The sequence below is a fragment of the Marinomonas phycocola genome (assembly GCF_047525455.1).
Classification (GTDB): Bacteria; Pseudomonadota; Gammaproteobacteria; order Pseudomonadales; family Marinomonadaceae; genus Marinomonas.
Genome location: NZ_JBLIXL010000001.1, coordinates 288,357 through 346,027, shown reverse-complemented (window position 1 = coordinate 346,027; position 57,671 = coordinate 288,357). Strand labels below are relative to the sequence as shown.

Here is a 57,671-nt window from a genome sequence, read left to right as displayed (position 1 = left end):
CCTAACAACGATAACTCACTGACCGTCATGGCACCTGCTCGACAAACCACTAGATCAGACCAATAGTAAGCGCCTTCCATATTTTCAATATAAGGTTCGACTCTCGATTCAATCCCGTATGAACTATATTGAGCAACAACAGAGCTGTAATTATTTCCACCCGTTTGATGCCAAACATCCAATCTCTGCAATTCATCCCAGCCATTCAATACATCAGGAATAACATCATTAATCGCTTTTGCCCCCAAACTCCCACCGACAACTAAAACCCTCAAAGGCCTAGCAATATCCATATTGATTTGTTTACTCGCTGATTGGGCTAATGCTGAGCGAATAGGATTGCCTACTAATTTCCCTTTATTTAGCGCACCTTCAAATGCACATAACGAAAGGTTACTTATGCGAGACAATAAACGATTGGTTGTTCCTGCCAATGCATTCTGCTCATGAATGATTAGTGGTATTCCTAATAACTTAGCAGCGATGCCTCCAGGGCCAGCAACGAATCCCCCCATCCCTAAAACAGCATCAGGCTTTTCATGACGTAAAATAGACAACGCTTGACCAATGGAATACACAATACGAAAAGGCGCTAAGAGCAACCCTTTCAGTCCTTTACCTCTTACACCTTTAATAGACAGTAAGTGCAAACGAATATCTAAAGAATCTCCCACTAAGCGCTCTTCCATCCCGCCTTTAGAACCCAGCCAAACAGTTTCAACACCCTGTTTATTAAATTCTTCACTACAGGCTATCGCAGGGTAAATATGGCCACCGGTTCCACCAGCCATAATCAATACTTTAAGAGTCTTCGACAAAATCCAGCTCCGTTGCTTCTGATTGCTCAATCTGTTTTTTTTCAGTTGAAACAATACGTCTATTTTCAATATCGACACGAGCGATGACAAATAAACTCGCAACGGTAATAATCAAACTACTACCACCAAAACTAATGAGAGGCAGAGTTAGGCCCTTTGTTGGCAAAATCCCAGTATTCACTCCAATATTAATTACTACTTGGGCAACAATCAAAATCGCAAAACCGTAACAAAGATAACCCGAAAATGACCTGGAAAACATCAATGCGGTTGTGCCAATCTTGAAGGCACGACTGATCATTAATACAAATAATAGAATTAAAATGAGACCACCAACCATGCCCGATTCTTCAACCCAAATAGAAAATACAAAATCGGTATGGGCTTCAGGTAAATAGGATAATTTTTGCACACTATTACCAAGACCTAAACCAAACCACTCTCCTCGCCCGTATGCGATCAAAGCTTGGCTTAATTGGTAGCCTTCATTGAAAGGGTCTGCCCAAGGGTCAATAAAGTTCATTAATCGTTTCATACGATAACTTTCAGAAACAGCAACCAACCCTAGAGCCACAAACGCACCAAGGAGCAATAATAAGAATTGGTAGACTCGTGCGCCCCCAATAAACAACATCGCCATTACTGTACCAAGTAATACCACTGAGGCACCAAAATCAGGCTCCATTAACAATAGGAACAAGAAAATTATGCTGAGGAACAATGGCAATAAAAAACCACTCCACTTTTCTCTAACTTGCTCGGATCTACGCACAAGGTAACCAGACATGTAAACAACCATACAAACTTTTGCTACCTCAGAGGCCTGTAGGTTGAAGATAACAAGGTTAATCCATCGCTGACTACCGTTCACACTTTTTCCGATTCCTGGAATCAAAACAAGTACAAGGAGAAACAATGAAAAGAACATAACAAAAATACCCCATCGATGCAGCAGGGCAGTAGGCAAATGCACAACCACACTGCCTACAATAAGAGCAAGTGCTAAGTAGATAGTTTGACGGATGACAAAAAAATAAGGATGACCATGGATATTGTCTGATACAGCGACTGACGCACTGGCAACCATAACAAGGCCCAATGCAATAATGCATAAAGACGACATTAAAAACCAAACATCGACATTAAAGAACTCTTTTGCCGACACTTTATCAAAAATATTCAGAACATTCATAAGGCCCGAACCAAACTGATAAAGTGATCTCCTCTATGGGTATAACCTTGATACATATCAAAACTCGCACAAGCTGGCGAGAAAAGAACAATATCACCCACCTGAGCAAAAGAATACACAGCATTAACAATAGAGTCTAAATCATCATGCCGATGGCAACTAACACCCGCACCAAGCACAAATTCCAAGCTATCTGCATCTGCACCAAACAAATACGCATGCTTAACATATTGATTGACCGGTTTAATTAGAGGAGAAAAATCGGCACCTTTACCATCACCACCCAATATAAGATGGATATTGGGTTTATTCATGCCAAGACCCTCTAGAGCCGCTATAGTAGCACCGACATTTGTACCTTTAGAGTCATTCACATAGGTCACCCCTTTTATCTTTCTTACCGTTTGACATCGATGAGGTAAGCCTCCAAATTCAGACAAATATTGGGTTATAACATCTTTTTTGAAAGGAACATTAAGCATTTCTAGAATGGCTAATGCTGCGAGTATATTAGAATAATTATGCTTGCCTTTTAATTTAATTGAAGATGTGTTTATGAGCCTCTCTACTCCACGACAAAGCCACAAATCCTTTCCATCGGGCAAAAGCCCAAACTCTTTTAAATCAGGAATACCAGTCGTAAATGCACTTACTGGTGTACGCTCAGGCAATAAAGGAACAGTAAGAATGTCTTGCTTATTGCACACTGCTGCTCTGCAATACTTATACACTCTCTGCTTCACTCTTTGATAATCATACAACGAATCATAACGATCCATATGATCTTCACTAACATTCAAAACAGTAGCAACGGCCGCCTTTAATGAGCGTGTTGTTTCAAGCTGAAAACTTGATAATTCCAGCACATAATAATCTACTGGCTCAGATAATAGATCTAATGCAGCAGAGCCTAAATTACCGCCTGAAACCGCTTGATAACCAGACACGTTCAACATATCTGACACCATGGTGGTTACTGTGCTTTTTGCATTAGAACCTGTAATCGCAACGATTGGCGCATCCACATAATCACAAAAAAGGTCAATATCACCACGCATTAAAACGCCACTTTTCGAGAGCTGTTTTAATATAGGATGACTGAGAGGAATACCTGGACTGACATACAGCTCCGTAACAGGTATCGTTAATAATACATCCAAATTTCCTAAAAATATTTTTTCTGCGGGACACAATTGCTGAACTTCATCAATCCCGGGTGGCTGCTCCCTTGAATCAATAACGTAAAAATCGATATTTTGACTTGCAAGAAAACGAGCGCATGAAACACCAGAAACCCCCAAGCCAACGACAGCACGGACTCTATCAGAGGAAATAACTGACATAATGCCTCCTAACGTACTTTTAGTGTAGCAATTCCGATCAATACCAAACAAACCGTAATAATCCAAAAACGAACAATTACTTTTGGTTCAGCCCAACCTTTTAGTTCAAAATGATGATGTATTGGCGCCATTCTAAAAATTCTACGCTTTGTTAATTTATAAGAAGCGACTTGCAAAATAACAGATACCGTCTCCATAACAAAGACACCGCCCATAATGAACAGAACAATTTCTTGTCGAACAATAACGGCTATCACTCCCAAAGCAGCACCTAAAGCGAGGGCTCCTACGTCCCCCATAAAAATTTGGGCAGGATAAGTATTGAACCAAAGAAATCCTAATCCAGCCCCTACCAAGGCCGAGCAGAAAATCATAATTTCCCCCGTTCCATCGACATAGGGGATCAGTAAGTATTCAGCAAATTTCACATTACCTGTTAAATAAGCAAATAGACCTAAAGCACCACCCACTAAGACAGTAGGAAGAATGGCCAACCCATCTAATCCATCTGTAAGGTTAACCGCATTACTGGTCCCAACTATAACAAAATAGGTAAGAACGACATAAAATATGCCCATAGGAATAACAACATCTTTAAACAATGGGACAATTAATGCTGTTTCCGCTGGCGTTACTGCCGAGACATAGAGGTAAATTGCAACACAGAGTCCAACCACACTTTGCCAAAAATACTTCCATCGACTAGGCAAACCTCTTGGGTTTTTTTCAACTACCTTTTTGTAATCATCGACCCAACCAATCACACCAAATGCAAGAGTTGCCAAAAGAACAACCCAAACATAACGGTTACTCAAGTCCCCCCACAATAATGTACTAACGGAAATAGAAAAAATAATTAAAGCGCCTCCCATTGTCGGAGTTCCTGCTTTATTTAAATGACTTTTAGGCCCATCATTGCGAATCGCCTGCTCCATTTGCAACTTTTGCAGCAAAATGATCGCTTTTCCACCAATTAATAATGAAATGGCAAGTGCAGTCAGCACACTTAAAATCGCTCTTAAAGAAAGGTAATTAAACACCGTAAAAAACGCATCGTACTGACTTAAATAGTCAGCTAACAAAAGTAGCATGAGGTAAGTTTTTCCTAATAATCGAGCTCTTCAATCACTTTTTCCATTTGGGCCGAACGTGAACCCTTAATTAAAATAGCGGAAGACTCATTTAATTCTTTTAATTTTTGGGCAATTTCAGCGTGAGTATTGTAAACGAAGCCTTGACCACCCTGCTCAGAAAAAACTTTCACAGCTTTTCCTGCTGTAGGGCCTAAGGCAATCAATACATTAACACCAGACGAAAATGCATAACGCCCTATCTCTTCGTGTATCTCAGTTTCTAACAAACCAAGCTCACCCAAAGCACCTAAGACAAAAACACGCTCTTGTGCATTTTGAAACATTAAAACATCAATTGCAGCATTTACGGATTTTGGGCTGGCATTATAGCAATCGTTAAGCAAAAGAGGGCGATGCTGTGACATTATTTTTTGCAAACGCCCTGAAATAGTTAAGGGCATGGACAAAGTTTGAACAGCCAAAGAAAATGACCACCCCAAAGAGATCAATGTTTGCACAACGGCCATTGCATTTGCTACTTGGTGTTTACCTGGACTTGCCACACTGGCTCTTAAGCTCTCGTTCTCATAGTGAAAAGTAACAACAGAAGAATCAGCATGAAATTCAAGATCATCGGCATACAAATCAGCATTAGATTCAAAACCAAATGACTTAATTTGCCTCCCAACAGAAAGACCAACCCAATAAGAATAAAAAGGATCATCCCTATTCAAGACGACAACACCTTCTTTCTTAGACGTTAATAACAAGGCTCCCTTTTCCTGAGCTATCGCCTCTAAGGAGCCAAAACCAGAAAAATGACTCCCACTCGCATTTGTTATAATCGCGATATCAGGAACAATAACAGCTCCCATTTTTGGAATTTCACCCGGAAAGCTCGTTCCTGTTTCAATAATAGCAACTCGATGATGCTCTTCCAGATTAAGCAGTGTTTTAGGAACACCAATTTGGTTATTTTCATTTTTTTGAGTTTTTAAGACGCTCAGATTCTGAGATAGAATTTGAGACAGCCATTCTTTTACTGTCGTTTTACCATTACTCCCTGTTATCGCTATAATAGCCCCTTTAAACTGACTGCGAATATAATGTGCAATGTCACCATAAGCTTTAAGCGTATCCTCAACAACAATAGTAGGATAAACCCCCAGATCCCTCTCCACTAATGCGGCACAAAATCTACCCTCTAATGCTTTTTTTACAAAATCATGACCATCAAAAACATCGCCTTTTAGAGCCACAAAAATAGCATCGTTGCATACCGTTCTAGAATCCGTTGAAATGGACAATATTACCCTATCCGCTCCAATAAGTTCGCCATGACAAATCTCGGCAATTTGACTCAGCAAAAGATTACTTAGCATTTTTTTCTAATACCTTTTGAGCTTCCAAAACATCATCAAAAAAATGTTTTACCCCCATCACATCTTGATAGGTTTCGTGCCCTTTCCCAGCGATTAAAATAACATCCCCTTTTTGCCCAGTAGAAATAGCCTCTTGAATTGCTTGATGACGATCAACAACAACAGATAAACGCTCATCCACTAAAGAGTTATCAAGACCGTTCAATGCATCAGCAATAATATCGTCAGGGTCTTCAGTTCGAGGATTATCAGAAGTGAGCCAAACCAAAGAAGAATCACAAAGCGCTGCGGCCGTCATAAGAGGGCGCTTCCCCTTATCTCTATCTCCACCACACCCGAACACACAAATAATACGTCCCTCTGTATGACCTTTTAATGCCGCCAATGAATAAGAAAGAGCGTCGGGCGTATGCGCATAATCCACAACAACTAGAGGCATCCCTTCATAGCTTAATTTTTGCATCCTTCCTGGCGCACCCTCAAGATAAAAAACCCCTTCGATTAATTTTTCTTTATTTGCAACAAAGTCCCAAAGTGAGGCAATGGCAGCCAAAGCATTGGAAATATTAAAAGCACCCAGCAAAGGCAGGAATATACGACGGTTTCCGCCAGGGTAATACAAATTGAAATAACTACCATTAGAATCATAAACAATTGACGTGGCATAAAAATCGGCACACTTACTCATGACACTATAAGAATAGATGGGGCACATTATGTCTTGAGACATAAATTCAAAGTAATCGTCATCTAGATTAATAACCGCTCTTTGTAGATCAGGATAATCAAATATTTTTTTCTTCGCTTGAGCATAGCTGCTCATTGTCTCATGGTAATCTAAGTGGTCTCTAGATAAGTTCGTAAAAACGGCACATTTAAAAGGTACGCCATCCACACGCCTTTGATCTAAAGCATGAGAAGATGCTTCAAATGCAACTGTTTCTAGCTTTTTTTCATAAAAGTCATCTAATAACATATGTAAAGAAAGCGTATCTGGAGTGGTTTGCTTCGCCTCTTTTAGGTCACCTAGCTTACCTACACCAAATGTCCCAATCAAGCCACTCTTATGCCCAACATAGCGTGCTAACTGGGCAATATAATAGCTGATCGAAGACTTACCATTCGTACCTGTAATGGCGATTAACGTCTCTGGGTAGTGACAAACCAAGGTATTAAGACAAACCGATAGGCTATTAATAACATCGTCCGATGGAATTAGAGCAATTGAATCTAGTGGTAACGTTTTTTTTAAAAGAGGTATCAAGTTTTCAGGAACAACGGCAAACTGACACCCTCGTTCAATGACCTTAAGCAAGTAATCCCAACCTTGACTCTCAACACCAGGTAAAGCAAAAAACAAACTGTCAGCTGTAACTCGCCGACTGTCAGTTTGCACATTCGAAATAATAAAATCTGAGCAATCATTCGGGATAGATAGCGCTACCGCATCAGCAAGTTCGCACAGTGTAAACATTTAGCCTCCTAAAACGACTCTTTGAGAAGACTTTTTATCTACACGCACTTCTCTAAGACCATCAGGTAAGTCGGGAGAAATATTGAGAATTGTCATCGCTCCCTCTATTACACGTGAAAAAACAGGTGCGGACACCTCACCTCCATAATATTCTCGTCCTTTAGGATCATTCACCATAACGACCATTGCCAACCTTGGATTCGTTGCAGGCGCAACTCCGGCAAACAATGATATATATTGATCGTATTCATACCCATTCGCCCCTACCTTATGCACCGTCCCTGTTTTACCAGCAATACGATACCCTGGAATTTTAGCGGCTTTACCAGAACCTCGCTCAACAACCGCCTCCATCATCTTAATAACGTCTTTCGCGACTTTTGCTGGAATAACCTGCTCACCCTGCGGGCGATGATCCTGTTTAAAAATAGTAACAGGAACTTTATAACCTCCATTCGCCAATACCATATACGCTTGAGCTAATTGGAGAGTTGATAACGACAAACCATAGCCATATGCCAGTGTCGCAGTTTCCGCAGGTCTCCAGCGAGTATGGACAGGCAATACTCCTGTTACTTCTCCAGGAAACCCAATACCAACAAGTGAGCCTATACCTAGCTTATAATACATATTCCACACGGCATCTTGTGGCAAAGCTAGAGCAATTTTGGATGTTGCAACGTTACTTGATTTAACCAACAACGTTTCTAAATCAATTTTTCCATAGTTACCTAAATCACGAATAGTTTGTCTTCCAAAGCGAATATAACCTGGTGCCGTATCTATTTTAGTTTCAGTCGTATATTGTTTTGAAGTTAGTGCTGCGGATAAGGTCAAAGGCTTCACAGTTGACCCAGGTTCAAACAAATCAATAACAGCGCGATTTCTTAATTGATCGTACTCTAATTTAGAGCGGTCATTAGGGTTAAAAGAAGGCTGATTCACCATAGCAAGAATTTCACCCGTTTGGACATCTAGAATCACAGCAGACGCTGACGTTGCTCTATGCTCTGTTACTGCTGCTTTTAGCTCCCTATACGCTAAATACTGCAACCTTAAATCAATACTTAATTCTATATTTTCACCAGATTGTTCAGGCGTTTCTTCACCTATAGTACGAATCACATTGCCTCTTAGGTCTTTAACGAAGCTACGCTCCCCCGCCTTACCCTGTAGAGCTTGGTCATACGCCAATTCAATACCTTCTTGTCCCGAGTCATCCACATTCGTGAAACCCACAATGTGCGAAGCGACTTCTCCTGCAGGGTAAAAACGTTTGTATTCTTTTGTCCGAGTGACACCCACAACGTTCGCAGCCATAATCTGATCAGCTTCATGAGGCGGTAATTGACGCCTTAAATACATAAAAGACTTGTTACGATTTTTCTCAAATCGCTCTTTCAGCCAAGAAGAACCAACCCCCATAGCTTCTGATAGACGCACAATTTCAGACTCAGGCGTTGCACCGTTTTCAAACGTTTCATTCCATAACTTTTTAGGGTTTGCAATCACCGTCCATGTAGGCGTGCTAACAGCAAGAGGTTCACCACGACGGTCTAAAATCATACCGCGTGTCGCTGGTATTTCTACTGTCCGCTCAGCACGAATGTCCCCTTGGTTCTGCAAGAAATCCTTATCTACTACAGTCAAGAAAAACAAACGACCACCCACCATTAAAAATAAAATTAAGGCGATGCCGTAGACAATGTAAAAACGCCACTTTTCAGGTGTATATGAAGAGTCTTCAATTTTCATGGTTTCACTATTACCATTTCATTTGGTGTAGGGGCACGCATATTCAAATCCTTCACAGCTGATTGCTCTAATCGACTAGGCTGAGTTAAGGCACTTTGCTCTAGCAGCAACTGCCCCCATACAACCTCATAATTTGTTTCAGTTTTCTTTAATTTCTGTAAATAAGAAAAATCTTTTCTGAAATCATACACCTGTGACACTAACCCTATAGAAACAGCAGTAAGGCATACTGCCGCGACAAATACTGTGATTAACATGGGCCTAGTCACTTGTGCGCTCCAACACTCTCATCACGGCACTCCGAGAACGGACATTATCTTCAACCTCTTGCTTTGAAGGCTTGTTCGCTTTACCAATCGAACGAAACTTCACATCCAAATGTGCATTTTGAATTGGAAGGTATCTAGGCAATTCAGGACCTTTTGATTTTAGTTTCATAAAACGCTTCACAATTCGATCTTCTAATGAGTGAAAGCTGATGACAACCAAACGCCCACCGACTTTCAATGATGCGACAGCGGCTTCTAAGCCTTTTTCTAGATCTCCCAATTCATTATTAATAAAAATTCGAATTCCTTGGAAGGCTCTTGTTGCAGGGTTTTTTCCCTTTTCCCAAGCTGGATTAGCTTCCGTAATAATTTTGGCCAACTGCAAAGTCGTTGTAATTTCAGTATGTGCACGATATTGGCAAATGGCTTTAGCGATACGCCGAGAGAAACGCTCTTCTCCATATTGATACATGACATCTGCAAGGTCTTTTTCATCGACATATTTAATCCATTGAGCCGCACTCACGCCCTCATCAGGGTTCATTCTCATATCTAATGGACCATCATTCATAAAACTGAAACCACGCTGTGCATCGTCAATTTGAGGAGAAGACACACCCAAATCCATTAAGACACCATCTACTCGACCTTCGGAGCCAGATAATGTCTTTATTGGCTCAATCATATTAGCGAAGCTGTCTTGAATAATTTGAAAACGGCTGTCTTCAGTATGTAAAGCGTTACCATACTCAATGGCAACGGGGTCTTTATCAAAACCAAGTAATTTACCTGAATCAAGCTTTGATAAAATCAGTCTGGAATGCCCACCTCGACCAAATGTGCCATCAACATATAAACCATCTTTATCAGTAATAAGCATATCTACTGACTCATTTAACATCACACTAATATGCTGTGGTACGGAGTCTGTCATAGCGAAATATCCATTAAACTTTCAAGTTGTTGTTTGTCAGTAGAACTAAGCTCTAAATACTCTTCTCTTTGGGTTTCCCAATTAGAATGACTCCAAATTTCAATTTTTTTACCTTGACCTAACAATGTCGCCTTCTTATCTAATTGTGAGAATTCCCTTAAAGGTGCAGGAAGTAATACCCTCCCCGCTGTATCTATATCCAAATCAGTGGCGTGCCCAACTAAAAGACGCTGCAATTTACGTGCTTGTGGTTGAAATGACGGCAGCTTGTCTAACTTTTCTTGTATTTGTTCCCATTCAGATAACGGATACATCAACAAACAACGGGACATAGGATCAATTGTAACAACCACTTTAGGGTCATCATATTGAACCAGCTCTTCACGCAGTCGTGTAGGGAAGGTCATACGACCTTTCGCATCTACACTCACATGATGAAGACCTCTAAACATTCCCATAGCCCACCTATCGACACATTTCCCCACAATTTAACACTTTTCACAAAAAATATTTAAAAAAAATTGAATTTTTATCCTTTTTTTACAAAAAAACTCATAAAACACCTTATTTCATGAAAACGAAGTGAAAGAAAACATTTAGATTGGAGTTAGATGTATAGAATTGAGTGTCTGAAAGAAATGAGAAAGAAAGAGATGAAAAGGTGCAAGTTGGCCGATAAGCCGGGTTCTGTCGTGGACAGCCATTCATCTCGAACATACATTACTGCATGCCTCTAGCGACCTACCCGAACTCAGCGCGGGTCACGCCGAAGAGTTCCTATTTGGTCTTGCTTCAAGTGGGGTTTACCATGCCACGAGCTGTTGCCAGTCGCGCGGTGCGCTCTTACCACACCATTTCAACCTTACCGGCAGTAAACTGCTTAGGCGGTGTATTTTCTGCTGCACTTTCCGTAGGCTCACGCCCCCCAGGCGTTACCTGGCACTTTACCCTGCGAAGCCCGGACTTTCCTCCATCCCTCATAATGAGAAACAGCGACTGCCTAGCCAACTTGCGGCGCGAATGTTACTTAATTAGCTAAGAGATAACAAGAAAAAGACTACTTTATTAACTCATCGGTAATGAAAAACGTACTTCTAACCCTCCTTCAGGCCGATTACCCGCTTTAATTACTCCATTATGAGCTCTTATAATACGTTGGGCGATCGTTAAACCAACACCAAATCCACCACTATTAGATTCTCTTGCAGAAGATGATCGATAAAACGCATGAAAGATTTTCTCTAACTTATCTTCATCAACTCCTGGGCCTTCATCTCGAATGATGATATTTGCATAACCAGAGGACTCACTGGTTTCAATTTCAACACGCGCACCCGAAGAGGCGTAAAAACACGCATTACGCAAAACATTTTCTATTGCATGTCGTAGCTGTAATGGATCACCTAAAAGCGTTTTTGGTGTAGAGCCCACCTTAACTACATGGATACTTTTAAGTTGCGACTCAAAGTTCACGTCATCCACAATGTCACTCACCCAACTCTGGAGATCGATACTTTCTTTTTTAAGGGAAGCCGCCTCAAGGCGACTCAAAGTAAGCACTTGCCCTATCAATTCATCCAATTCATGCAGTTCTGTACGAATCCTATCAAGGTAATTCTGTTGTTGCGGTAAACCTTGCTTATCTTCAGCAATAGTCAACGCAACCTCAATTCTTGATAACGGCGTCCTAAGCTCATGAGACACATCCCTCATCAACCTCTCTTTGGATGACAACAATACTTCTATACGCTCAGCCATTTCATTAAACTCTTGCGCTAATTTCCCAATCGCATCTGAACGCTGAGCCAACTTAACATCAACCCGAGCTTCCATGTCTCCACGTCCAAACGATCGAGTGGCTTTTTGCAACTTTAACAGTGGGCCTAACAACCAATAGGCAACGATCGCACTGGACACCAACAAACCTAACAATGAAAAAGGCAAAATCAGCTCGGGGTTAGAAGACTTTAACTGAGGGCTCGGCCGATAGATAAGCAAATACTGAACATTGCTCGTTCCTATTACTTGAATAAACTGACTGTCTAAAAAATCAGCGAGAGGCCGTCCTAAACGCCCATCTTTTTTACCAGGCAAATTTCTAGGAAGAGGCTTTAATAAAGAAACTCCATTTTCTTGATATAAAAACAATTTACCCGATAATTTTTTTTCGAATGTATGTGCCAGTTCTTTTACAGGTACCACACCAAGCTTTTCATATACCGAAACCAGCTGCACACCGACATCACCCAATACATCAGCAGACACTTGCTGAGGCTTTTGAATAAGCTTCACAACACCAAACCCAATACTGACAACCACTATATTGGATAAAAGAATAACCAAGAACACTCTAAAAAAAGTATTCTTCATAGCAAAGAATTACCCTTACCATGCTCAACAAAAATATAACCAACGCCACGAACCGTTTTTATCCTTGGCTCTCCATCAGGCAGCAGGCCAATTTTTTTACGTAAATTACTAATATGCATATCAAGGCTTCGATCATACAACGTTAACTTTCGACCCAAGGCTTTTTCAGATAATTCTTGTTTTGTTAAGACTTGCCCCGGCAGCGACAGCATACATTCCAATAATGTGTATTCAGACGTAGTCAATTCAATCAGTTCACCCTCAAGAAATACACTACGATCTTTTCTTCTTAATAACAGACCATCCAGCTCCATATCGTCAGTCGAATCATCCGATTTTTCATTTGAAGAGCGACGTAAAATGGCTTTAATACGAGCCAACAACTCCCTTGGATTAAAGGGCTTTGATAAGTAATCATCAGCCCCCATTTCCAGACCTAAAATCCGATCTATATCATCTCCTTTAGCCGTCAACATAATGACAGGGATTTTACTCTTAACTCTAATTTGCTTTAGCGTTTCAAATCCATCCAACTCAGGCATCATCACATCAAGAATAACGACATCAGGAGAGGTTTGAGCCATTAACTCAATGGCTTCACGACCATTCCAAGCGTGAACTACCTCATACCCTTCCCCATTAAAATATTCTTTTATCAACTCAGATAAGCGAGAATCATCGTCTGCCAACAACAGCTTAACCATAAAAACCTCCAAACATGAAAAGCCTACAACTCAATATTCTTTACATTCTATCTCACGAAATACGAGACAGGTGCTTGATTTTCAAACCCTTTACAATGAAAAACAAAACTTAGCGTATTTTTCACGCATAAAAAAAGCCGAAAGTATCGGCTTTTTAAAAAACACACTTAGATTTTATTGCTTAAACGGGTCTTTTAGGACAATGGTTTCTACGCGGTCAGGGCCAGTAGAAATAATATCAATAGGAACACCAACCTGCTCTTCTAAGAAGCGAACATAATTTTGTGCATTCTCAGGAAGCGCCTCAAAGCTTGCAGCACCTACAGTAGAATCAGACCAACCAGGAAACTCAACATACACAGGACGAGCCGCCTCGTAACCTTCACTATCGATCAATGAATCAGATACCGCTTCACCTTGATCATTAGCATAAGCAACACACACTTTAATGGTTTCAAATCCATCCAATACATCCAACTTAGTCAAACATAAACCAGAAACTGAGTTAATTTGAACGGCATGCCTTAACGCTACAGAATCAAACCAACCACAACGACGCGCACGTCCAGTTGTTGCTCCAAATTCGTGCCCGCGCTCTGCCAGCATTTCACCATCTTTATCAAACAACTCCGTAGGAAAAGGTCCCGAACCAACACGTGTAGTGTATGCTTTAGTAATCCCTAAGACATAATCTAAATACAAAGGCCCAAAACCTGTTCCAGCAGGAGCACCGCCAGCGGTTGTATTCGAAGAAGTTACATAAGGATAAGTGCCATGATCAACGTCTAACAAAGACCCTTGAGCACCCTCAAACATAATGTTTGCGCCAGATTTACGCAAATCATGCAAAAGAGAGATCGTATCCGTAACCATTGGACGTAAGAACTCAGCCATTTTCAGACCTTCTTCATACACTTCATCATAAGAAATCTCATCGACTTCAAAATAATTTTTCAACATAAAATTATAATAAGACAATACGTCTTTAAGCTTCTCTGCAAAACGAACTGGATCTAATAAATCACCCACACGAATCGCACGACGAGCAACTTTATCTTCGTATGCAGGCCCAATACCACGACCAGTAGTACCAATTTTTTTAGCGCCTTTGGCAATTTCACGAGCCTGATCCATAGCAATATGATAAGGCAAAATTAAAGGGCAAGCCGCACTAATGCGCAACCTTTCTACTGCAGGAATACCTTGCTCTAGCAACTCGTTCACTTCTTTTAGCAAAGCAGCAGGAGAAAGAACAACACCATTACCGATAACGCACTGAACATCATCACGTAAAATCCCTGAAGGAATCAAATGTAGGACTGTTTTTTTCCCATCAATAACTAGGGTATGCCCTGCATTATGACCACCTTGAAAGCGCACAACAGCAGCGACTTCCTCAGTCAGCAAGTCTACAACTTTACCTTTACCTTCATCACCCCACTGGGTGCCTAGAATAACTACGTTCTTACCCATAATTTCAGGTCTCATTTAATTATCAACAAAATTTTACAGATCAACAGAAACCGTCTGCCAATCTCCATTAACACAAACCAATTCGAAATCCGCATTGAGAGCTAAAGTAGCGCCATTTAAAGCTTGGACAACTTTAAAACCCTCAGATCTTAATTTAGAAATAACTTCCCACAAAGAGGCATCATCACTAGCAGGCGCCAAAACAACCTTACTCTCTGGTAAATTGAAGTCAGATAACAAAACCAATGTTTTCAAATCAGCACTAAACCCAGTAGCCAATCTAGAACGGCCAAACACTTCACCTATATTATTATATCTTCCACCACGCGCAATTGCATTGCCTTGACCAGGTAAATAAGCGGCAAAAACCAATCCAGTATGATAGTTATATGACACTAAATCACTTAAGTCGAAATGAAATTGGACATTTGGGAAACGTAAAGAAATGGTATCTTTTACCCATTGCAATTGCTTTAGTGCAGCATCTGTACTTTCACTCACCCCCCCAATGAGTTTATGCGCTCTAGAAATAACAGATTCATCACCACATAGACGAGGCAATGCATTTAACCAATTAGACTGGTTTTCAGGCAATTCAAGAGAGGCAACAAAAACTTCTAGCTCAGGAAGATCTTTCGTTTTATAAAGGCCAGAAATAATATCTCGTTGAGAGTCAGACAAATCACAAGATGACATCAGGTCACATACAATATCAACATGACCAAGATCCAATACTGGAGCATTTATTCCAGATGCAGACAATGTTTCTATCATCAAAGATACTATTTCAACATCACTCTCCACCCCTCCGTGCCCATACAGTTCCGCACCAATTTGAATTGGACTGCGTGTACCATCTAGTCCTGACGGCACGGTCCGCAATACACTACCACAATAGGACAAGCGCTGGATGGCGTCACCTTTTAAACAATGAGCATCAATTCGAGCAACTTGAGAGGTAAAGTCAGCTCGAATTCCCATCATACGGCCTGAAAGCTGATCAATCACTTTAAAGGTTTCATTCTCTAAATCAGAACCTGCGCCGGTTAACAGTGAGTCTAGATATTCTAATAAAGGAGGGATAACCAATTGATACCCCCAAGAATGATGCAGATTAAGCAAGGTTCTTCTTAAGTGCTCAATTCTTTCTGCTTGTGCAGGTAAAGATTCATCAACCCCATCTGGGAGCAACCAGCGATCAGCTAATGTCATTAATTTTTCCTCTTAGCTTCGAACTAAATAAAGCAGAAACAGCCCCAATAACATACTTACAGAGCCTAAAATACGCAGATTCAAATTTGAGCTGGCAATGGCTTTAAACATTATCTTTCGCCAAATGTCAGGCACAAGAAATGGCAAGATACCTTCAACAATCAAAAGAAGGCTTGCACCAACAAGCAGCGATTGAAACAGTTCGTGCATATATTCTCATTTTCTAAACATGAAAAAACCGGGCTGTTACCCGGTTTTTTCAATCATACCATGTTTCCTATTTGAACAAATAGAATTCACCTTAAATATAAAGCCTTAAGGGTCAATTTTATTTAAGTATTTGAAAAACTCACTATCTGGTTTCACTACAAAAATGTCACCTTGAGAATTGAAGCTTCCTCTATAAGCTTGCAAACTGCGGTAGAATTCGTAGAAATCAGGATCTTGAGTATAAACACTTGAATAGATGTTGGCCGCTACAGCATCACCGTCACCACGAATAATTTCCGAATCACGGTAAGCCTCAGACTCTAAAACTACCTGCTGCCTATCTGCATCAGCACGGATACCTTCAGCAAGCTCTAGACCCTTAGATCTATGCTCTCTTGCTTCACGCTCACGTTCTGTACGCATACGCTGATAAACAGACTCACTAACATCAGGCGGAAGATCGATTCTTTTAACACGAATATCAACAATCGTAATGCCTAATTCAGATTTAGCAACCTCATCCAAACCAACACGAAGCTCATCCATCAACTGGTCACGCTCACCAGAAACAACTTCGTGCATAGTTCGCTCACCAAATTGATTCCTTAACCCCGTATCAACACGTGAAGATAAAACTCGATTGGCAATAATTTCATCACCAGACGTCGCTGTATAGAACTTAGACACAGACTCAATACGCCACTTAACATAAGAATCAACAATTACAGCCTTTTTCTCAAGTGTCAAATAACGTTGAGGGCGCGAATCCATCGTTAATATACGAGCATCAAATTTTTTCACTTCGTTCATGATTGGCAGCTTAAAATGCAAACCCGGCAACACATCGGCTTCGACAATTTCACCAAACTTTAAAACAACCGCACGCTCAGTCTCTTTTACAACATACAATGTTTGAGAAGCGACTAAAACCAAAACCAGGACAACAAACAGTAAAGAAACAGATAAATTTTTCATTAATTTCGGCCCTCTCTACGTGTCACGCCTTGTCGTTTTCGTATCTCGTCAATAACTTGATCAGTGATGTTTCCGATATTAGATGACAACACAGAACTTGACGCAGTCGACGATTCAGCAGTCTTATTACTCATTATTTTATCAAGAGGCAAGTACATCATATTATTACCGCCTTCAACATCTACAACCACCTTACTCGAATTGGCATAAACCTCTTCAATGGTTTCTATATATAAACGCCTTTTAGTAACTTCCGGCGCTTTCAAATATTCTTGATAAAGTCGATCAAAACGGTCAGCTTGACCAGAAGCTCTAGCGACGACTTCAGAGCGATACGCCTCAGCTTCTTCACGAATACGCTGAGCACGACCCCGAGCCTCAGGAATTATTCCATTGGCATAAGATTCAGCTTCGTTTCGAACACGTTGCTCATCTTCTTTTGCCTTGATAACGTCATCAAATGCCTCTTGAACCTGAGTAGGCGCTTGAGTATTTTCAACGTTTACTTTCGATATTAACAAGCCAGTACCGTATACATTAATGTAGTTCTGTAATCGGGTTTTAACGTCATCCGCCAATAATTCACGACCTTCAGTTAAAATTTGATCCATTTCAGAACTACCTACAACATGCCTTAACGCACTTTCAACAGCTTGAGCCAAACTATCTTCAGGGTTACGTACATTTAACAGATAATTTTTCGGTTCACTAACGGAATACTGAACAGAAACACCTACTTCAACTATGGCTTCATCAACAGTTAGCATCAATGCTTTATGATCATGTGAACGCACTTTAGTAACGTTCACTTTACTAACCAAATCAATCATAGGTGGATTCCAATGAAGACCAGGCATTACTGTTTCATAGTACTTACCTAACCGAAGCACAACACCACGCTCTTGCTGATCAACCTGATAAACACCCGATGCCCCCCAAAGGCCCAAAAGACCTATGATAGCAATAGTAACGATACCTCCACCAAACTTGCCAGGTAGACCATTACCCCCGCCAGAAGAGCCACCACCTCGGCCGCCTTTTTTGACACCTAGCATCTCCATCAACTTACCAAAAGCCTCATCTAAATCTGGCGGCCCTTGCTCATTTTGTTTTTTCCTTCCCCACGGGTCATTTTCTGGGGCATTATTATCAGTATCAGACTTACCACTTGAATTACGATCTTTACCAGAATTCCAAGGGTCTTTGTCATTATTACCCGGTTCATTCCAGGCCATAAAACCTCTCCATTATTAATCAAAAAAATCTCAAAAAACTAAGCCACGAGCAATTGCTCTTTACTTAAACCTGTTTTCGCTAAAATCTGTAAAAAATCTTTTTCAGGCAATCGTACATTTAAAATAGAACGACCATCCTCATCAAACTTTTCAGAAACAACCGCACCATGCTCAAACATAAAGGCTCTAAACTTACCTGAATCTCTAGGCAGCACTAGAGTCTCTTCGATAACGTCTACCCCAAGAAGTTCAGAAATGGCAGATTTTAATAAAGAAACACCCTCACCTGTTCTAGCAGACAGCCACACGCGATAAGGTTTGCCACTTTCATCGCGGTCAATTCTAGGCTCAACATCTGAAAGTGCATCTACTTTATTAAAGACAACCAAAGTTGGAATTTCATATGCACCAATTTCATGCAGGACATCGTTTACATGCTGAATATTTTCATTACGGGACACATCACTAGCATCAACAACATGCAGCAATAGATTGGCTTCGGATGATTCTTTTAACGTCGCTTGAAACGCCTTAACCAAACGATGAGGCAGTTTTCGAATAAAACCAACCGTATCAGCCAAAACAATAGAACCTATCTCAGGCATGTCCAAACGACGAAGAGTAGGATCTAACGTTGCAAACAATTGATCCGCTGCATAAACCTCTGCCCCAGTAGCTCGGTTAAATAAAGTAGACTTCCCCGCATTAGTATAACCAACCAAAGAAACCGTTGGCGTCGCAGAACGAGTCCGTGCTCGACGGCTTTGATCTCGCTGCACACCGACTTTATCTAAACGTTGTTGAATCGCTTTGATGCGATCACGAATTAAACGACGGTCACTCTCAAGTTGTGTTTCGCCAGGTCCGCGGTTACCCACACTACCCTGACGTTCTAAGTGAGTCCAACCTCTAATTAATCGTGTTGATAAGTGATGCAATTGAGCCAGCTCAACCTGAAGCTTGCCTTCATGAGTCCTAGCTCTCTGTGCAAAAATATCTAAAATCAATCCAGTCCGATCAAGGACTCGGCATTGAAGAAACTCTTCAAGATTACGCTCTTGAGATGGCGTGAGTGAATGATCAAAAATAACAACTTGCGCTTCTTCACGAACTACAATAGTCATGATTTCTTCAAGCTTACCTATACCAACAAAGTATTTAGGGTCTGGCTTTTGACGAGACCCTGTTACAACAGCAACAGGATCTGCGCCAGCAGAGATTGCAAGTTCTACACACTCTTCAGGTCCATACGAATTCAATGGATCATTAAAATCAATATGAACAAGAACGGCTAGATCACCACTTTCTGGGCGTTCAAAAAACAAATTAATCTTCCTATACTAGCCCGCTGAAAGGCCGGCTATTCAGTTGCATCTTCTGGGTTTTCAGGAGATGGAATACGAATTGTACGAGATGGCACCACCGTGGAAATAGCGTGCTTATATACCATCTGACTCACAGTATTTTTTAATAAAATGACAAACTGATCGAATGATTCAATTTGTCCTTGTAATTTAATACCATTTACCAAAAAAATAGAAACGGGTACTCTTTCTTTACGCAGCACGTTAAGATAAGGGTCTTGTAATGATTGCCCTTTTGACATTGGAATCTCCTTAAATAAACAAAAAAATAGGCAAAAAAACAATTAATTGCCATTAAAACAATATTATAGATAGTACACGAATTCTCTTTCTATTTCCCTATATAATCCTGCTTTCAAGATATTTCAAGGCCTGCCTAGAAAGATCTTTCGATAAACTATCAAACACTTCTAGATTTTCCCAGCTTCGCAACCACGTAATTTGACGTTTTGCCAACTGCCTCGTTGCAATAACCCCTTTATCTATAGCATCAGTTAGCGAACATTGCCCATCTAAATGCATCCATAATTGCCTGTAGCCAACACATCTCACGGAAGGCAAATCAATATGAAGATCCCCTCTTCTATATAAAGATTCCACCTCATCCAAAAAACCTTGCTCCATCATAATACCAAAGCGCTCCTCTATTCGACGATGCAAAACAGATCGCTCATTAGGCATTACGGCAATATCAACCATATTAAAAGGGAGAGACTGTGACTGCTGCTCTGCCCACAAGTCCGTCATTGACCTACCTGATAGCAAAAACACTTCAAGTGCTCTTTGTAACCGCTGAGGATCATTCGGGTGAATTCTCGCAGCAGAAACAGGGTCTACTTTCGCCAGTTCGGAATGAATATACGACCACCCATTAAGCTCAGCATCTTTCTCAATATTAGCCCTAACCGCTTGGTTCGCCTGAGGCATTACAGCCAACCCTTTCTTTAAGGCATTGAAATACATCATCGTCCCACCTACTAATAAAGGAATCTGCCCTTTAGAAGTAATGTCATCAACTTCTTTTTTAACATCCGCCAAAAAATCAGCCGCAGAATAAGATTCAAGAGGGTCTATAATATCAATAAGTCTGTGCGGCGCTCGTTCCAACATATCGCTATCAGGCTTCGCTGTTCCAATATCCATCCCTTTATAAATCAATGCTGAATCGACACTTATTATTGAATAATTATGATTCTGCACCAACTCCACCGCAAGGCCGGTTTTACCAGAAGCCGTCGGACCCATTAGACACACAACAGAAGGTTTTTTCACTACCGACCTCTTAAAAAAAGTTTATCTAAATCCGACATACTTAACTCAGTCCAAGTCGGTCGACCATGATTGCATTGCCCGCTTCGCTCTGTTACTTCCATATCACGTAGCAGACTGTTCATTTCTGTAATCGTTAATTTTCGATTCGCTCTAACAGAGCCATGACAAGCCATGGCCCCCATCAACTCATTTGCCCTAGCCTCTAACAAGTCCGTACCGCCGTTTTCATTCAAATCACTAATGACGTCTCGAACAAGACCCTCCACGTTTGAATCAATAAGAACAACAGGAACCTCCCTCACCATGACACTTTCTAATCCTGTTCTTTCAACAACAAAGCCAAAACGATTAAAAGCACCACTATCACTTTCTACAATATCTGCTTCACTCTGAGAAACAGACACATTAATTGGAACCAAAAGAGGCTGAGAAACAATCGCATTTCTATAAAACGCATCCTTCATTCGCTCATATAAAATTCTTTCGTGTGCGGCATGCATATCAACAACAACAAGACCATGAGCATTTTCAGAAAGAATATACACTCCGTGCAACTGAGCAACAGCAAAACCTAAAGGAGGAATGACAGCATTACTTTCTTGGACTGAAAACACATCATTGGTAGAATGAACCTCGCCCGTCTCAGGATCAACGTATTCTTGCTGACCATCAACACTACTGACCACCTCAGCAAAGCGATTTAGACCATCAACAGCAGAAAGCTGATTACGAATTTTTCCAGCATCAATCGAGGGTCTCTGATAATTAGAAAAACTTTCCCTAGCTCCTACGGCACCACCAATATGCCTAGCTGAGTTTAAAATAGGCTGCAACAATAAATTAGACTGCGTTTTGATTGTGGACCCCATCTCAACATCAGTAGAGCTACCAGTAGCAGCATCCACTCCAGGCTCACTCGATTGAGGCCTTACATCAGCAAGCACTTTATGAATTTTACTGAATAAAAAATCGTGAACTAAACGCCCATCCCGAAATCTAACCTCATGCTTAGTTGGATGCACATTAACATCGACTGTTGCAGGATCTAACTCTAAATACAAAACAAACGTCGGATGACGACCGTTATACAGCACGTCTCGGTAAGCTTGGCGTACAGCATGTGCAACTAACTTATCTTTCACAACACGCCCATTCACAAAAAAGTATTGTAAATCCGCTTGAGAGCGAGAAAATGTAGGAAGGCCAATCCACCCCCACAGCCGCAAGCCTGCCGCTTCTACATCCAAAGTTAACGCATTTTCAATAAATTTTTTACCTAATAAAGAAGCCAATCGGTGCTCAGCGCTCATCTGATCCCCAACAGCTCTCAAGTCATACACCTGCTTACCGTTATGACTTAAACGAAAACCAACATCGTAGCGGCTCAAAGCAATTCGCTTCAGCACCTCTTCTAAGTGGGAGAATTCAGTTTTCTCTGTGCGTAAAAACTTTCGTCGAGCTGGCGTATTAAAGAACAAGTCTCTCACTTCAATGGTTGTTCCATGCAAGTGTGATGCAGGCTTAATGGCCGTCGCCATGTCTTTACCTTCTGCCTCAACCCGCCACGCCTCATCGTCATCGCGAAACTTAGACGTCAATAATAAACGAGATACTGAGCTTATACTGGCAAGAGCTTCTCCGCGAAAACCTAACGTCTGAACAGACTCCAAATCATCCAAGGTATGAATTTTACTCGTGGCATGGCGACTCAAAGCCAGCGCCAAATCATCCTTTGTTATTCCATTTCCATTATCACGTATTTTTATCTGCCGAACACCACCTTGCTCAATTTCAATATCCAATTGGGTTGCACCAGCATCCAAACTGTTTTCCAGTAACTCTTTGACTACGGATGCTGGACGCTCTACAACTTCACCTGCTGCAATTTGGTTTGCCAATCGTGGACTAAGTAGATGTATTCTTTGCATATAAATAAGGGCCTATAACATTTTCCAAATGTGCTTTAATAGCCAAACATTGACTAACTTGTCGGGACAATTAACTTCTGCCCAATTCGAATTACATCATTTTTAATATTATTCGCCCCCCTCAACCGACTTAGAGAGACATCATTTTTCTTAGCAATCTCAGATAACGTATCTCCTTTAGAAACCGTATACACTCGAGATCTCGATTGTCGCTGCTTCCAGTCTAATAAAGTCCCCACAGGAGGGTTCTTTGAGAAAGATGCAACCACCCCTTTTGAGATAGACGATGCGAGTTTTTTCCTATAGGCAAAGCTGCCTAAATTTTTTGCCTCTATTGCATTAGACACAAACCCAGTTTCAATCAGAATCGAAGGAATATCAGGAGACTTTAAAACAACAAACCCTGCTTGCTGGACTGTGCTCTTATGTAACCTCGCCACCCTCCCCATTTGATTCAACACACTGGATCCGATATCTAAACTAAATTGAATAGTCGAATTCATTGACATATCAAGAAGAACTTCAGCCAATAGCTGATCTTTATCATCAAGTGATATACCGCCCACTAATTCAGCAGATTGCTCTTGCTCTGCTAACCATCGACCCATTTCGCTGGTTTTCCCACTTAACGATAGAGCCCAAACCGACGCACCTCTTGCACTTGATTTGGTGAATGCATCCGCATGAATAGAAATCAGCAAATCTGCATTAGATTCACGAGCAACTTGAGATCGCTTTCTCAAAGGAAGATACACATCAGAAGATCGAGTCAATACAGGTTTAAAACCCTGTACTTTAGATAAATTTTTAGACAGCTCTTTCGCAATTGAAAGCACAATGTCTTTTTCACGCACTTTATATTTACCCAGAGCCCCAGGGTCTTTACCACCATGACCAGCATCAATAACAATGACGATGTCACGCTTTGACTCACCTAAGCTAGATAAAACTTTTGACGGCGCTGCCTTTGGTGCTTTAGTTTGGCCATACTCAAGCTCAACCAATACCCTAGGCCCAAACTTACCAGACGCCGATAAGGTCGAACTTTTTGACTTTACTTGTTTTGATAAATCTAAAACAAAGCGCACTCCACTATCTCTCTGAGCAAAACGAACACGCTTTAGCACACCAGATGACAGTTTTTTTAAACTGTCTTCGGAAGACTTAGAAAAAGTTGAGTTATTAATATCGAGTACAACACGTTCAGGGCCAGACAAAGAAAACATCTTGTGCTCAGCAGGCTTATTCAACTCAAAAACAAGCCGAATTATGCCTTCTTGTTCTGCCATTCGCACATCTTTCACGTCAACAGCGAAAGCAAAACATCCCCAAAACAAGCCGATCAGCAAAACAAAGATTTGCGACAATGAAACACTATTTTTTACATTCATATCATACAGCTAGAGTTAATAATGATCCCACTATAACGACTACAAACAGAGACCTCAACAAAGCAACAAAACATTCTTCAAGAGCCTTATAGACATCTAAATTTATCTAATGCCTTCTCGCCTGCCGAAGTAATCGATTCAAGAGAAATCAATCGCCCTTGCTTCCGTCGTGTTAAACTTACAATTAAGTCTGCCTCTGGAAGAACACCCTCACCTTTATCTGGCCACTCAATTAAACACAGTGACTCATCTTGAAAATAATCGCGTATCCCCATGTACTCAAGCTCTTCTGCATCCATTAAACGATACAAATCAAAATGGTACACGGTGATTAACTCAACTTCATAAGGCTCCACAAGCGTATACGTAGGGCTTTTTACTGGGCCAATATAATCAAGCCCCTTCAAGACACCTCTAACTAAGGTTGTTTTACCCATCCCTAAATCACCCTGGAAATGCACCGACTTCAAACCCAAAAAAGCAGGAGCAAGACGCTGACCAAGCAATTCCATTGCCTCTTCACCATAAATTTCACACTCGATACTCATTCTTTCACCTAAAATATACAGGTATTTTTATAAAATGGTTAACACTACGCCTAAATCAAAAAAGACTTTTCTGTATCAATACAAAAAAGTCCCTTTATACACATCAGAAGGCTAAACCTTAAAAAAAGTTTTTCGATAATACTTAAGCTCTTCTATTGACTCTTTAATATCATCTAACGCCAAATGAGTACCTTGTTTTTTAAAAGCGTCTAATATTTCAGGCTGCCAGCGACGCGCAAGTTCTTTAATTGTACTAACATCAACATAACGATAGTGAAAAAAAGCCTCCAGCTCAGGCATATACTTCCAGAGAAAACGTCTATCCTGACCAACACTATTACCACAAATAGGTGACACACCTGCCGGCACATATTTGGCTAAAAATTCAATTGTCTGACGCTGAGCTTCGCCCATATCAACATCGCTAGAAAGAACACGACTTGTTAAACCTGAAACGCCATGATGTTGAGTACACCAATCATCCATCGCATCCATTGTTTCTTTAGATTGTCGAATTGCCAAATTTGGCCCTTCTGCAAGTACATTTAAGTTTTTATCAGTCACAATAGTTGCGATCTCAATAATCGTATTTGACTCTGGATCTAACCCCGTCATTTCCAAATCGATCCAAATAAGATTCTCTTTGTTTAAACTCATTTTTGCCAAATCCTTTATTAACGTTGCTAAGCATTATACTCTATGCCACAAAATAATGGACCATGAAATAGAATGTCAAAAAGAAAACTTACTAAACATCAAGCGTGGCGTATTGAAAAAATACACAAAGAACGCTCAGAACGCGTTAACAAAAGGTCCGAAAAGGCTGAAGAGATTTTACAATCTTCTGATTTAGGGTCAGAAACAGAAGGGTTAGTGCTTTCTCATTTTGGTACTCAAGTAGAGATCGAAGGCACATCCCCCCCCTATAAAGGCATTACTACAAAATGCAATTTAAGGGCAAATCTAGGTCAACTTGTTACTGGTGACAGAGTTGTTTGGCGCCCTCAAAAAAATGGAGGGGGGGTTGTGGTTGCCGCCCTAGACAGAACAAGCTCTCTTTCTCGACCTGATATGCACGGGAGACTAAAACCTGTTGCAGCCAACATTGATCATATTGTAATTGTGATCGCAGCCGAACCTCTAGCCCATGCAAATCTTATTGATCGCTATTTAGTTGCCGCTGAAACGGTCGGCATCCGACCTGTTATCTTACTCAATAAAACCGATCTAATTAACGACACAAACCGAGAAAGCTTAGACGCGTTATTATCTACCTACCAAGGACTCGGTTATGAGGTTATCAGAACATCTAGCCAAGACCAAAACGGCATGGAGAGCCTTTACACTTTCTTAAAGCAAAAAACGAGCGTGTTTGTTGGTCAGTCAGGTGTTGGCAAAAGCTCGTTAATCAATCAGCTTTTACCCGGTATAGACATCGCCGTAGGCGAACTTTCAACAAAGCACAAAACAGGCACACATACGACGACGACAGCAAGACTATTCCACATACCAAAAGGAGGCGATTTAATTGACTCTCCAGGAATAAGAGAGTTCGGCCTCTGGCACATTTCAGAAGAACAACTGCTCAATGGATTTATAGAATTTAAAGATCATTTGGGATATTGCCGCTTTCGAGACTGCTCCCATGAACAAGAGCCAGGCTGCGCGATTTTAGATGCCCTTGAAAAAGGATTGATCGGGCAAAAACGCTTTAAAAGCTATCTAAGAATAAAACAATCTATATTAGAACATACCTAATATGGCATCAGAAAACCGATTCAGGATCCAATTCTAGCTTGTGCTCAAATACTTCAAAGCCGAAACGCTTACGATTCCTTTCAAGTAATGCCTGATAGGCGTCGTCATTTAATATTGTAATAGTAATGCGTCTATTTTGAGGGCTTTCTAGATTAAATTGATCATAAGGAATATGATCCGCCAACCCCACAACCTGAGCAATTCTCAACCCAAAAACCCCACTTTCTTCCATAATTCGCCTTGCCGCATTCGCTCTTCGAGAAGATAAATCCCAGTTATTTAACTCCCCTCCCCCAAAAGGAGAAGAGTCTGTATGCCCAGAAATAACAATGGGATTATCTATCTGCTTAATGATACCGCCCATACTTAAGATAAGGTTTTCAATATCTGGCAACATAACATCACTACCTTTCTCAAACATAGGGGTTTCTGTATCATCTAGAAAAGTCACTCTAACGCCTTCCGGGGTAATTTCGAGCTTTACATTTTTTTCAGATTCATCTAATTGCTTTAATTTTGTAAAAGAATCACCTGCCAACGCATTCAACTTTTCCAACTCCTCCCCATTATTGCCGCCCCCTTTTTCCTTATCACGCGTTAGCTCCTGACTGCTCCCAGTCTCAGTGAGATCAAGCTGAAGTTTTTTTTCAATACTCTGAGCAGGACTGCCACCTAAATCGATTGGACTCGCACTGTAACCCGCTGTTGCAGGCCCTAAAGGATCATTGAAATACCCTTCAATAATGGCTAACTCTTCTGGTGAAGAAACACTAATAATCCATAATACAAGAAAAAAAGCCATCATAGCCAAGGCAAAATCTGCTAACGCTATTTTCCAAGCACCACCGTGAGCACCATGCTTTTTTACTTTTTTAACTCTACGGATAACTAAATTTTCTGCATTATTCATCATTAATGCCTAATAATAGATGTATTCACAATTAAATCGTCTTAGATTTACTATCTATACTGCTTTAAATAATCTGACAACTCTGAGAAGCTCGGCCTTAAGTCAGCTAGCAACAATTTTCGACCTGTTTCAACCGCAACAGGAGGAGAATAACCAGCAACTGAGGCAACCAAGCTGGCTTTAATACACAAATAAGCCTTCACTTCATGTTGCCCCAAGCTTTCTAAGTGGGACGAGACTGGCCCAACAAAGCCATAAGCAAAGAAAATCCCTAAGAATGTGCCGACTAACGCTGCCGCAACATGAGCACCAATCTCTTCCATTGGCCCACCAATAGACCCCATCGTAATAACAATACCTAATACAGCAGCTACAATCCCAAAACCAGGAAGCGCTTCAGCTACTTTATTTACCGCATGAGACGGAGCAACAAGCTCCTCTTCTATCTGTTCAATTTCAGCATCCATAATGGCATCAATTTCATGAGCAGGAAGACCCGTCAACGTAAAAATTCGATAATTGTCCGTTAAAAAATAAACCACTTCATGGTCTCTCAAAACATCAGGGAAATTTGAAAACAACGCACTCCTAAATGGGTCCTCAATATCCTCTTCAATTGACAAAAAACCATCTTGGCGGCTTTTTTGAAATAAACTGTAGGTTAAAGACAATAACTGAAGGTAAAAATGCTTGTTATGACGACTTCCAAATAAAACCTGAGGGAGCATTTTAAGCACTTTTTTCTGTAATGATAATGGGTTAGCAGTCATAAAGGCGCCAAGCGCTGAGCCACAAATAATCAATACTTCAAAAGGCTGCCATAGTGCAATTAAGTTACCATGTGAAGCAAGATACCCAGTAACAACACTTACAATGACAACTAACATACCCAGCACTGCAAACATATTTTTTAATCCCTAAGCCTTCTTAAGTGTATGCTCAACCAAGATTATACAGTATGATAAATGACATCATGATTATATTTTATGATGCCTTTTGTAAATTAATTAGAGCCATTAATGTAACCAGCTATGAGCGACAAGTCACCCTTTGGCCTAGAAGAATGGCTAACTTTTTTACAAAGTAAAAAGCTACCAGTCAGTGCTGGCAATTTCTCTCGCCTTAAAAAGCAAATAAAATCACCTGATGAAACGTTGGATAAACTACAAAATAACATTGCATCGGAACCTTTTTTAGCCTTTACAATTCTCTCTGAAGCAAATCGAGTTGTTCCAAATAAGCGCTCAGATATTAAAACTCCCAATCACGCTGCCTCTATGGTTGGAATGAACGGCTTATCAAAAACGCTTGGTCGATTAGAACCATGTGAATACTCCAAGAAAAACCCGGCCCACAAACATTTTTTAAGACAAGTTCAAATAAGCTATGAAGCCGCATCGATTGCAAAAAGATGGGCCATAGAAAAACGCAGCAACACCTACGAAGAGATTTTTTGGGTTACATTTTTTAGAGATGCAGTAAGATGGATGATGTGGTTTTATGCAGAACCACAAATGAGCCAAATGGTGAATCATCTTAAAGAAGGTAAATCGTTAAAAACAGCAGAAGAATTGTCCATTGGGTGTCGATTAGATGAACTTGCTGTAAAACTTTTTCAAATATGGCAAATCCCCAGCATTATCATTCATTCATTTTTAACGGATCACATTCCCAATACAAAAGAGCTACAAAAGCTCGCCAACCTGGCAACTGATCCTAATTCAATGCCAGGATACACAGAAGATAAGCGCTTAACAATTTTAGCAAATAGCCAATTACTACTTGCATTTTGTGCAACAAAAGTCGCTCACGGAGCAAATAACGTTGGCTGGGAATCAAAAAGTCTTATTCTTTACTATCAAGTGATTGCTTGTGTGCTTCATTGCAAACAAGGCCGAGTCGTTCAAGCCACACATTTTGCCACTGTAGAGGCCGCCCAGCGCTATTCTCATTCAGATAAATTACCAATTGCACATCAGCTGCTTTCTCCAAATTTATATGTAACTAAAAACTCAAAAGCACGATCTTCTGCAAAAATACAGCCAGCCCAAATCATTAATCAACTCTATAAAAATTATAATGGAGACCAAAAACAACTAGTAAAGGAGACATTAAAAACAGTCAAGACCGTTATCTCAAACGCTCAACACGCACTGGTTTTAGTGTATAAACAGAAAACCCAAAAAATCTCTCCTGCACTTCAATTTGGATACGACTTAGACACGCTGAAACAAATAAACTGGAATACCTCTTCCGTTGTTTTATCTCGTCTTGTACAAAAACAAAGCGTCTCAAACTTACCGAGCAACAAACTCAAAACAACCATTAGTAAATTTCCACTTTCCGTACAACAAATTTTGGATGAAAGAGGGCACATGCTTATTGGGTCATGCCCTGAAAGCGATGGCAGCACCTTTATAATATGGCTTGACACTCGAGCAACGTTTACAGATTCAGACTTTAACAAATTTAAATCAATCATTTTAACGGTAAGCAAAGCGCTGACCAAAAGCTAACAAACTTACTTACTTTTGACAGGACTCTACAGTGAATAAAGATCTAATTTTTGCGTTCCTACAACACATCACCCCTCAAAAATCGCTTTCTCGATGCATTGGACGAATGGCAGAATGTGAAATCGATTTCATTAAAGACACCTTTATCAAACACTTTGTTAGTAAGTATCAAGTTGACATGTCACAGGCTATTGAAAGCGATCCATTTGCATACCGTAATTTTAATGACTTTTTCACTCGGGCGATAAAACCAGAACTAAGGCCTATTATTGATGCTGAAAACAGCATTGCTTGCCCCGCTGATGGCGCTATCAGCCAAATCGGTGACATCGAGTACGGTACAATCATGCAAGCAAAAGAACACTCTTATAGCCTGACATCCTTATTAGGTGGAGACGCAGAGTTATCCAACCAATTCCTTGGCGGTAAATTTGCAACTGTATATTTATCACCCAAAGACTATCACAGAGTACATATGCCACTGGACGGCAAGCTAACAAAAATGATACATGTCCCTGGCAAATTATTCTCTGTTAACAAAGTAACAGCTGAACAAATACCTTCTGTCTTTGCAAGAAACGAGAGAACCATCTGTCTATTTGAAACAGAAGCCGGCCCAATGGCTGTTATTCTTGTAGGGGCAATGATCGTTGCCAGCATTGAAACAATATGGGCAGGACAAGTGACGCCAATGAGTAAAGACGTCGTTACTTGGGATTACTCCCAGTTAAGCGAAGTCAACCTAAAGAAAGGCGAGGAAATGGGACGCTTCAAACTAGGCTCTACTGCAATTGTTCTATTTGGTAAAGATGCTATTGAATGGGAAGAAAGCTTATCTGCTGAAGCTCCTACGACAATGGGAATGCTATTTGGTAGCACAACAAAATAACATACAAATCGCCTGAAAGAACCGTATTAATTAGAGCTCCAATACGATTCTTTCATTCGTGCGCTCACCGCAACATTACTCTTTTCACATATATAACAGCCATTCTCAATATGCTTCATAATATCTACTCGATATACCAAAATAAATAAACTTAAATTGCCACCACTTTATCACATCAATTGCTGTTTTATGACGAAAAAACTCAAAGCATTCCTTATTTCATTCGCTTACATTAACTGTACCCAAGCCCTCTGCTAGACACCTATTCATTGTACATTCGAAAATAGCATGGACGTTTTCAATAAAAAACGCCTAATGAGACTCATTAGGCGTTTTTAAAAACATCACTTCGTTTACGGAAGATCATCCTCAAACTCTTCTTTCGGCGGAGGAATTAAATCGTCACGCGAAATATTTTGTGCAATTAATAAATTAGCTGCAACAAACACAGAGGAGTAAGTCCCAATAACCACACCAACTAATAATGCAAATGCAAAACTATGAATGGCTTCCCCACCAAAGAAGAACAATACCAACAAAGTAAATATCGTTGTCAAAGAGGTAATTAACGTTCTGCCTAATGTTTGGTTAATTGACTCATTAATCAACTCAACAGGTTCTGTTTCACGCATTATTCTGAAGTTTTCACGAATACGATCACAAACAACTATCGTATCATTCAAAGAATAACCTACTACCGCCAATAACGCGGCGAGTACGGTCAGGTCAAACTCCATCCCTAATACGGAAAACACGCCCAAAGTAATAATCACGTCATGGCCTAACGCAGCCACAGAAGCGAGAGAGAACTTAAATTGAAAACGAACCGCTACGTACATCATTACGATAGCTAACGCCAACAACATTCCTAGCCCACCCTGCTCTCTTAGCTCTTCACCTACCTGAGCACCGACAAACTCAGAGCGCATTAACTCAACACCTGAATTATCAGCTTGCAGAACAAGAAGAACTTCATCACCTAATGTCGGAGTAAAAACGTTTGCTAAACGCACAACAACGTCAGTGGATGATCCGAAGTTCTGCACAACGACATCATCATACCCATGATTAGCAAGAGACCGCCTAACGTCATCTAGGTTAGGAGCAACGTCATACGCCACTTCAACCAAGGTTCCACCCGTAAAGTCCAAACCAAACTCAAGACCCTTTGTCACCAAAGAGCCCAACGAAATAGCAATTAACAAAACAGAAAAGACAGCAACGACTTTTCTCATCGCCATAAATTGAATATTAGGCACTCTCACATCATGCTCCTTAAATGTACAAACGCTTATTCTTGCGTCCACCGTACACTAAATTAATTTGTGCACGGGTCACTAGAATCGCAGTAAACATCGACGTCAAAATACCCAAAGATAACGTCACAGCAAAACCTTTCACCGGACCAGTACCAACAGCAAATAGAATAACAGCGACCAATAATGTCGTTATATTCGCATCGAGAATGGTTGTGAACGCACGATTAAAGCCTGAATGAATAGCCTGCTGATTCGGCAACCCTGCTGCCAACTCTTCTTTGATCCGCGAGAATATCAATACGTTCGCATCGACGGCCATTCCCATTGTTAATACGATCCCAGCAATACCAGGTAAAGTTAACGTTGCAGACAACATAGACATACACGCCATTAAAAGCACAATATTCATTATTAAAGAAACATTCGCAAAGATGCCAAAGACTTTGTAATAAACTAGCATAAACAGCATAACAACCAACAAACCAATTTGTGCAGAGACCATTCCTAAACGAATGTTTTCTGCACCTAAGCTAGGCCCAATAGTCCTTTCTTCTACAAAATAAATTGGCGCAGCCAAAGCACCTGCACGTAACAGCAAGGCTAAATCAGACGACTCTCTTGGGCCATCCAAACCAGTAATTCGAAATGAATTCCCTAGTGTAGACTGGATGGTGGCTAGAGAAATAATACCCTTCTCACTAAAAGACTGACGCTCTTCAATCAACTTACCGTCTACTTCAACAAAACGAGTGCGGGATTTATACTCAATAAAAACAACCGCCATACTACGACCAACAGCAGTACGAGTAACTTTACTCATTTGCCTGCCGCCTTTAGTATCTAGACTAATATTGACTTGAGGTTGACCGTTTTCATCAAATGAAGAACTCGCATCTGAAACGCTCTGACCCGTAATAATAATATCTCGCTCTAACCGAGCCGTCCTACCAGTTCCATCTCTAAAATCCATTGACTCAACACTTGAACCTGTATCATCAAGCGCTGCTTCTAATCGAAATTCTAAATTGGCTGTTGCACCAATAATACGTTTCGCTGCTGCCGTATCCTGAACTCCCGGTAGCTCAACAACAATACGATTACTACCTTGACGCTGAACTAAAGGCTCTGCAACGCCAAGCTCATTAACACGGTTACGCAATGTCGTTAAGTTTTGTTGCAGAGCATAGGCTTCAATTTCTAGTTTAGACGCTTCTGAGAAACGCGCTTCTAAGTAGAATTCGCCGTCTTTCTCTGTTGTAGAATATAAATACTCTTCGAATTCATCCTCTAATGTCGCCAAAGCCAAATCCAAATCCTCTTGTTTGAGAAAACGAATTGATAACACACCGCCTTCAACATCCACTCGACGATAACGGATTCTTTCTTGACGCAATAAGGTTTTCATTTCACTGGCAGCAACAGTAAAACGCTGCTGTAATGCAGCGGGCGTATCAACCTCCAACAAAAAGTGCACACCCCCACGCAAATCAAGACCAAGCTTCGCAGGGCCAGCTCCCATAGATGACAACCAATCAGGCGTAGTAGGGACTAAATTCAATGCACTAACATAGTCATCCCCTAATACAGAAGAAAGAATAGGGTTTGCCGCTAATTGATCTTCTCCATTATTAAAACGAAAAGTAGCACCGACAGACGTTAACTCTGCGGCTTTGAGTCGAATACCCGCTTTGTCTAGAGCGTTTGACACCCTATCCAAAACACGTTCATCTACAACAACGGTCGCTTTTTGACTAGAAACTTGTAACGCTGGATCGTCTGGATAAAGGTTTGGTATCGCATAAAACACACCAAGCGCCAATACAAAAACAATCAGCAAATACTTCCACAAGGGGTATTTGTTAAGCATAAATATTCCTTTACACCTAAAGAAAGAATTAGAAACATAAAAAAAGCGCTTTCAAGTGAAAGCGCTTAAAGAGGTTAGATAGACTTAAGTGTTCCTTTAGGCAACACAGCAGCAACAGCGGCTTTTTGAAATTTCAACTCAACACCTTCTGAGACTTCAAGGGCAACGTAGTTATCATCAACACGAGTTACTTTTCCAAGCACACCGCCATTTGTTACCACTTCTGTTCCTTTCGCTAATGAGGTTAAAAGCGCTTTATGCTCTTTTGCGCGCTTTGCTTGAGGACGCCACATCAAAAAATAAAAAATAATGACAAAACCAACTAACAATACAATATTAAAAATACCAGCATCCGCAGGTGCGCCGCCTTCAGCATACGCTGGCGAGATCAATGCGATCATCTTTATACTCTCCAATTATTTAAACATTATTTATGGTCATACACTCACGACCCTTCTTATTACGGAAGATTTTACTCAGCTAGAACAGGGACATCGAGCCCTCTTTTCGCGTAAAATTCATTAACATACTCATCAAATTTACCTTCATCAAGCGCCTTTCGCAATCCCGCCATTAGGTTTTGATAATATCGTAAATTATGAATCGTATTTAATTGCGCTCCAACCATTTCTTGGCACTTATCTAAATGATGTAGATATGACCGAGAAAAGTTTTTGCAAGTGTAGCAGTCACAATCACTATCTAACGGTGCTGTATCATGCCGATGTTTAGCATTACGAATTTTAACCACCCCTTCAGATGTAAACAAATGACCATTACGCGCATTTCGTGTTGGCATAACGCAATCAAACATATCTACGCCTCGGCGAACACCTTCAACCAAGTCTTCAGGCTTACCTACGCCCATTAAATACCGTGGCTTGTCTTTTGGCATTTTTGGCGTGATGTAATCCAATACTTTCATCATTTCGTCTTTTGGTTCACCAACAGACAACCCACCAATCGCGTAACCATCAAAACCAATATCGACCAGACCTTCTAATGACTCATCTCTTAAAGATTCGTACATACTTCCCTGAATAATGCCAAATAATGCCGAAGGGCTGTCACCATGCTCTTTCTTCGAGCGGTCAGCCCAGCGAAGACTCATTCTCATTGATTCAGCAGCCCTTTGCTCAGTCGCTGGATAAGGCGTACATTCATCAAAAATCATAACGACGTCCGAGCCTAGATCTTTTTGAACTTGCATGGATATTTCAGGGCTTAGAAAGACTTTTGATCCGTTAATAGGAGATTGAAAGCTCACGCCTTCTTCCGTTATTTTTCTCATCTCACCTAAAGAGAACACTTGAAAACCACCAGAATCCGTTAAAATCGGTTTTTTCCATTGCGTAAAATCATGCAAATCACCATGCGCCTTTACTACTTCCGTACCTGGCCTTAACCATAGATGAAACGTGTTACCAAGAATAATATCTGCACCAATTTCTTCGATGTCCTTAGTCAACATGCCTTTTACTGTGCCGTACGTCCCTACAGGCATAAATGCGGGTGTTTCAACATTACCTCTAGGAAAGCGTAGTGTCGCGCGACGTGCCTTACCAGATTCGGCAGACACATTAAAATCCATAAAACATTCGGGACGCTTTTCACTCATTATTCAAATTCCTCATTTACCGGCCCGATTGCGTTTGGGTTCCGACTAATAAACATTGCATCGCCATAACTAAAAAATCGATACTTTTCTTCAATTGCCGCTTTATAGGCATTCATTACTTCTGAATACCCCGCAAAAGCGCTAATCAGCATAATCAACGTTGATTCAGGTAGATGGAAGTTCGTTATCATTGCATCCACTGTTTTAAAGATATAACCCGGGTAGATAAAGATACTTGTATCCCCCGTCATTGACTCCAATACGCCAGACTGACTCGCAGACTCTAAACTGCGCACACTGGTTGTACCGACAGCAATAACGCGCCCACCCTTCGCCTTTGTATTGGCAACCAGATCCACAACTTCTTGCTCAACTTCAATGTATTCTGCGTGCATTTGATGATCTTCGACTGCTTCAACCTTTACCGGTTGAAACGTTCCGGCACCGACATGCAAAGTAACAAATGCTACTTGCACACCTTTATCTTTGATTTTTTGCAAAATGATGTCATCAAAATGCAGACCTGCCGTTGGTGCTGCAACGGCTCCCGGTTTCTCATTGTAAACCGTTTGATAACGCTCTCGATCAAATTCTTCATCAGGTCTTTCAAGATAAGGAGGCAAAGGAATATGACCTACTCGCTCCAATACTTCCAATATAGGTTCTTCGAACTTCAGTCTAAACAATGCCCCTTCGCGTCCCAACATTTTTACAGGGACCGATTCACCTTTATCCGTACCTAAAACAATGTCACTTCCTACTTTAGGCGATTTACTGGAACGGATATGGGCTAAAATTTCATACGGCGACAGCAAACGCTCAACCAAAACTTCCAACTTACCACCAGAAGCTTTTTGTCCAAATACACGAGCAGCAATCACCCTAGTATTATTAAATACCATTAGATCACCAGGATTGACAAGATCAAGTATTTGCTCAAATGAACGGTGGCTCAATTCACCTGTTTCGCCACTTAATTGAAGTAAACGACTGGATGTACGCACTTCCGTCGGATAACGGGCAATTAAAGAATCAGGCAAATCAAAGCGATAATCAGAAACTCGCATGGTTTAACAGCACTCATAAAAAAAAGACCCAGCATTCTAGCGAAAATCAAAGCAAAAAGGTACGAATGCCGCTACATCTTAAAAAAAAGTCCTGAATTAACACAAAAAATTTGACATAAATAAAAAAAAAGACATAATACAGCGCACGTTTTCAAGCCAGTGTGGTGAAATTGGTAGACACGACGGATTCAAAATCCGTTGCCTAATAAGCGTGGCGGTTCGAGTCCGCCCACTGGTACCATATTAAAAAACCTGATCAATGTGATCAGGTTTTTTTTTAGCATTCATCCAGTCTTTTTATTTAAACTGAAAAAAGTCTTATCTATAAATTCGAGAAAATCATGAATCGCCGCAAGAAAGCTAAGCAAATCATCTTAAAGAAAGCCAAGAAAGCCAAAGAGAAGAACGTCCCGAAAAACAAACCCCGTTATATATCAAAAGCGGAACGAACCAAGCCAGAAGCACAAGAACAATCAGAGAACTCAGCCGAAGTAGAAGATGACAGTGAAGACTGCTCTCAATAGAAACAACAATCACCACCTCGAAGACTTTGGCTAAGCGTCTTGTGTTTTTTTGGAGTCTTTTACCGCGCCATTAATTTGCTGCATCTCATCATCTGTAAGGTCTCTCCATTGGCCAGGCTTTAAGCTCCCTAAACGCACATTCATTATGCGAGTCCTCTTAAGGCGAACTACGTCGTAGCCAAGATACTCACACATGCGGCGAATTTGGCGGTTCAAACCTTGAGTTAGTATGATCTTAAACATGGTGCGACTTTGAGGCGTCACAATACAAGGCTTAGTAACGGTATCCAATATTGGAACACCTTGCGACATTCTCTTTATAAAGCGATCACCAAAAGGCTTATTCACTGTCACCAAATATTCCTTTTCATGATTATTTCCAGCCCTTAAAATTTTATTGACAATATCGCCATCGCTCGTCAGAAAAATTAAACCTTCAGAGGGCTTATCCAAACGACCTATCGGAAAAATTCGTTCTTTATGATTAATCGCATCAACAATGTTGCCACGAACGTTCTTTTCGGTCGTACAAATAATACCTGTCGGCTTATTATACGCAATGTAGGTTCTGTCAGATTTATTAGCAGCCGTCGCTCCAATGCTTTTACCATCTACACTTACCACATCGCCAGATATTACTTTTGTGCCTAACTCGGGGATTTGACCATTAATCCTCACACGCTTTTGCTCTATCAGTTTATCCGCCGCTCGACGCGAACAAAAACCCGAATCACTAATAAATTTATTTAGACGTATTGCCGCTATTTCAGTCACACTTTCACCTTAACTTTTGCACTCATTCAACGTTAAACAGAGCGATACTTTAACTGCAACCCTTGTAAGAACTGCCTTAAGACTTGATTTTGGCAGTCACGATAATGCTTATGAGATGGCCTTCTAAAGAAAGCACTTAACTCATGACGACTTAGCTTAAAATTAGCGGAATCAATAATCTCTAAAATCTCTTCAGCTTGAAGGCTTAACGCAATTTTCAACTTGGTGAAAATCATATTATTTGTTAAACGGGTTTCCGCTACGTTTTCTACACCGTCTTTAACGCCACGTTTCAGTACAATCAGTCCATTTAGAAAACTGGCCAACTCAACATCTTTACATGCCTGAAAACCTTCAGCGTCATCTTGCTTTAACCAATCACTCACTTCTGAACGGGTTGCCGTCAGGCCACCCATTCCAAATAGGTCGATCATTTTTTTATCATTAAAATCAAAGATAAAACGTATTTTTCTTAACACATCATTGTTCGTCATTTCGTATCTCTCAAATAAACAACTGCCGAGTTTGCTCATGAACCCAATAGGCATTGTTTAGGTTTTCATAAAACAGTCTGTATGAAAAATCGCTCATATAAGACATATCGATCATTTCAAATTTTAAATGCACTTACTTTCTTTTTGTTCTTTTAGAGGATTGAATTGCTTTCTCTCTCGCCCTCTTTTTTGAAGCACCACTACGATGCTTCTTAAAAGACACTTCCTCTTCATTCAGATTAGGCTCAAAGCCTGGATACCATTGCTGTACAAGCGTTTCACCAAGTACCTCTTCAACATCTTTCAATAAGTACTGCTCTTTTGGCGAAACCAAACTAATCGCCACACCACTTCGCCCAGCACGACCTGTACGACCAATTCGATGAATGTAATCCTCAGAATTGTATGGCAGCTCAAAATTAATTACTTGCTCTATGGTTGGAATATCCAAACCACGCGCCGCTACATCCGTAGCAATAAGCGCCCTCAATACTCCATCTTTAAATTCCGTCAAAATTCGATCACGCGCACCCTGAGATTTATCTCCATGAATAGACTGAACTTTAAGTCCGTCTTTAAACATTTCTTTGGCAAGGTCGTCCGCGCCCTGCTTAGTGCGAGTAAAAATGAGTACTTGCTTCCAGTTTTTAGAACCGATCAGATAAGAAACCAGCTCTCTTTTACGACTATTATCTATAGCGTAAACACGTTGCTCCACTTTAGGCGCCGTTTGATTCTTTTGCCCTACCTCAATGTAAATAGGAGCATTCATCAAAGATTTACTCAAAGTATGGATTTCGTCATTAAACGTCGCCGAGAACAGCAATGTTTGTTTAGTACGAGGCAGTGATTTTAATATCCGCTGAACTTCCACCATGAAACCCATGTCTAGCATTCGGTCAGCTTCATCAAACACAATAACTTGCAACTGACGGAGATTTACCACTCTTTTATAAATCAATTCCAACAAGCGACCTGGTGTAGCAACTAGAACATCCGCACCTTTCTTTAATTCAGCAACTTGAACATTGATGCTTGCCCCACCATAGGCGACAACAGAACGCACACTCGTATTTTTCCCGTATTCAACCGCACTTTGATACACCTGCTGAGCCAATTCACGGGTTGGTGTTAGCACTAATGCCTTAATGATTACAGATTCACCCTCTTCACTAGGCATTCGTTCATTTGAAACAATCTCATCTCCACTACCATCACTTTCTTTCAAATTCACCTGATGAGACATTAATTTATGCAATATAGGCAAGATAAATGCCGCTGTTTTACCTGTCCCAGTTTGAGCGCCAGCCATTATGTCGCGGCCTTCGAGAATTATTGGGATGGATTTCAATTGAACTGGCGTAGCTTGTTCGTAACCCAGGCTTTCAACTGTTTGCAAGAGGGATTCATGCAAACCTAGAGATTCAAAACTCATAAATACAACTCATAAATACAACTCATAAAATAATATTAGCTAAGACTGCATTTCTAATGCAATTTGATATAAAGCGTTCTTTTTTTCACCCGTAATCTTTGCGGCTAATTGAGATGCTTGCTTCACAGGAAGTTCTTCTAGTAATAAAGATAAAATTCGGCGATTTTCCGCAGCTTTAGCGTCTAAGTCAGATTCCACTTGATAATCTAACATAACGACGAACTCACCTTTTAGCTGATTCGCATCTTCAGAAAACATTTGTAAAATTTCTGATGCCGTGCCCGACAAAAACGTTTCAAACGTCTTAGTAATTTCTCTTGCTAATACAAGCTTGGCACTGTCACCGTAAACCGCATCAACGTCTTTCATCGATTCAACAATACGATGTGTTGACTCATAAAAAATCACTGTTCCTGATTGCTGCTTCCAAGAAGACATAACGTCTTTTCTAGATTTCGTTTTGGCAGGCAAAAAGCCTGAAAAAAAGAACTGATCAGTAGGTAATCCTGAAACACAAAGAGCAGCGATTAACGCTGAGGGCCCAGGAATAGGAACAACATCAAAGCCTTCATTTCGAATATGATTCACAACATGATAACCAGGGTCAGAAATTAAAGGCGTACCGGCATCAGACACTAAAGCAACCGATGTTCCCTGAAATAACAGCTCTCTTATATAGGATGATTTATCTCTCTCGTTATGATCATGTAAAGAAAAAAGGCGCGTCTCTATTCCAAAATGATTCAATAACCGTTTTGTATGGCGAGTATCTTCAGCCGCAATGAACCCCACACCCTTTAGTGTATTGATTGCGCGAGCACTAAAGTCTTCTAAATTGCCAATTGGAGTCGCAACAATATAAAGGGTGCCTCTCGCTTCGTCTGAACTATGTGATACCATACTGTCTCTTTGTCAATTTTTTAAGTATATGAGTTTTTACACGATGCGCATCATAACACTATCTTTATTCGCTGTATTGTTAAGCGCTTGCAACTCTGTTGAAGTTCAGCAAAAAACAAACGCAGTGACTTCTCCTATTTCGTCTTTTGAACAGGACACCGCTGAAAGCTGGATAACACTCGCCCAAGCCACTAAAGATGAAGCAACAGCAGCAGAACATTACTTAAATGCAGCCGAAATATTATTTAATGAAGACAAAGGCAAAGACGCACTAGACATACTTCTTAACCATGTTATTCATTTCAAAACCCTAACCGCCTTTAAAGGGCTATTGTTAACCGCAAAAATTAACAACCAGCAAAACAAACCACTTACAACACTCAGTTACCTGTCCAAAGCTAAGCGCTTACCCATGGCAAACCACCCAAACTATTCTAATGACATTAGCTTGTTACGCAGTGAAACGTTAGAGAAATTAGAGAGCTGGCCAGCCGCAGTAAAAGAAAGAGTTAAACTAAGCCTTTCTTTACCTTTAGATGAACTTGAAAACAACCAAAACCAGCTGTGGTCAAACATCCAAAACCTAACAAATTCAGAAGTAAACTACCTGCAAAATGGCAATGATTCCATTCTAAATGGCTGGCTCCACATAAGCTCAATATTACGAAAAAGCACACTTACAACATCGGAACAAATTCTCGAATTTAACCAGTGGCAACAAACAAACTTGCTCCATCCCGCATCAAGCCTTCCACCTAAAGATTTTTTATTGCTTTCCAGCATCCATGAATTAGCACCAAAGAAAATTTCTCTTTTATTACCGCTCACAGGAAAATTACGTAAAGCCTCCAGAGCCGTTCTCGATGGATTCTTATATGCCTATTACTCTCAATCATCACCTCGCCCTGAACTGAACCTAATAGATACAAACACAATAGAATCAATGCAAGATGCATTAAATCAAGTTCAAATTAGCAACCCAGATATTATTATCGGTCCCTTACAAAAAAGCCACGTAGCAAAACTAAGTAATTTAGAGTTGACAATACCCACAATTTCACTCAATCGTCTCGACTTCCAAAACACCCAACCGAACCTTTTTCATTTCTCACTAAGCTCAGCCGATGAAATAATTGAATTAGTTCGATATGCTCAGAATGAAGGCGCACAAAGAGGTGCCGTTATTAGCACTCAAGACACTTGGGCGCTACGACAATCAGACGAGTTCAGATCGATTGCACGAAATAAAGGTGTCGAACTGTTAGCTCAACTTGACTACGAAAACACACCTAAAAGCAGACAAAATACAATTAAAGAGTTACTGCTAGTAAATGAAAGCCAAAAAAGAAAAAAATGGTTAGAGTCTACACTATCAGAAGAAATTACTTCTGTTGAGCGCTCTAGACAAGATCTTGATTATGTTTTCTTTGCAGGACGCTTTGATGATGCAAAGCAAATAAGACCTCTTCTAGACTTCTACTTTGCTTCTGATATTCCGCTACTTTCAACCAGCACCATTAATAACAAACAACTTAATGAAATAACAAAACAAGAAGACATCGAAAGAATTATTTTCAGCGAAATTCCATCAATCACCAAAAAAGACAAAACCAACACCCCCCATAAAGAAGTGGATTCTAATTTTATAAAAAGACTCAAATCTTTAGGGCAGGATGCGTATTTGATTGCCAATCGATTCCCTATTTTTCAAGAAATAACCAACGCTAAAATATCTGGAGACACAGGAATACTGTCACTAAATAACAATCAGGTTTTCAACAAACGCTCAGAACTGGTTACATATCGTCAAGGAAGACTTACCAATGCAACGGAAACAAGTGAAAACGAACTCACTACCCCTTAAAAAAATCAATGGAGACAAAGCAGAGCAGCTAGCAAAACAGTATTTAGAAAAAGAAGGGTTAATTTTTATTGAACGTAATTTTTTATGTCGATCAGGTGAAATCGATTTGATCTTCACCGATTCAAAAAGCATTATTTTCATCGAAGTTCGTTTTCGTTTTTCTTCAGAGCGAGGCTCTGCAGCCGAAAGCATAACTAAATCAAAACAGAATAAAATATCTAAGTCAGCTTTATACTGGCTAAAAGACAAAAAACTGGAGCTTTCTCCTATTCGATTTGATGCTATTCTATTCGATGGTGAGATCTGCAAACACAATTTAAACTGGATAAAAGCGATCTTTTAATTACTATGGATTTTCAAGAAACGATCTATACACAATTTGCTCAAAGCTTTGAAGCTCAACAACAAGCCTTTGAAAACCTTCCTCCGCATATTGAGCAGGCTGCTCAAGTCATTTTCACTAGCATAGCGGCCGGCAATAAAGTCATTTGCTGCGGTAATGGCACGGGATCTCATCTATCTCAATACTTCAACACACTCATGATAGATCGAATGGATAGAGAAAGACCGGGGCTACCTTCAATTAATTTAACATCAGAAGGGGCCGCCATCCTTGCAATCAGCCACAACGACAGCTATCACGATGTTTTCTCAAAACAAATAACAGCACTAGGAAATACTGGCGATGTGTTGTTTGTCGTTGCTAATAGAGGCAACACATCACCTATCATCCAAGCAATTCAAGCTGCCCACGAACGAAAACTGAACGTTGTAGCTCTAACCAGCCCGGAAGCAAAAAATATTTCTTCACTTACTTCTCAGGATGACACCGAAATCAAAATCAATTTATTAGGCACCGCCAGAGTCCATGAATGCCAAACACTTATTATTCATACACTAGTCGAACTAATAGAAAAACAATTATTTGGCTATGAAGAATAAACCTCACAGCCAAATAAGATCCCCTCTTATTTCACAACTTTTAACTTAAAGCCGGGTGCCTTCTTAGGCTCAGTCGGTGGTGTTGGTTCTGGATCACTTGGAAATTCTTCATCAGGAAAAAACAGACCGTCACCATTTTCTTTGGCATACAAAGCCAACGCCGCAGCAATTGGCACAAACACCTGCATAGGCTTTCCCGAAAACCTTGCCTCGAAAGAGACGCCATCTTGGTCCATCAATAAGTTTCGCACAGCACCCATGCTGACATTTAACACTATTTGCCCATCTTGGACAAACTCAGTAGGCACAACCGCGGCCTTATCATTGGCATTTACCAACAAATAAGGTGTCAAATCACTATCAATGATCCACTCATAAGCCGCTTTCAATAAATAAGGTCTTTTTGGTTTCATTTTTCTACTCACTTATATACAACATTAAAAAGGAGCCCGAAAGCTCCTATTTAACACTTATATCAGATAACACACACAATTAATCTAGGCGCATTTCTTGCTCAGCCTCTGACAAGCTTTCAATAAATGATTCTCTTGAGAACAACAGATCCATATATTTGTGCAAGTGGCGAGCTTGATCTTTGGGAATTTCAACACCTAAAATAGGAAGACGCCACAGTATTGGTGCCATACAGCAATCAACAATTGTAAACTCCTCACTCATAAAATAAGGCTTTTCTTCAAAAATTGGCGCGACATTTATCAGACCTTCACGCAACTCTTTTTGAGCATTTTCCACTTCGGTTGAATCTTTGCTTACAAGAATCAAATCTACAAGTTTTGCCCAATCCCTTTGAATGCGATACATAAACAAACGACTCTCTGCACGAGCAACTGGGTACACGGGCAAAAGAGGCGGATGAGGAAAACGCTCATCTAAATATTCCATCATGACATTTGGCTCATACAACACCAAATCACGATCTATAAGAGCTGGAAGCTCATTATATGGATTAATATCAGCCAATTCATCTGGCTTATTAAATGGGTCAACATCAATAATATCAACCGTGACTGCTTTTTCAGCCAATACTATTCTTACTCTATGACTATAATGATCTTCACCATCAGAAAAGAAAGTCATTGAGGAGCGTTTTGCGATAACACCCATGTAAAACCCCTATTACAAAAACAACGAAAACCCCATACGGGGCCACAAAACAAAAGCGGCAATCAATACGTAATTGACCGCCGCTGAATATCTAGTGAATCTCTTTCCAATATTCTTTATTAAGAAGGAATGCAAAAATCCCAAACAAAATAATGAACAAAAGAACTTTCAACCCTAAAGACTCACTTTGTAAACGACTAGGCTCACCCATGTAAACCAAGAAGTTTGTCAGGTCATAAACCACTTGCTCAAACTCATCGTTAGTCAGCTGACCCTCGGTCTTTTGAGCAACGACGTTACACTTCTCTTCAGTTAATGCATCCCCTGTCAATGTATCGAACAAAGGCTTTCCATTTTCGTCATGAGCAGGCGCTTGAGCACACGTTAAATGGCGAACACCTTGAAGAGCTTCCAAAACATTTGGCATACCAACATTAGGAAAAACAGTATTATTCACACCCCACGGGCGAGACTCATCTTCATAAAAAGATTGAAGATAACTATACACCCAATCCTTCCCTCTAACACGCGCAACAAGAGTTAAATCTGGTGGTGGGGCACCAAACCAACCCTTACCATCGGCATCATCCATAGAATTAGACATCAGGTCACCGATTTTCTTACCTGCAGGCAACAAATTCTCTTCAAACAAACCTGCTGGAATACCTAAATCTACAGATGCACGCTCAAAACGTGCATAACCAGCATCATGACAACCCATACAATAATTTGTAAAGGTCTGCAATCCACGCTGAAGAGATGATTTATCATGTAAATCCGCACTCATGTGTTGCAGTTCAACACCTGAACCACCTGCCGCAAAACCAAGTACAGGCAATACAGCCAGCGCAATCGTTGTAAAAAACTTTCTCATTATTACACCCTCTCTGGCACTGGTTTTGTACTTTCCCAACGAGTATACCAAGGCATTAAAATAAAGTAAGCGAAGTATACTACAGAAGCGATTTGAGCAATTGTTGTGCGCAGCTCTGTTGACGGCAAAACACCTAACACACCCAATACAACAAAACTTATACAAAACACAAACAAGAAGATTTTACTAATCCAACCTTTATAAAGCATTGATTTAACAGGGCTGCGATCCAACCAAGGCAATACAAACAAAATAGCAATTGCCCCACCCATTGCAACAACCCCCCAGAACTTAGCATCCAACCCAAATAGAGAGAAAGTCACAGCTCGAAGAATTGCATAAAATGGAGTAAAGTACCAAACAGGCGCTATATGCTCAGGCGTTTTCAGCGGGTTTGCAGCCTCAAAATTTGGTTTTTCAAGGAAATACCCCCCCATCTCAGGGAAGAAGAATACAACCGAGCAAAATACAAACAAGAACACAGCAATACCAACTAAATCATGCACAGAATAGAAGGGGTGGAATGGGATGCCATCTAAAGGAACACCGTTTTCATCTTTATGTTTCTTGATGTCCACACCTTTAGGGTTATTGGAACCAACATGATGCAAAGCAAGCAAATGCAAAACAACCAACGCAACCAAAACCAAAGGCAAAGCAATAACATGCAAAGAGAAGAAGCGGTTAAGCGTGATACCCGAGATAAGGTAATCACCTCGAACCCATTGAGCCAAATCTGGACCAATGACCGGAATAGCACTAAATAGAGAAATAATTACCTGAGCGCCCCAATAAGACATTTGACCCCAAGGCAGCAAATACCCCATAAAAGCTTCGGCCATCAGCAGCAAATAAATTGCCATACCAAACAACCACACAAGCTCTCTAGGCTTCTGATAAGAGCCATAAAGCAATCCGCGAAACATGTGCAGATAAATAACAACAAAGAAAGCAGAAGCCCCAGTTGAATGCATATAGCGAATTAGCCAGCCATATTCCACATCACGCATGATGTACTCAACAGAGGCGAAAGCTGCCTCGGCAGAAGGAGTATAACTCATAGTTAACCACACACCCGTTAGGATTTGGTTAACAAGCATTACCATTGATAAAACACCAAATATATAGAAAAAGTTAAAGTTTTTTGGCGCGTAATACTTACTCATGTGCTTTTCATAAGCTTGGGTAACTGGAAGACGATCGTCAATCCAACCCATTAAATTTTTCAAAGCAGCCATTATGCATTCCCTCCATCAACACCAATTTCAATCACAGTATCAGATATGTATTGATGAGGTGGAATTGACAAGTTAATTGGTGCAGGAACACCACTATAAACGCGACCAGCCAAATCAAATTTAGAACCATGACACGGGCAGAAGTAACCACCTACCCAATCAGCACCAAGATCTTCAGGCGCGATTTCAGGCCGATACGTTGGAGAACAACCAAGATGTGTGCAAATTCCTAAAAGAATTGAGATTTCAGGTTTAATAGAACGATATTCATTTTGAGCATAAGCAGGTTGTTGCTCTTTTTCCGATTCAGGATCACTTAGCTTATCTGAAAGTTTTCCTAAGTTGGCCAACGTTTCGGGCGTTCTGTTAACAACCCACACTGGCTGACCGCGCCACTCAACGATCATTTGCTGGCCAATTTCTAATTTACTTATGTCGACTTTGACCGGAGCACCAGCTGCCTTAGCTTTTGCACTCGGATTCCAAGAAGCAACAAAGGGGGTCGCTACACCAACTGCACCAACTGCACCAATTGCACTAGTTGCTCCAATTAGGAATCGACGTCGACCTGTACTTACGCCGCTTTGACTCATTATGGTTCTCTCCCACCAAATTACAAATATCAGCTTTTAAGCTGACAATCTTAATATTATTGCCCTGCGAATATTAAAAAAAACAAGCGCTTCTGGCAAGGAAACATTCCCTTAACAGATAAATATACTGACATAACGCATAAAAAAAACGCCTGGATTACCAGGCGTTTTAAACAACAATCCAATATTAACGTTTGGAGAATTGTGGACGACGACGCGCTTTACGAAGACCAACTTTCTTACGTTCAACTTCGCGAGAGTCACGAGTAACGAAGCCAGCTGTACGTAGAGTACGGCGTAGTGATTCATCATATTGCATCAATGCACGAGTAATACCGTGACGAATCGCACCAGCTTGACCAGAGATACCACCACCTTTAACAGTAATGAATACGTCAAACTTCTCTGTAACACCAACCAATTCTAGAGGTTGAAGAACTACCATGCGAGCAGTTTCACGACCGAAGTACTCTTCGATTGTGCGATTATTGATAACTAGATTACCAGCACCGGCTTTCAAAAAAACACGTGCAGTAGAGGATTTACGACGACCTGTACCGTAATATTGATTCGCAGACATAATGATCTTCCGTTTTAAAGTTTAAGTTCTAAAGGCTGTTGTGCTGCATGCGGATGCTGAGTTCCAGCATACACTTTCATTTTCTTGTGCATTGCACGACCTAAAGGACCTTTAGGCAACATGCCTTTAACGGCAAGTTCAAGAACACGCTCAGGAGCATGATCAATCAACTTCTCGAAACTCATAGAACGTAGACCGCCTGGGTAACCAGTGTGGCGATAGTATTGTTTGTCTTGCGCTTTGTTACCAGAAACATGAACTTTCTCAGCATTAACAACAACGATGTAATCGCCTGTATCAACATGAGGAGTGTATTCTGCTTTATGCTTACCACGTAAACGGCGAGCGATTTCTGTAGCTAAACGACCAAGTGTCTTGCCTTCAGCATCCACGATATACCAATCGCGAGTTACTTCAGCAGGTTTTGCAGTAAAAGTTTTCATCAAAAACCCTTTAATTTGCACAAATCAATGTGCTCAATACCTATTATTATTGGTTGCTCAATCTTTTCATTTATAAAAATAACCAATTCAGCAACTTGCATATACCTTAAAAAAGGCGAACGGATTATACATTAATTTGTCCACACAATAAAAGGTGTTTTCTGTTTATTCACCAAGAAAGATTCACCTCATTAAGGACGATGCTCTAGGGATAAATATTCTTCTGATTGCATCTCTAACAGTCGGCTAACCGTTCTATCGTATTCAAACGCCAATTGGGTACCAACATATATTTCATGAATTGGCACTTCCGCCGAAATAATCAACTTCACATGTCGATCATAAAACTCATCAATCAAACTAATAAAACGGCGCGCTATATCGTCTTTTGTTGCATCCATCTGCGGCAAACCACTCAAAAGAACCGTAGTATACAGCTTTGCGATTTCAATATAGTCGACCTGACTTCGCGGACCATCACACAACGAAGATACACTAAACCAAGCAATGTCTTCACAACTCTCTATAAGAGGAATTTTTCTTCCCTCTATCTCTACAGACCCGCCCTGCTTAACTTGAGTCAAATCAGGAGCTAAACGAGCAAAGCTCTCAGACAAGCTTTTGTTCGCCCCCTCATCCAAAGGAGTATAATACAATTTCGCTTGTTTTAGAGCGCGCAAACGATAATCAACGCCTCCATCTATATTCATTACACTAGTATGAACTTTAACAAGCTCAATTGCAGGTAAGAAACGAGCTCGTTGTAAACCATTTTTATACAAACCATCTGGCTCAATATTAGACGTTGCCACCAGCGCAGTCCCATTATCAAACAACACTTTTAGCAGCCCAGCCAAGATCATCGCATCAGTAATATCTTTAACAAAAAACTCATCAAAACAAATAATTTGAGCTTTTGCAGAGATTTTCTTACCAACAATTTCCAATGGATCTTTTACATCACTGAGTTGCTGCAACTCCTTATGAACCATTTGCATAAAACGATGAAAATGCAACCTCATCTTTCTATCAAAAGGCAAACAATCATAAAACGTATCCATTAAATACGTTTTCCCTCTGCCAACTCCCCCCCAAAAATACAAACCTTTTTCTACCCGAACGGGCTGCTCTTTTTTCAAAAAACTAAAAAGACTCTTTTTGGTGGTCGCTTTTTCTTTCGTCAACCTCAAAAACAAATCCTGCAAAGCCATTACAGCCTCTTCTTGAGCAGGGTCATAATTAAAATCAGGGCGTTCAAGGTCTTGCTTATATCGTTCTAGTGGCGTCATTTTTTCTATCACACAATTAATTTATTCATCAATTCTAACAAAATCACGTTAAAACCACATCATAAGGTGTGTCATATCTTGAGATCTTTCCGCTATAATGTCGCAATTCATTTTCAGGAGACAGTCATGAACCTAGAAGTATTTGACATTATTATTTTTATTACAGGTGGGGTCTTAGGTTTAATTATTGGCCTAACAGTTAAAAAAGGACAGCCAAGCTCAACCAACGCCACGACTAGTACACCACAATCGACAGAGGCAATGCAGTTTGATACAGAAAGGAAGCAAGCAATTATAGACGACTTCTTTACTGACGCAACTGAAAAGCTAATATCTACAGAAAAAGCCATTGCTGAACTGAAACAGCAAATCTCCGTAGGGGCATCCACTTTAGCCACCTCTCAAATCATCAATAAAACTCAATCAGCTACCGTAGAAGAAGGTAACAAAGGAGAAGTCGCAACACCGGCTGAGCCACCAAAGGATTATTCTACTAATGCATCAGGCACTTTAAGTGAAAACTTTGGCCTTCAATCTAAAAACGAACAAGACCAAGATAAAAGCCTTCAAAAATAAAAACACTTTAGACATAGATAACCCAGTTAGGCCGGATTGTCTATGTCTACAAAAAACACATCCAATTGATAGGTCGATTTTAAATGCTCAGCTAATAACATCGGTCCAAATCGTTCCGTCGCATGGTGCCCTGCAGCGCAGAAATGAATATCCATCTCTCTTGCTATATGTATGGTCTTTTCAGACACCTCTCCTGTAATATAAACATCTGCCCCCATCTCTGCCGCCTGCTCTATATACCCTTGCGCACCACCCGTACACAAAGCAACCTTCTTGATTTTTCTATCATTTACCATCTCAAACAAAACATCCCTCCCAACTACTTGTTTTATCAAAAGAGAAAACTGATCTCCCGTTAATGCTTCAGGCAACTCCCCAACCAAACCAATTGCATCCTCAAGCTCAACACCTCTTTGCAAACCTATTCTGTTAGACAACCCTAACCCACCCGCCAGACCCGCATTATTACCTAAAACAGGATGCGCATCTAAAGGCAAATGATAGGCAAATAAATTAATATCATTCTTAATTAATGCAGCGATCCGTCTATATTTCATTCCAGTAATTGAGTAAGACTCCCCTTTCCAAAAATACCCATGATGAACAATAATCGTATCGGCATTTAATTCGATCGCCTTATCTATCAACGCCTGAGAAGCCGTAACCCCAGTAACAATTCTCTTTACATCAGTCGTACCTTCAACCTGAAGCCCATTAGGAGCATAGTCTTTAAACTGATGGACATTTAATATAGCATTCAACTCTTTATTAAGTTTCTCTCTCTTCATTTTACCAAGACCTTATTTATGACCTTAAAACCGTATATTACTACACTTCTATTAATTCTCATGAGTGCTGGAATAGGGTGGGAGCTAAAAAGCAGTCAACTCACACCTTCACCAAAGCCCTACTCTTTTGCCGATGCCATCCAAAAAGTATCTCCTTATGTTGTCAACATATACACTTACCGCAAAACCAACAGCACAAGACACATCAACAAAACACAAGAAAACACATTAAAAAACTTAGGTTCGGGCGTTATTATTGAAAACGGATACATACTCACCAATAAACACCTGATTGTAAACGCCAATAAAATAGTGGTTATTTTAGACAACCAAACACGGGCAGAAGCAAATTTAATCGGTAGCGACCTTACAACCGATCTGGCCGTATTACAAATTCCCTCGGATACAACCCCAAAGAACAAGATAAACACCTCAAACACTGTTAACACAGGCGACATAGCTCTTGCTATAGGCAGCCCTTATGGATTAAAACAATCAGCGACAATGGGCATTATCAGCGCCATCGGGAGAGATAACATTGGCTTAAATCAATATGAGAACTTCATACAAACCGACGCAGCAATCAACCCTGGAAACTCCGGAGGAGCCCTCATTGATTTCAAAGGAAACCTCATTGGAATCAACTCTGCCATATTCTCAAACTCAGGAGGATCTCAAGGAATAGGATTCTCAATCCCAATCAATGACGCCCTCTATGTTATGCAAGAAATAATTCAATACGGAACCGTTAAAAGAGGTTATTTAGGTATTAACGCACACGAAGTAACACCAGAAACATCTAAAGCATTAGAGCTATCAGTCACCGAAGGGTTACTTGTTTTTGAAATAGACGACATGAGCCCAGCCCAGAGAGCAGGAATTAAAGCAGGAGACGTTATAGTCAAGATAAATAGAGAAGAAGTAACCACCTCAAAGAAAGCACGAAAAATGATATCCAAACTCACTCCTCTATCTGAAATACAAATAATTGGAGTAAGAGGAAATCAATCCTTCCAAGTCAACGTAACCATTGACCAGCTAGAAGACATGGGACACACGAAAACATATTACTAAAGTTTATTTTTTAAATTTTCTAAGCTTTTTTCTAAGTTACTTCCAGCAATGTCATTTGCAAAAAAGGCGAGATACGGGCTAATTAAACCCGCCCTTAATTCCCCTTCAACAACCCAGACGATTCTTACACCCCGCCCCTCGCGAGCCCACGAAAGATGATTACTCACAGGAAGAACACCTAACTTAGTAACAACGGAGAAAACAACCCCAGCCTGTTCAAAAGAATCGATACTAACAACTCCATTATCAGCATCAGGGTTCTTAATAATCAAGGACGCGGTTGAATCCTCCTCTTCAGGCAATGTAAAGACACCTTCATTAGGTAAATACATCCATTGCTCCCACGAGCCTAAGTCAGCTAAATACAACGACACACGCTCTTCAGGAGAGTTAATAAAAATCGACCTTTCTATATGATACTTATTCGGCAACAGCATCCCAATTGCCATTACCGTCAGTATCACAACAGCCAATACCCTTGTCACCCAACGCAATTGATAAAGCGCACTCGATTTTTTTACTTCCATCACTTATTCAGACTCGTCAATACGATATTCAGCCGACAAAGCGTGTGCTTCTAAAGATTCCCCCCTCGCCAAAGGGGACGCAATTTTAGCTAATTTACTCGCCCCCTCTGGTGAACAATATATTAGAGAACTGCGTTTCTGGAAGTCATACACACCTAATGGAGAAGAGAATCGAGCAGTACCAGACGTAGGCAACACATGATTCGGCCCAGCACAATAATCACCTAATGCCTCAGGAGTATGGCGCCCCATAAAAATAGCACCTGCATGCCTAATCTTATCGACCCAAGCCTCAGGGTTATCAATAGATAGCTCCAAATGCTCCGCAGCGACATGATTCGCAATCTCAATCGCCTGATCCATATCAGCCACATGAATAAAAGCACCACGACCTTCCAATGAAGCCATGATAATATTCTTTCTTGATTGCGTTTCTATCAGTCTTTCCATCGAGCGCTGAACGTCTTCAAGAAATGCTTCGTCTGGAGAAATTAGAATGGATTGAGCATCTTCATCATGTTCAGCTTGAGAAAACAAATCCATTGCAATCCAGTCAGGGTCAGTCTTACCATCACATACAACCAAAATTTCTGAAGGACCAGCAATCATATCAATACCAACAACCCCAAAAACCATCTTCTTCGCCGTTGCGACATAGATATTTCCAGGTCCAACAATTTTATCGACTTTAGGGATTGTTTCAGTACCATAAGCTAAAGCAGCAATAGCTTGCGCGCCACCCACAGTAAATACACGGTCAGCACCAGCAATATAGGCTGCAGCCAATACAATATCATTAACAAAACCATCAGGTGTCGGCACAACCATAATAATTTCTTGCACACCAGCAACTTTCGCAGGCATTACATTCATCAACACAGAGGATGGATAAGCCGCCTTACCTCCAGGAACGTAAACACCAACACGGTCTAAAGGCGTTACTTTTTGCCCTAAAACAGTACCGTCACTTTCTTGGTACTGCCATGACGCTTGAACTTGTTTTTCATGATAAATACGAATTCTTTCGGCTGCAGCCTCCAAGCTCGACACGATTTCTGGACTTACTCTCAACTTTGCTGCTTGCAGTTCAGCCTTATTAATTTCTAATTCAGATGAATACTCTACTGAACGACGATCAAAGCGATTGGTCAACTCAATTAATGCTTTATCACCCTCTTTACGCACAGAACTAATAATCTGAGAAACACGTGTGTGAACATCGTCATCAGATACAGAATCCCACGCAAGTAAGTCATCTATTGTTTCATAGAAACCAACATCCGCAGCAGAAAAACGCTTAATATTAATATTCAAGACAACCCCTATACTTTGTTTGCTGCATCACGAAGCATTTCCAATATCGGCTCGATCTGCTGATATTTTGTCTTGTATGCCGCTTTATTCACTACCAAACGAGTACTAATATCTGCAATCAAATCTCTCGCCTCTAAACCATTTGCCTTAAGAGTATTACCCGTATCCACAATGTCTACAATCAGATCCGCCAACTCCATAATCGGTGCAAGCTCCATCGCACCATAAAGCTTAATAACATCCGCTTGGATACCTTGCTCAGCAAAATATGACTTTGCCGTTTTAACAAACTTAGACGCTACTTTAAGGCGGCGATTCGGCAGTTCAACACCAACCACACCAGCCGTCATGAGTCGACATTTAGAGATTTTCAAATCAACCAATTCATAGAGGTTTTTGGTAGATGACTCCATCAACACATCTTTGCCAGCAACACCAAAATCAGCAACACCATGCTCTACATAAGTAGGCACATCTGTCGCACGCAAAATAACCAACTTAATGCCTTCATGATTGGTATCAAAAATAAGTTTCCTACTTTTCTTAATATCTTCAGCAGGAACAATGTTCGCCTTTTCAAGAAGAGGCAGTGTCTCTTCTAAAATCCTCCCTTTTGAAAGGGCAATAGTTAATGTATTTTTCATATCAATTCAATACTCTACAAATTTTCGCACCTAAAGACCCCAATTTTTCCTCTATGCACTCATAGCCGCGATCAATATGGTAAATTCGATCTATTTTAGTTTCACCTTCGGCCACCAAAGCCGCTAACACCAAACTAGCCGATGCACGTAAGTCCGTAGCCATTACTGGAGCACCCGTTAAATGCTGGCATCCTCTAACAATAGCTGTACTGCCTGTCACCTCAACCTCAGCCCCCATGCGCATTAACTCATTCACATGCATAAAGCGATTTTCAAAAATATTTTCTGTAATACTACCAACACCTGTTGCAACTGAGTTCAGTGCCATGAACTGAGCCTGCATATCAGTAGGAAAAGCAGGATAAGGTGCCGTACTAATATTGACCGCTTTTGCTCGCCTCCCCGTCATATCCAACTCAATCCAGTCATCGCCCGTTGAAATCAAAGCGCCAGATTCTTCAAGCTTCGTAATGACCGCATCCAGTGAACTTACATCAGTATCAATCACACGTACCTTACCGCCAGTAATCGCGCCCGCAATCAAGAAGGTTCCTGTTTCAATTCTGTCAGGCATAACAGAATACGTCGCACCATGAAGCCGCTCAACACCTTCAATCACGATCGTATCACTACCATGACCAGATATTTTTGCACCCATCGCAATTAAACACTCAGCCAAATCAACCACTTCAGGCTCTCTTGCTGAATTCTCTAATATGGTTTGACCATCAGCCAAACACGCCGCCATCAACAAATTTTCAGTACCCGTAACCGTAACTTTATCAAAGAAAATACGAGCACCTTTTAAACGACCATCAACACTCGCAATGATGTTGCCATTTTCAACCTCAATTACAGCCCCCATTGCCTCCAAGCCTCGTAAATGCAAATCAACAGGGCGACTACCAATAGCACAACCACCTGGCAAAGACACGACAGCCTTACCAAAGTGACTAACAAGAGGGCCTAAAACTAAAATAGACGCTCTCATTGTTTTCACTAACTCATAAGGCGCTTCGTAATTGTCTAAAGTTGACACATCCAGCTCTACTCCCATCTTTTCATCAACAACGACTCCACAACCCATTGAGCCTAAAAGCTCCAGCATGGTTGTAATATCATGAAGATGGGGAAGGTTTTTAATCGTAATTAAATCTTTAGTTAATAGAGTGGCCGCTAGAATAGGCAATGCTGCATTTTTCGCACCAGAAGCTCTAACAACACCATTCAACACTCTACCACCACTAATCAGCAGCTTATCCATAACATTTTCTCTTTATTAGTATAATTAGTTTGTTGCGTTATTTTGTTCTGGAGTTAATGTTTTCATGGTAACCGCATGAATAGCGCCAGAAGCAATCGCTTCTTGTAAATACGAGTAAACCAATTGCTGCCTTTTGACAGTGGACAATCCTTCAAAAGAAGAGCTCACAATGGTTACTTGAAAATTACAGCCTTCACCTTGAGCTGCAACAGTTGAGTTAGGGATAGAGGATTCGAGCAGTTTTTGTACTTCGTTTGAATTCACAGAGACTCCTAAATTCATGCAATAAGTTAATGTCTGAATTCTACATCAGGAAAAGGGACTTCTTAATACCATTCTTGCATTCTAGGGCGAAATTACTGAAATAATCGCTCAAAACAGCATTAATGAAGCAAAGTAAAAAGTGATTTTAAAATTAGGCTACGCAGAAAGGACAATACTCTCTAAATTTGAGAGCTGAATCAAACCCACTAATTGTGCACTTAACCCTGTAAACACAATTTTTCTATCATGATCATTGGCAAATCTCATAAAAGAAAGGAGTAGCGCAACGAGCCCACTCCCACTTCCCACAACATTCGTAAGATTTACCTCCAACACACCAGAGCTTTTCAAAAACACATCGAAAAGTTCGTTTTGCAATACATCAAGTTGACTTGGGAGGTACCTCCCTTCTAGAACAATACAATCAGAAACAATAGAATAATTAATCAAAGCGTTACCCTTCATTACTGGCGAGGGATTTCTGCCACGCATCGATTGCTTTATCAATGTTGTTTTTATTGCTTTGGACCATAATTCCAAATTGTTTTCTAAACGTCAGCCCAAAATTAATACCATTGATAACAACGTTGCTTAAATACCAAGAACCTGACTCTTTATTGACTTCCATATAAAAATCAATTGCAATCAACGCACCAGCATCTGTAGCGAACTCAACGTTAACTTTGACCTCTCTTCCAGACTGAGGACCTAATGGCAATACTTTAATTTTACTGCTATCAAATTCCAATAAAGAACCACCATATGCTTCAAGAAGCGTTTCTTTCGTTACAATAGCAAAACGTGCCTTCTGCTCATTTGTTGCTCTACGATAATATTTCCCCATTACTTTTTTTGAAAAACTATCAAAATTAATAACAGGAGACAAAATACTGCTCACACGCTCAATAAGCTCAACTTGATTCTCTGACAAATACTCTTTATCTTGTACAATTTCGACATTAAAACGATCTACGACATTAATGACCGCATTTCTTGCGTCTTCACTTGCCATCACTTGAGTACACAACATCATTACAATAAAAGAAAACACAATTTGTTGAATCCGATAAAGCATTATTTATCCTCTCCAGTAGTTGAATTAAATAGGAACTGGCTAATCAAATTTTCTAACACCAAGGCTGATTGAGTATCATAAATTTCCTCGCCTGGTGACAAAAAGGTATCTTCAGCACCAATCGATAATCCAATGTATTTTTCACCAAGTAAGCCACTTGTTAAGATGGCGGCCGAACTATCAATCGGCAAATTATCCACATCTTGATCAATGTTCATTTTCACCAGAGCCACATACAACTCTTTATCAAACGTAATGCTCTCA

61 protein-coding genes, 1 tRNA gene and 1 other RNA gene (2 of these 63 cut by a window edge) are annotated in these 57,671 nt (G+C 40.5%); 10 read left to right on the top strand and 53 right to left on the bottom strand.

Annotated elements, in window-relative coordinates:
* The 25 genes from murG to orn all read right to left on the bottom strand — a co-directional run.
* A protein-coding gene (gene murG, locus ACMUMJ_RS01720) for an undecaprenyldiphospho-muramoylpentapeptide beta-N-acetylglucosaminyltransferase (protein WP_414677067.1) crosses the window boundary here: on the bottom strand, positions 1-818 show its 5' portion. The gene continues 262 nt to the left of window position 1, outside the view; the window shows 818 of its 1,080 coding nt (coding positions 1-818); its start codon is at positions 816-818; its stop codon lies off the left edge, out of view.
* Entirely contained in the window at positions 802-2,010 is a 1,209-nt protein-coding gene (ftsW, locus tag ACMUMJ_RS01715; RefSeq protein ID WP_414677066.1) for a putative lipid II flippase FtsW, read from the bottom strand. The genes murG and ftsW overlap by 17 nt, the downstream gene beginning before the upstream one ends.
* Complete coding sequence (gene murD / locus ACMUMJ_RS01710) at positions 2,007-3,353, bottom strand: UDP-N-acetylmuramoyl-L-alanine--D-glutamate ligase (RefSeq protein WP_414677065.1); 1,347 nt, start codon at positions 3,351-3,353, stop codon at positions 2,007-2,009. The genes ftsW and murD overlap by 4 nt, the downstream gene beginning before the upstream one ends.
* 8 nt (positions 3,354-3,361) lie before the next feature.
* Positions 3,362-4,444, bottom strand: coding sequence for a phospho-N-acetylmuramoyl-pentapeptide-transferase (gene mraY / locus ACMUMJ_RS01705; RefSeq protein ID WP_414677064.1), 1,083 nt, complete (start codon positions 4,442-4,444; stop codon positions 3,362-3,364).
* A 14-nt stretch (positions 4,445-4,458) separates the two neighbouring features.
* Complete coding sequence (locus ACMUMJ_RS01700) at positions 4,459-5,808, bottom strand: UDP-N-acetylmuramoyl-tripeptide--D-alanyl-D-alanine ligase (RefSeq protein ID WP_414677063.1); 1,350 nt, start codon at positions 5,806-5,808, stop codon at positions 4,459-4,461.
* On the bottom strand, positions 5,798-7,282 hold the full coding sequence (locus tag ACMUMJ_RS01695) for a UDP-N-acetylmuramoyl-L-alanyl-D-glutamate--2,6-diaminopimelate ligase (RefSeq protein WP_414677062.1): 1,485 nt from the start codon (positions 7,280-7,282) through the stop codon (positions 5,798-5,800). Before ACMUMJ_RS01695 ends, ACMUMJ_RS01700 begins: the two co-directional genes overlap by 11 nt.
* The gene (locus ACMUMJ_RS01690) at positions 7,283-9,037 is read right to left on the bottom strand and encodes a peptidoglycan D,D-transpeptidase FtsI family protein (protein ID WP_414677061.1); all 1,755 of its coding nucleotides are present in this window, start codon (positions 9,035-9,037) and stop codon (positions 7,283-7,285) included.
* Entirely contained in the window at positions 9,034-9,294 is a 261-nt protein-coding gene (ftsL, locus tag ACMUMJ_RS01685) for a cell division protein FtsL (RefSeq protein WP_414677060.1), read from the bottom strand. Before ftsL ends, ACMUMJ_RS01690 begins: the two co-directional genes overlap by 4 nt.
* A 4-nt stretch (positions 9,295-9,298) precedes the next feature.
* Complete coding sequence (gene rsmH / locus ACMUMJ_RS01680) at positions 9,299-10,240, bottom strand: 16S rRNA (cytosine(1402)-N(4))-methyltransferase RsmH (protein ID WP_414677059.1); 942 nt, start codon at positions 10,238-10,240, stop codon at positions 9,299-9,301.
* A complete protein-coding gene (mraZ, locus tag ACMUMJ_RS01675; protein ID WP_527195813.1) occupies positions 10,237-10,698 on the bottom strand; it encodes a division/cell wall cluster transcriptional repressor MraZ in 462 nt (153 codons plus the stop codon). The genes rsmH and mraZ overlap by 4 nt, the downstream gene beginning before the upstream one ends.
* Positions 10,699-10,900: 202 nt before the next feature.
* An RNA gene (gene rnpB / locus ACMUMJ_RS01670) (RNase P RNA component class A) lies at positions 10,901-11,252 on the bottom strand.
* Positions 11,253-11,305: 53 nt separating this feature from the next.
* A complete protein-coding gene (locus tag ACMUMJ_RS01665) occupies positions 11,306-12,610 on the bottom strand; it encodes a sensor histidine kinase (RefSeq protein WP_414677058.1) in 1,305 nt (434 codons plus the stop codon).
* Positions 12,607-13,314 (bottom strand): response regulator, encoded by a 708-nt coding sequence (locus tag ACMUMJ_RS01660; RefSeq protein WP_414677057.1) that lies wholly within the window; start codon positions 13,312-13,314, stop codon positions 12,607-12,609. Before ACMUMJ_RS01660 ends, ACMUMJ_RS01665 begins: the two co-directional genes overlap by 4 nt.
* 174 nt (positions 13,315-13,488) lie before the next feature.
* Positions 13,489-14,787, bottom strand: a complete 1,299-nt coding sequence (locus ACMUMJ_RS01655; protein WP_414677056.1) for an adenylosuccinate synthase — start codon at positions 14,785-14,787, stop codon at positions 13,489-13,491.
* Positions 14,788-14,820: 33 nt separating this feature from the next.
* Entirely contained in the window at positions 14,821-15,999 is a 1,179-nt protein-coding gene (locus tag ACMUMJ_RS01650; protein ID WP_414677055.1) for an ATP phosphoribosyltransferase regulatory subunit, read from the bottom strand.
* A gap of 12 nt (positions 16,000-16,011) precedes the next feature.
* Positions 16,012-16,209 carry a DUF2065 family protein gene (locus ACMUMJ_RS01645; RefSeq protein WP_414677054.1) on the bottom strand — a complete coding sequence of 66 codons (198 nt, stop codon included), beginning with the start codon at positions 16,207-16,209 and terminating at the stop codon, positions 16,012-16,014.
* A gap of 105 nt (positions 16,210-16,314) precedes the next feature.
* Positions 16,315-17,184, bottom strand: a complete 870-nt coding sequence (hflC, locus tag ACMUMJ_RS01640) for a protease modulator HflC (protein WP_414677053.1) — start codon at positions 17,182-17,184, stop codon at positions 16,315-16,317.
* Entirely contained in the window at positions 17,184-18,419 is a 1,236-nt protein-coding gene (gene hflK, locus ACMUMJ_RS01635; RefSeq protein WP_414677052.1) for an FtsH protease activity modulator HflK, read from the bottom strand. The genes hflC and hflK overlap by 1 nt, the downstream gene beginning before the upstream one ends.
* A 38-nt stretch (positions 18,420-18,457) precedes the next feature.
* The gene (gene hflX / locus ACMUMJ_RS01630; RefSeq protein WP_414677051.1) at positions 18,458-19,744 is read right to left on the bottom strand and encodes a ribosome rescue GTPase HflX; all 1,287 of its coding nucleotides are present in this window, start codon (positions 19,742-19,744) and stop codon (positions 18,458-18,460) included.
* 35 nt (positions 19,745-19,779) lie between these two features.
* The gene (hfq, locus tag ACMUMJ_RS01625; RefSeq protein WP_414677050.1) at positions 19,780-20,025 is read right to left on the bottom strand and encodes an RNA chaperone Hfq; all 246 of its coding nucleotides are present in this window, start codon (positions 20,023-20,025) and stop codon (positions 19,780-19,782) included.
* A 97-nt stretch (positions 20,026-20,122) separates the two neighbouring features.
* Positions 20,123-21,055, bottom strand: coding sequence for a tRNA (adenosine(37)-N6)-dimethylallyltransferase MiaA (miaA, locus tag ACMUMJ_RS01620; protein ID WP_414677049.1), 933 nt, complete (start codon positions 21,053-21,055; stop codon positions 20,123-20,125).
* Positions 21,055-22,983 carry a DNA mismatch repair endonuclease MutL gene (mutL, locus tag ACMUMJ_RS01615; RefSeq protein ID WP_414677048.1) on the bottom strand — a complete coding sequence of 643 codons (1,929 nt, stop codon included), beginning with the start codon at positions 22,981-22,983 and terminating at the stop codon, positions 21,055-21,057. The genes miaA and mutL overlap by 1 nt, the downstream gene beginning before the upstream one ends.
* A 53-nt stretch (positions 22,984-23,036) precedes the next feature.
* Entirely contained in the window at positions 23,037-24,374 is a 1,338-nt protein-coding gene (locus ACMUMJ_RS01610) for an N-acetylmuramoyl-L-alanine amidase (RefSeq protein ID WP_414677047.1), read from the bottom strand.
* Positions 24,375-24,460: 86 nt separating this feature from the next.
* Positions 24,461-24,922, bottom strand: coding sequence for a tRNA (adenosine(37)-N6)-threonylcarbamoyltransferase complex ATPase subunit type 1 TsaE (tsaE, locus tag ACMUMJ_RS01605; RefSeq protein ID WP_414677046.1), 462 nt, complete (start codon positions 24,920-24,922; stop codon positions 24,461-24,463).
* Positions 24,923-25,033: 111 nt separating this feature from the next.
* Positions 25,034-25,579 carry an oligoribonuclease gene (gene orn, locus ACMUMJ_RS01600; RefSeq protein WP_414677045.1) on the bottom strand — a complete coding sequence of 182 codons (546 nt, stop codon included), beginning with the start codon at positions 25,577-25,579 and terminating at the stop codon, positions 25,034-25,036.
* A 72-nt stretch (positions 25,580-25,651) separates the two neighbouring features.
* On the opposite strand from orn, the gene rsgA reads away from it, so the two are divergent.
* Positions 25,652-26,680, top strand: coding sequence for a small ribosomal subunit biogenesis GTPase RsgA (rsgA, locus tag ACMUMJ_RS01595; RefSeq protein WP_414677044.1), 1,029 nt, complete (start codon positions 25,652-25,654; stop codon positions 26,678-26,680).
* Positions 26,681-26,687: 7 nt separating this feature from the next.
* Here rsgA and ACMUMJ_RS01590 read toward each other — a convergent pair whose 3' ends face one another.
* Together ACMUMJ_RS01590 and motA are read right to left on the bottom strand one after the other, a co-directional pair.
* A complete protein-coding gene (locus ACMUMJ_RS01590; protein WP_414677043.1) occupies positions 26,688-27,590 on the bottom strand; it encodes a flagellar motor protein MotB in 903 nt (300 codons plus the stop codon).
* Positions 27,591-27,640: 50 nt separating this feature from the next.
* Entirely contained in the window at positions 27,641-28,495 is an 855-nt protein-coding gene (gene motA, locus ACMUMJ_RS01585; protein WP_414677042.1) for a flagellar motor stator protein MotA, read from the bottom strand.
* A 126-nt stretch (positions 28,496-28,621) separates the two neighbouring features.
* Here motA and ACMUMJ_RS01580 point away from each other — a divergent pair, with 126 nt between their 5' ends.
* Both ACMUMJ_RS01580 and asd read left to right on the top strand, forming a co-directional pair.
* On the top strand, positions 28,622-30,106 hold the full coding sequence (locus ACMUMJ_RS01580; RefSeq protein ID WP_414677041.1) for an HDOD domain-containing protein: 1,485 nt from the start codon (positions 28,622-28,624) through the stop codon (positions 30,104-30,106).
* Positions 30,107-30,137: 31 nt separating this feature from the next.
* Entirely contained in the window at positions 30,138-30,995 is an 858-nt protein-coding gene (gene asd, locus ACMUMJ_RS01575) for an archaetidylserine decarboxylase (RefSeq protein ID WP_414677040.1), read from the top strand.
* Between the two features lie 353 nt (positions 30,996-31,348).
* Here the strand turns inward: asd and secF are convergent, their stop codons facing one another.
* The 5 genes from secF to queA form a co-directional block, all read right to left on the bottom strand.
* Positions 31,349-32,260, bottom strand: coding sequence for a protein translocase subunit SecF (gene secF, locus ACMUMJ_RS01570; protein ID WP_414677039.1), 912 nt, complete (start codon positions 32,258-32,260; stop codon positions 31,349-31,351).
* 10 nt (positions 32,261-32,270) lie between these two features.
* Positions 32,271-34,121: a protein translocase subunit SecD gene (gene secD, locus ACMUMJ_RS01565; protein ID WP_414677038.1), complete on the bottom strand. Its 1,851-nt coding sequence runs from the start codon at positions 34,119-34,121 to the stop codon at positions 32,271-32,273.
* Positions 34,122-34,195: 74 nt separating this feature from the next.
* Entirely contained in the window at positions 34,196-34,522 is a 327-nt protein-coding gene (yajC, locus tag ACMUMJ_RS01560; RefSeq protein WP_414677037.1) for a preprotein translocase subunit YajC, read from the bottom strand.
* Positions 34,523-34,593: 71 nt separating this feature from the next.
* Positions 34,594-35,712, bottom strand: coding sequence for a tRNA guanosine(34) transglycosylase Tgt (tgt, locus tag ACMUMJ_RS01555; protein ID WP_414677097.1), 1,119 nt, complete (start codon positions 35,710-35,712; stop codon positions 34,594-34,596).
* Positions 35,713-35,738: 26 nt separating this feature from the next.
* Positions 35,739-36,806, bottom strand: coding sequence for a tRNA preQ1(34) S-adenosylmethionine ribosyltransferase-isomerase QueA (gene queA / locus ACMUMJ_RS01550; protein ID WP_414677036.1), 1,068 nt, complete (start codon positions 36,804-36,806; stop codon positions 35,739-35,741).
* A gap of 155 nt (positions 36,807-36,961) precedes the next feature.
* Between queA and ACMUMJ_RS01545 the strand changes: the two genes are divergently transcribed.
* Positions 36,962-37,047 (top strand) — tRNA-Leu (locus tag ACMUMJ_RS01545).
* 100 nt (positions 37,048-37,147) lie between these two features.
* Positions 37,148-37,330 (top strand): DUF2986 domain-containing protein, encoded by a 183-nt coding sequence (locus ACMUMJ_RS01540; RefSeq protein WP_414677035.1) that lies wholly within the window; start codon positions 37,148-37,150, stop codon positions 37,328-37,330.
* Positions 37,331-37,360: 30 nt separating this feature from the next.
* Here ACMUMJ_RS01540 and rluF read toward each other — a convergent pair whose 3' ends face one another.
* The 4 genes from rluF to rsmI all read right to left on the bottom strand — a co-directional run bounded on the left by rluF (position 37,361) and on the right by rsmI (position 40,933).
* Positions 37,361-38,104, bottom strand: coding sequence for a 23S rRNA pseudouridine(2604) synthase RluF (gene rluF / locus ACMUMJ_RS01535; protein WP_414677034.1), 744 nt, complete (start codon positions 38,102-38,104; stop codon positions 37,361-37,363).
* A gap of 32 nt (positions 38,105-38,136) precedes the next feature.
* Complete coding sequence (locus ACMUMJ_RS01530) at positions 38,137-38,598, bottom strand: YehS family protein (RefSeq protein ID WP_414677033.1); 462 nt, start codon at positions 38,596-38,598, stop codon at positions 38,137-38,139.
* 133 nt (positions 38,599-38,731) lie between these two features.
* The gene (locus tag ACMUMJ_RS01525; protein WP_414677032.1) at positions 38,732-40,033 is read right to left on the bottom strand and encodes a DEAD/DEAH box helicase; all 1,302 of its coding nucleotides are present in this window, start codon (positions 40,031-40,033) and stop codon (positions 38,732-38,734) included.
* A 39-nt stretch (positions 40,034-40,072) separates the two neighbouring features.
* The gene (rsmI, locus tag ACMUMJ_RS01520) at positions 40,073-40,933 is read right to left on the bottom strand and encodes a 16S rRNA (cytidine(1402)-2'-O)-methyltransferase (protein ID WP_414677031.1); all 861 of its coding nucleotides are present in this window, start codon (positions 40,931-40,933) and stop codon (positions 40,073-40,075) included.
* A 43-nt stretch (positions 40,934-40,976) separates the two neighbouring features.
* Between rsmI and ACMUMJ_RS01515 the strand changes: the two genes are divergently transcribed.
* From ACMUMJ_RS01515 to ACMUMJ_RS01505, 3 genes are read left to right on the top strand one after another with little or no spacing between them, the layout of a single operon-like run.
* The gene (locus tag ACMUMJ_RS01515; protein WP_414677030.1) at positions 40,977-42,797 is read left to right on the top strand and encodes a penicillin-binding protein activator; all 1,821 of its coding nucleotides are present in this window, start codon (positions 40,977-40,979) and stop codon (positions 42,795-42,797) included.
* The gene (locus tag ACMUMJ_RS01510; RefSeq protein ID WP_414677029.1) at positions 42,757-43,140 is read left to right on the top strand and encodes a YraN family protein; all 384 of its coding nucleotides are present in this window, start codon (positions 42,757-42,759) and stop codon (positions 43,138-43,140) included. The genes ACMUMJ_RS01515 and ACMUMJ_RS01510 overlap by 41 nt, the downstream gene beginning before the upstream one ends.
* A 5-nt stretch (positions 43,141-43,145) precedes the next feature.
* Complete coding sequence (locus ACMUMJ_RS01505; protein ID WP_414677028.1) at positions 43,146-43,739, top strand: SIS domain-containing protein; 594 nt, start codon at positions 43,146-43,148, stop codon at positions 43,737-43,739.
* Positions 43,740-43,765: 26 nt separating this feature from the next.
* Here ACMUMJ_RS01505 and ACMUMJ_RS01500 read toward each other — a convergent pair whose 3' ends face one another.
* The 8 genes from ACMUMJ_RS01500 to zapE form a co-directional block, all read right to left on the bottom strand.
* Positions 43,766-44,152: a ClpXP protease specificity-enhancing factor gene (locus tag ACMUMJ_RS01500; protein WP_414677027.1), complete on the bottom strand. Its 387-nt coding sequence runs from the start codon at positions 44,150-44,152 to the stop codon at positions 43,766-43,768.
* Positions 44,153-44,231: 79 nt separating this feature from the next.
* On the bottom strand, positions 44,232-44,864 hold the full coding sequence (locus tag ACMUMJ_RS01495) for a glutathione S-transferase N-terminal domain-containing protein (RefSeq protein WP_414677026.1): 633 nt from the start codon (positions 44,862-44,864) through the stop codon (positions 44,232-44,234).
* Between the two features lie 91 nt (positions 44,865-44,955).
* Positions 44,956-45,738 carry a cytochrome c1 gene (locus ACMUMJ_RS01490; protein WP_414677025.1) on the bottom strand — a complete coding sequence of 261 codons (783 nt, stop codon included), beginning with the start codon at positions 45,736-45,738 and terminating at the stop codon, positions 44,956-44,958.
* A gap of 2 nt (positions 45,739-45,740) precedes the next feature.
* Positions 45,741-46,976 carry a cytochrome b gene (locus tag ACMUMJ_RS01485; protein ID WP_414677024.1) on the bottom strand — a complete coding sequence of 412 codons (1,236 nt, stop codon included), beginning with the start codon at positions 46,974-46,976 and terminating at the stop codon, positions 45,741-45,743.
* Positions 46,976-47,569: a ubiquinol-cytochrome c reductase iron-sulfur subunit gene (petA, locus tag ACMUMJ_RS01480; RefSeq protein ID WP_414677023.1), complete on the bottom strand. Its 594-nt coding sequence runs from the start codon at positions 47,567-47,569 to the stop codon at positions 46,976-46,978. Before petA ends, ACMUMJ_RS01485 begins: the two co-directional genes overlap by 1 nt.
* A gap of 187 nt (positions 47,570-47,756) precedes the next feature.
* Positions 47,757-48,149, bottom strand: a complete 393-nt coding sequence (rpsI, locus tag ACMUMJ_RS01475; RefSeq protein ID WP_414677022.1) for a 30S ribosomal protein S9 — start codon at positions 48,147-48,149, stop codon at positions 47,757-47,759.
* Positions 48,150-48,163: 14 nt separating this feature from the next.
* Positions 48,164-48,592: a 50S ribosomal protein L13 gene (gene rplM, locus ACMUMJ_RS01470; protein WP_414677021.1), complete on the bottom strand. Its 429-nt coding sequence runs from the start codon at positions 48,590-48,592 to the stop codon at positions 48,164-48,166.
* Positions 48,593-48,783: 191 nt separating this feature from the next.
* Positions 48,784-49,881 (bottom strand): cell division protein ZapE, encoded by a 1,098-nt coding sequence (zapE, locus tag ACMUMJ_RS01465; protein ID WP_414677020.1) that lies wholly within the window; start codon positions 49,879-49,881, stop codon positions 48,784-48,786.
* 126 nt (positions 49,882-50,007) lie between these two features.
* Here zapE and ACMUMJ_RS01460 point away from each other — a divergent pair, with 126 nt between their 5' ends.
* Positions 50,008-50,457 (top strand): ZapG family protein, encoded by a 450-nt coding sequence (locus ACMUMJ_RS01460; RefSeq protein WP_414677019.1) that lies wholly within the window; start codon positions 50,008-50,010, stop codon positions 50,455-50,457.
* Between the two features lie 26 nt (positions 50,458-50,483).
* On the opposite strand, the gene ACMUMJ_RS01455 is transcribed toward ACMUMJ_RS01460, so the two are convergent.
* On the bottom strand, positions 50,484-51,245 hold the full coding sequence (locus ACMUMJ_RS01455) for a Nif3-like dinuclear metal center hexameric protein (protein ID WP_414677018.1): 762 nt from the start codon (positions 51,243-51,245) through the stop codon (positions 50,484-50,486).
* An 18-nt stretch (positions 51,246-51,263) separates the two neighbouring features.
* On the opposite strand from ACMUMJ_RS01455, the gene ACMUMJ_RS01450 reads away from it, so the two are divergent.
* A complete protein-coding gene (locus ACMUMJ_RS01450) occupies positions 51,264-52,319 on the top strand; it encodes a S1C family serine protease (RefSeq protein ID WP_414677017.1) in 1,056 nt (351 codons plus the stop codon).
* Here ACMUMJ_RS01450 and ACMUMJ_RS01445 read toward each other — a convergent pair.
* From ACMUMJ_RS01445 to mlaD, 8 genes are all read right to left on the bottom strand, one after another.
* On the bottom strand, positions 52,316-52,846 hold the full coding sequence (locus tag ACMUMJ_RS01445; RefSeq protein WP_414677096.1) for an SRPBCC family protein: 531 nt from the start codon (positions 52,844-52,846) through the stop codon (positions 52,316-52,318). The two genes, ACMUMJ_RS01450 and ACMUMJ_RS01445, sit on opposite strands and share 4 nt — an antisense overlap.
* Positions 52,847-52,849: 3 nt before the next feature.
* Positions 52,850-54,160 carry a histidinol dehydrogenase gene (gene hisD / locus ACMUMJ_RS01440; RefSeq protein WP_414677016.1) on the bottom strand — a complete coding sequence of 437 codons (1,311 nt, stop codon included), beginning with the start codon at positions 54,158-54,160 and terminating at the stop codon, positions 52,850-52,852.
* Between the two features lie 8 nt (positions 54,161-54,168).
* Positions 54,169-54,804 carry an ATP phosphoribosyltransferase gene (hisG, locus tag ACMUMJ_RS01435; RefSeq protein WP_414677015.1) on the bottom strand — a complete coding sequence of 212 codons (636 nt, stop codon included), beginning with the start codon at positions 54,802-54,804 and terminating at the stop codon, positions 54,169-54,171.
* A 1-nt stretch (position 54,805) separates the two neighbouring features.
* Positions 54,806-56,068, bottom strand: coding sequence for a UDP-N-acetylglucosamine 1-carboxyvinyltransferase (murA, locus tag ACMUMJ_RS01430; protein ID WP_414677014.1), 1,263 nt, complete (start codon positions 56,066-56,068; stop codon positions 54,806-54,808).
* Between the two features lie 24 nt (positions 56,069-56,092).
* A complete protein-coding gene (locus ACMUMJ_RS01425; RefSeq protein WP_414677013.1) occupies positions 56,093-56,332 on the bottom strand; it encodes a BolA family protein in 240 nt (79 codons plus the stop codon).
* 156 nt (positions 56,333-56,488) lie between these two features.
* Positions 56,489-56,782: an STAS domain-containing protein gene (locus ACMUMJ_RS01420; RefSeq protein ID WP_414677012.1), complete on the bottom strand. Its 294-nt coding sequence runs from the start codon at positions 56,780-56,782 to the stop codon at positions 56,489-56,491.
* Between the two features lie 4 nt (positions 56,783-56,786).
* On the bottom strand, positions 56,787-57,407 hold the full coding sequence (locus ACMUMJ_RS01415; RefSeq protein ID WP_414677011.1) for an MlaC/ttg2D family ABC transporter substrate-binding protein: 621 nt from the start codon (positions 57,405-57,407) through the stop codon (positions 56,787-56,789).
* Positions 57,407-57,671 carry the 3' portion of an outer membrane lipid asymmetry maintenance protein MlaD gene (gene mlaD / locus ACMUMJ_RS01410; protein ID WP_414677010.1) on the bottom strand. 203 nt of this gene lie beyond the right edge of the window, so only the last 265 of its 468 coding nucleotides appear in the window; its start codon lies beyond the right edge, outside the window; its stop codon occupies positions 57,407-57,409. Before mlaD ends, ACMUMJ_RS01415 begins: the two co-directional genes overlap by 1 nt.

Bases quoted from the DNA above. Each gene is read 5' to 3' on its own strand.
- ACMUMJ_RS01445 (WP_414677096.1), bottom strand. From the start codon at position 52,846: ATGGAAGTAAAAAAATCGAGTGCGCTTTATCAATTGCGTTGGGTGACA.
- tsaE (WP_414677046.1), bottom strand. From the start codon at position 24,922: ATGAGTATCGAGTGTGAAATTTATGGTGAAGAGGCAATGGAATTGCTT.
- ACMUMJ_RS01485 (WP_414677024.1), bottom strand. From the start codon at position 46,976: ATGGCTGCTTTGAAAAATTTAATGGGTTGGATTGACGATCGTCTTCCA.
- secD (WP_414677038.1), bottom strand. From the start codon at position 34,121: ATGCTTAACAAATACCCCTTGTGGAAGTATTTGCTGATTGTTTTTGTA.
- ACMUMJ_RS01510 (WP_414677029.1), top strand. From the start codon at position 42,757: ATGCAACGGAAACAAGTGAAAACGAACTCACTACCCCTTAAAAAAATC.
- ACMUMJ_RS01650 (WP_414677055.1), bottom strand. From the start codon at position 15,999: ATGACATTAGCTGATCGCTGGTTGCTCCCAGATGGGGTTGATGAATCT.
- ACMUMJ_RS01515 (WP_414677030.1), top strand. From the start codon at position 40,977: ATGCGCATCATAACACTATCTTTATTCGCTGTATTGTTAAGCGCTTGC.
- zapE (WP_414677020.1), bottom strand. From the start codon at position 49,881: ATGACGCCACTAGAACGATATAAGCAAGACCTTGAACGCCCTGATTTT.
- murA (WP_414677014.1), bottom strand. From the start codon at position 56,068: ATGGATAAGCTGCTGATTAGTGGTGGTAGAGTGTTGAATGGTGTTGTT.
- ACMUMJ_RS01590 (WP_414677043.1), bottom strand. From the start codon at position 27,590: ATGAATAATGCAGAAAATTTAGTTATCCGTAGAGTTAAAAAAGTAAAA.
- ACMUMJ_RS01525 (WP_414677032.1), bottom strand. From the start codon at position 40,033: ATGAGTTTTGAATCTCTAGGTTTGCATGAATCCCTCTTGCAAACAGTT.
- ACMUMJ_RS01455 (WP_414677018.1), bottom strand. From the start codon at position 51,245: ATGAAGAGAGAGAAACTTAATAAAGAGTTGAATGCTATATTAAATGTC.
- yajC (WP_414677037.1), bottom strand. From the start codon at position 34,522: ATGATCGCATTGATCTCGCCAGCGTATGCTGAAGGCGGCGCACCTGCG.
- mraZ (WP_527195813.1), bottom strand. From the start codon at position 10,698: ATGGGAATGTTTAGAGGTCTTCATCATGTGAGTGTAGATGCGAAAGGT.
- ACMUMJ_RS01655 (WP_414677056.1), bottom strand. From the start codon at position 14,787: ATGGGTAAGAACGTAGTTATTCTAGGCACCCAGTGGGGTGATGAAGGT.
- tgt (WP_414677097.1), bottom strand. From the start codon at position 35,712: ATGGATTTTAATGTGTCTGCCGAATCTGGTAAGGCACGTCGCGCGACA.
- mutL (WP_414677048.1), bottom strand. From the start codon at position 22,983: ATGCAAAGAATACATCTACTTAGTCCACGATTGGCAAACCAAATTGCA.
- ACMUMJ_RS01450 (WP_414677017.1), top strand. From the start codon at position 51,264: ATGACCTTAAAACCGTATATTACTACACTTCTATTAATTCTCATGAGT.
- rsmI (WP_414677031.1), bottom strand. From the start codon at position 40,933: ATGGTATCACATAGTTCAGACGAAGCGAGAGGCACCCTTTATATTGTT.
- ACMUMJ_RS01610 (WP_414677047.1), bottom strand. From the start codon at position 24,374: ATGAATGTAAAAAATAGTGTTTCATTGTCGCAAATCTTTGTTTTGCTG.
- hflK (WP_414677052.1), bottom strand. From the start codon at position 18,419: ATGGCCTGGAATGAACCGGGTAATAATGACAAAGACCCTTGGAATTCT.
- ACMUMJ_RS01580 (WP_414677041.1), top strand. From the start codon at position 28,622: ATGAGCGACAAGTCACCCTTTGGCCTAGAAGAATGGCTAACTTTTTTA.
- ACMUMJ_RS01460 (WP_414677019.1), top strand. From the start codon at position 50,008: ATGAACCTAGAAGTATTTGACATTATTATTTTTATTACAGGTGGGGTC.
- ACMUMJ_RS01665 (WP_414677058.1), bottom strand. From the start codon at position 12,610: ATGAAGAATACTTTTTTTAGAGTGTTCTTGGTTATTCTTTTATCCAAT.
- ftsL (WP_414677060.1), bottom strand. From the start codon at position 9,294: ATGTTAATCACAGTATTTGTCGCGGCAGTATGCCTTACTGCTGTTTCT.
- ACMUMJ_RS01490 (WP_414677025.1), bottom strand. From the start codon at position 45,738: ATGAGAAAGTTTTTTACAACGATTGCGCTGGCTGTATTGCCTGTACTT.
- ACMUMJ_RS01495 (WP_414677026.1), bottom strand. From the start codon at position 44,864: ATGGGTGTTATCGCAAAACGCTCCTCAATGACTTTCTTTTCTGATGGT.
- mraY (WP_414677064.1), bottom strand. From the start codon at position 4,444: ATGCTACTTTTGTTAGCTGACTATTTAAGTCAGTACGATGCGTTTTTT.
- ACMUMJ_RS01540 (WP_414677035.1), top strand. From the start codon at position 37,148: ATGAATCGCCGCAAGAAAGCTAAGCAAATCATCTTAAAGAAAGCCAAG.
- rsgA (WP_414677044.1), top strand. From the start codon at position 25,652: ATGTCAAAAAGAAAACTTACTAAACATCAAGCGTGGCGTATTGAAAAA.
- rsmH (WP_414677059.1), bottom strand. From the start codon at position 10,240: ATGACAGACTCCGTACCACAGCATATTAGTGTGATGTTAAATGAGTCA.
- ACMUMJ_RS01690 (WP_414677061.1), bottom strand. From the start codon at position 9,037: ATGAAAATTGAAGACTCTTCATATACACCTGAAAAGTGGCGTTTTTAC.
- ACMUMJ_RS01505 (WP_414677028.1), top strand. From the start codon at position 43,146: ATGGATTTTCAAGAAACGATCTATACACAATTTGCTCAAAGCTTTGAA.
- hisG (WP_414677015.1), bottom strand. From the start codon at position 54,804: ATGAAAAATACATTAACTATTGCCCTTTCAAAAGGGAGGATTTTAGAA.
- ACMUMJ_RS01415 (WP_414677011.1), bottom strand. From the start codon at position 57,407: ATGCTTTATCGGATTCAACAAATTGTGTTTTCTTTTATTGTAATGATG.
- petA (WP_414677023.1), bottom strand. From the start codon at position 47,569: ATGAGTCAAAGCGGCGTAAGTACAGGTCGACGTCGATTCCTAATTGGA.
- ACMUMJ_RS01645 (WP_414677054.1), bottom strand. From the start codon at position 16,209: ATGCACGAACTGTTTCAATCGCTGCTTGTTGGTGCAAGCCTTCTTTTG.
- ACMUMJ_RS01660 (WP_414677057.1), bottom strand. From the start codon at position 13,314: ATGGTTAAGCTGTTGTTGGCAGACGATGATTCTCGCTTATCTGAGTTG.
- ACMUMJ_RS01695 (WP_414677062.1), bottom strand. From the start codon at position 7,282: ATGTTTACACTGTGCGAACTTGCTGATGCGGTAGCGCTATCTATCCCG.
- rplM (WP_414677021.1), bottom strand. From the start codon at position 48,592: ATGAAAACTTTTACTGCAAAACCTGCTGAAGTAACTCGCGATTGGTAT.
- ACMUMJ_RS01530 (WP_414677033.1), bottom strand. From the start codon at position 38,598: ATGACGAACAATGATGTGTTAAGAAAAATACGTTTTATCTTTGATTTT.
- rpsI (WP_414677022.1), bottom strand. From the start codon at position 48,149: ATGTCTGCGAATCAATATTACGGTACAGGTCGTCGTAAATCCTCTACT.
- hfq (WP_414677050.1), bottom strand. From the start codon at position 20,025: ATGTCAAAAGGGCAATCATTACAAGACCCTTATCTTAACGTGCTGCGT.
- hflC (WP_414677053.1), bottom strand. From the start codon at position 17,184: ATGAAAAATTTATCTGTTTCTTTACTGTTTGTTGTCCTGGTTTTGGTT.
- motA (WP_414677042.1), bottom strand. From the start codon at position 28,495: ATGTTTGCAGTGCTGGGTATGTTAGTTGTCATTGTAAGTGTTGTTACT.
- ACMUMJ_RS01700 (WP_414677063.1), bottom strand. From the start codon at position 5,808: ATGCTAAGTAATCTTTTGCTGAGTCAAATTGCCGAGATTTGTCATGGC.
- ftsW (WP_414677066.1), bottom strand. From the start codon at position 2,010: ATGAATGTTCTGAATATTTTTGATAAAGTGTCGGCAAAAGAGTTCTTT.
- orn (WP_414677045.1), bottom strand. From the start codon at position 25,579: ATGAGTTTAAACAAAGAGAATCTTATTTGGATCGATTTGGAAATGACG.
- murD (WP_414677065.1), bottom strand. From the start codon at position 3,353: ATGTCAGTTATTTCCTCTGATAGAGTCCGTGCTGTCGTTGGCTTGGGG.
- ACMUMJ_RS01500 (WP_414677027.1), bottom strand. From the start codon at position 44,152: ATGAAACCAAAAAGACCTTATTTATTGAAAGCGGCTTATGAGTGGATC.
- queA (WP_414677036.1), bottom strand. From the start codon at position 36,806: ATGCGAGTTTCTGATTATCGCTTTGATTTGCCTGATTCTTTAATTGCC.